Annotated in this window: 39 protein-coding genes (1 of these 39 running past the window's edge); 13 read left to right on the top strand and 26 right to left on the bottom strand. The window is 71.0% G+C overall.

The features are described 5' to 3' along the window. From AP234_RS26895 to AP234_RS26885, 4 genes are all read left to right on the top strand, one after another. Positions 1-1,440, top strand: the 3' portion of a protein-coding gene (locus AP234_RS26895) for an ATP-binding cassette domain-containing protein (RefSeq protein WP_152990644.1). Its footprint begins 456 nt before the window's first position; the window shows 1,440 of its 1,896 coding nt (coding positions 457-1,896); the start codon falls outside the window, past its left edge; the stop codon is at positions 1,438-1,440. 180 nt (positions 1,441-1,620) lie between these two features. Next, the gene (locus AP234_RS37400; RefSeq protein ID WP_160330493.1) at positions 1,621-1,788 is read left to right on the top strand and encodes a hypothetical protein; all 168 of its coding nucleotides are present in this window, start codon (positions 1,621-1,623) and stop codon (positions 1,786-1,788) included. A gap of 216 nt (positions 1,789-2,004) precedes the next feature. Next, complete coding sequence (locus AP234_RS26890) at positions 2,005-3,138, top strand: histidine kinase (protein WP_055482536.1); 1,134 nt, start codon at positions 2,005-2,007, stop codon at positions 3,136-3,138. Beyond that, positions 3,135-3,791 carry a response regulator gene (locus AP234_RS26885; RefSeq protein WP_055482535.1) on the top strand — a complete coding sequence of 219 codons (657 nt, stop codon included), beginning with the start codon at positions 3,135-3,137 and terminating at the stop codon, positions 3,789-3,791. Before AP234_RS26890 ends, AP234_RS26885 begins: the two co-directional genes overlap by 4 nt. On the opposite strand, the gene AP234_RS26880 is transcribed toward AP234_RS26885, so the two are convergent. Beyond that, positions 3,788-4,459 (bottom strand): DUF2306 domain-containing protein, encoded by a 672-nt coding sequence (locus tag AP234_RS26880; RefSeq protein WP_083502473.1) that lies wholly within the window; start codon positions 4,457-4,459, stop codon positions 3,788-3,790. The genes AP234_RS26885 and AP234_RS26880 overlap by 4 nt on opposite strands. A 171-nt stretch (positions 4,460-4,630) precedes the next feature. Here AP234_RS26880 and AP234_RS26875 point away from each other — a divergent pair, with 171 nt between their 5' ends. The 3 genes from AP234_RS26875 (at position 4,631) to AP234_RS36655 (ending at position 7,778) form a co-directional block, all read left to right on the top strand. Continuing rightward, positions 4,631-5,617 carry an NAD(P)-dependent alcohol dehydrogenase gene (locus tag AP234_RS26875; RefSeq protein WP_055482534.1) on the top strand — a complete coding sequence of 329 codons (987 nt, stop codon included), beginning with the start codon at positions 4,631-4,633 and terminating at the stop codon, positions 5,615-5,617. A gap of 416 nt (positions 5,618-6,033) precedes the next feature. Then, positions 6,034-7,011 carry a DNA-processing protein DprA gene (locus AP234_RS26870; RefSeq protein WP_055482533.1) on the top strand — a complete coding sequence of 326 codons (978 nt, stop codon included), beginning with the start codon at positions 6,034-6,036 and terminating at the stop codon, positions 7,009-7,011. A gap of 311 nt (positions 7,012-7,322) precedes the next feature. Next, positions 7,323-7,778 (top strand): ComF family protein, encoded by a 456-nt coding sequence (locus AP234_RS36655; protein WP_152990643.1) that lies wholly within the window; start codon positions 7,323-7,325, stop codon positions 7,776-7,778. Between the two features lie 536 nt (positions 7,779-8,314). Here the strand turns inward: AP234_RS36655 and AP234_RS26860 are convergent. From AP234_RS26860 to AP234_RS26820, 9 genes are all read right to left on the bottom strand, one after another. Then, complete coding sequence (locus AP234_RS26860; protein WP_083502471.1) at positions 8,315-9,169, bottom strand: SAM-dependent methyltransferase; 855 nt, start codon at positions 9,167-9,169, stop codon at positions 8,315-8,317. A gap of 152 nt (positions 9,170-9,321) precedes the next feature. Next, entirely contained in the window at positions 9,322-9,534 is a 213-nt protein-coding gene (locus tag AP234_RS26855) for an MbtH family protein (protein WP_055482531.1), read from the bottom strand. 115 nt (positions 9,535-9,649) lie between these two features. Then, positions 9,650-11,395 carry an ABC transporter ATP-binding protein gene (locus AP234_RS26850; protein WP_055482530.1) on the bottom strand — a complete coding sequence of 582 codons (1,746 nt, stop codon included), beginning with the start codon at positions 11,393-11,395 and terminating at the stop codon, positions 9,650-9,652. Then, positions 11,382-22,313 (bottom strand): non-ribosomal peptide synthetase, encoded by a 10,932-nt coding sequence (locus AP234_RS26845; protein ID WP_055482529.1) that lies wholly within the window; start codon positions 22,311-22,313, stop codon positions 11,382-11,384. Before AP234_RS26845 ends, AP234_RS26850 begins: the two co-directional genes overlap by 14 nt. Before the next feature lie 47 nt (positions 22,314-22,360). Beyond that, positions 22,361-24,148, bottom strand: a complete 1,788-nt coding sequence (locus tag AP234_RS26840; protein WP_055482528.1) for an ABC transporter ATP-binding protein — start codon at positions 24,146-24,148, stop codon at positions 22,361-22,363. A 46-nt stretch (positions 24,149-24,194) separates the two neighbouring features. Continuing rightward, entirely contained in the window at positions 24,195-25,247 is a 1,053-nt protein-coding gene (locus tag AP234_RS26835; protein WP_055482527.1) for an iron-siderophore ABC transporter substrate-binding protein, read from the bottom strand. 82 nt (positions 25,248-25,329) lie between these two features. Then, the gene (locus tag AP234_RS26830; protein ID WP_055482526.1) at positions 25,330-26,187 is read right to left on the bottom strand and encodes an ABC transporter ATP-binding protein; all 858 of its coding nucleotides are present in this window, start codon (positions 26,185-26,187) and stop codon (positions 25,330-25,332) included. Between the two features lie 32 nt (positions 26,188-26,219). Beyond that, complete coding sequence (locus AP234_RS26825) at positions 26,220-27,287, bottom strand: iron chelate uptake ABC transporter family permease subunit (RefSeq protein ID WP_055482525.1); 1,068 nt, start codon at positions 27,285-27,287, stop codon at positions 26,220-26,222. Further along, the gene (locus tag AP234_RS26820; RefSeq protein ID WP_055482613.1) at positions 27,284-28,336 is read right to left on the bottom strand and encodes a FecCD family ABC transporter permease; all 1,053 of its coding nucleotides are present in this window, start codon (positions 28,334-28,336) and stop codon (positions 27,284-27,286) included. Before AP234_RS26820 ends, AP234_RS26825 begins: the two co-directional genes overlap by 4 nt. 97 nt (positions 28,337-28,433) lie before the next feature. Between AP234_RS26820 and AP234_RS26815 the strand changes: the two genes are divergently transcribed. Continuing rightward, positions 28,434-29,519: an alpha/beta hydrolase-fold protein gene (locus AP234_RS26815; protein ID WP_152990642.1), complete on the top strand. Its 1,086-nt coding sequence runs from the start codon at positions 28,434-28,436 to the stop codon at positions 29,517-29,519. 39 nt (positions 29,520-29,558) lie between these two features. On the opposite strand, the gene AP234_RS26810 is transcribed toward AP234_RS26815, so the two are convergent. Then, positions 29,559-30,869: a lysine N(6)-hydroxylase/L-ornithine N(5)-oxygenase family protein gene (locus tag AP234_RS26810; RefSeq protein ID WP_055482523.1), complete on the bottom strand. Its 1,311-nt coding sequence runs from the start codon at positions 30,867-30,869 to the stop codon at positions 29,559-29,561. 116 nt (positions 30,870-30,985) lie between these two features. Here AP234_RS26810 and AP234_RS26805 point away from each other — a divergent pair, with 116 nt between their 5' ends. Then, positions 30,986-31,930 carry a methionyl-tRNA formyltransferase gene (locus tag AP234_RS26805; protein WP_055482522.1) on the top strand — a complete coding sequence of 315 codons (945 nt, stop codon included), beginning with the start codon at positions 30,986-30,988 and terminating at the stop codon, positions 31,928-31,930. Between the two features lie 135 nt (positions 31,931-32,065). On the opposite strand, the gene AP234_RS26800 is transcribed toward AP234_RS26805, so the two are convergent. Beyond that, positions 32,066-32,740 (bottom strand): hypothetical protein, encoded by a 675-nt coding sequence (locus AP234_RS26800; RefSeq protein WP_152990641.1) that lies wholly within the window; start codon positions 32,738-32,740, stop codon positions 32,066-32,068. A gap of 91 nt (positions 32,741-32,831) precedes the next feature. Further along, a complete protein-coding gene (locus tag AP234_RS26795) occupies positions 32,832-35,066 on the bottom strand; it encodes an MMPL family transporter (protein WP_055482520.1) in 2,235 nt (744 codons plus the stop codon). 288 nt (positions 35,067-35,354) lie between these two features. Between AP234_RS26795 and AP234_RS26790 the strand changes: the two genes are divergently transcribed. Both AP234_RS26790 and AP234_RS26785 read left to right on the top strand, forming a co-directional pair. Then, complete coding sequence (locus AP234_RS26790) at positions 35,355-36,560, top strand: UDP-N-acetylglucosamine--N-acetylmuramyl-(pentapeptide) pyrophosphoryl-undecaprenol N-acetylglucosamine transferase (protein ID WP_235558398.1); 1,206 nt, start codon at positions 35,355-35,357, stop codon at positions 36,558-36,560. A gap of 41 nt (positions 36,561-36,601) precedes the next feature. Beyond that, complete coding sequence (locus AP234_RS26785) at positions 36,602-38,305, top strand: hypothetical protein (protein WP_055482519.1); 1,704 nt, start codon at positions 36,602-36,604, stop codon at positions 38,303-38,305. Between the two features lie 16 nt (positions 38,306-38,321). Here the strand turns inward: AP234_RS26785 and AP234_RS26780 are convergent, their stop codons facing one another. The 3 genes from AP234_RS26780 to AP234_RS26770 form a co-directional block, all read right to left on the bottom strand. Then, positions 38,322-39,617 (bottom strand): MFS transporter, encoded by a 1,296-nt coding sequence (locus AP234_RS26780; protein ID WP_055482518.1) that lies wholly within the window; start codon positions 39,615-39,617, stop codon positions 38,322-38,324. 108 nt (positions 39,618-39,725) lie between these two features. Beyond that, positions 39,726-41,033, bottom strand: a complete 1,308-nt coding sequence (locus AP234_RS26775) for a DUF6596 domain-containing protein (RefSeq protein ID WP_200926739.1) — start codon at positions 41,031-41,033, stop codon at positions 39,726-39,728. After that, the gene (locus AP234_RS26770) at positions 41,030-41,449 is read right to left on the bottom strand and encodes a YciI family protein (RefSeq protein WP_055482516.1); all 420 of its coding nucleotides are present in this window, start codon (positions 41,447-41,449) and stop codon (positions 41,030-41,032) included. The genes AP234_RS26775 and AP234_RS26770 overlap by 4 nt, the downstream gene beginning before the upstream one ends. Before the next feature lie 322 nt (positions 41,450-41,771). Here AP234_RS26770 and AP234_RS26765 point away from each other — a divergent pair, with 322 nt between their 5' ends. After that, positions 41,772-44,090, top strand: a complete 2,319-nt coding sequence (locus AP234_RS26765) for an ATP-binding cassette domain-containing protein (protein WP_055482515.1) — start codon at positions 41,772-41,774, stop codon at positions 44,088-44,090. Here the strand turns inward: AP234_RS26765 and AP234_RS26760 are convergent. Then, positions 44,079-44,669 (bottom strand): TetR/AcrR family transcriptional regulator, encoded by a 591-nt coding sequence (locus AP234_RS26760; protein WP_055482514.1) that lies wholly within the window; start codon positions 44,667-44,669, stop codon positions 44,079-44,081. The two genes, AP234_RS26765 and AP234_RS26760, sit on opposite strands and share 12 nt — an antisense overlap. A 154-nt stretch (positions 44,670-44,823) precedes the next feature. Here AP234_RS26760 and AP234_RS26755 point away from each other — a divergent pair, with 154 nt between their 5' ends. Beyond that, positions 44,824-45,843: an aldo/keto reductase gene (locus tag AP234_RS26755; RefSeq protein ID WP_055482513.1), complete on the top strand. Its 1,020-nt coding sequence runs from the start codon at positions 44,824-44,826 to the stop codon at positions 45,841-45,843. A 165-nt stretch (positions 45,844-46,008) separates the two neighbouring features. Here AP234_RS26755 and AP234_RS26750 read toward each other — a convergent pair whose 3' ends face one another. From AP234_RS26750 to AP234_RS26710, 9 genes are all read right to left on the bottom strand, one after another. Then, positions 46,009-46,461 carry a pyridoxamine 5'-phosphate oxidase family protein gene (locus tag AP234_RS26750; protein WP_055482512.1) on the bottom strand — a complete coding sequence of 151 codons (453 nt, stop codon included), beginning with the start codon at positions 46,459-46,461 and terminating at the stop codon, positions 46,009-46,011. Further along, positions 46,458-46,868, bottom strand: coding sequence for a VOC family protein (locus AP234_RS26745; RefSeq protein ID WP_055482611.1), 411 nt, complete (start codon positions 46,866-46,868; stop codon positions 46,458-46,460). The genes AP234_RS26750 and AP234_RS26745 overlap by 4 nt, the downstream gene beginning before the upstream one ends. A 5-nt stretch (positions 46,869-46,873) precedes the next feature. Beyond that, on the bottom strand, positions 46,874-47,323 hold the full coding sequence (locus AP234_RS26740; protein ID WP_055482511.1) for a helix-turn-helix transcriptional regulator: 450 nt from the start codon (positions 47,321-47,323) through the stop codon (positions 46,874-46,876). Between the two features lie 164 nt (positions 47,324-47,487). Continuing rightward, complete coding sequence (locus tag AP234_RS26735; protein WP_055482510.1) at positions 47,488-49,320, bottom strand: ABC transporter ATP-binding protein; 1,833 nt, start codon at positions 49,318-49,320, stop codon at positions 47,488-47,490. A gap of 162 nt (positions 49,321-49,482) precedes the next feature. Beyond that, complete coding sequence (locus tag AP234_RS26730) at positions 49,483-50,271, bottom strand: carboxypeptidase-like regulatory domain-containing protein (RefSeq protein ID WP_152990640.1); 789 nt, start codon at positions 50,269-50,271, stop codon at positions 49,483-49,485. 87 nt (positions 50,272-50,358) lie between these two features. Continuing rightward, on the bottom strand, positions 50,359-52,887 hold the full coding sequence (locus AP234_RS26725) for an AMP-binding protein (protein WP_055482508.1): 2,529 nt from the start codon (positions 52,885-52,887) through the stop codon (positions 50,359-50,361). Then, positions 52,884-54,686: a CoA transferase gene (locus AP234_RS26720; RefSeq protein WP_063843100.1), complete on the bottom strand. Its 1,803-nt coding sequence runs from the start codon at positions 54,684-54,686 to the stop codon at positions 52,884-52,886. Before AP234_RS26720 ends, AP234_RS26725 begins: the two co-directional genes overlap by 4 nt. Continuing rightward, positions 54,677-56,332, bottom strand: a complete 1,656-nt coding sequence (locus AP234_RS26715; RefSeq protein WP_235558397.1) for an AMP-binding protein — start codon at positions 56,330-56,332, stop codon at positions 54,677-54,679. Before AP234_RS26715 ends, AP234_RS26720 begins: the two co-directional genes overlap by 10 nt. Positions 56,333-56,342: 10 nt before the next feature. Next, on the bottom strand, positions 56,343-57,656 hold the full coding sequence (locus AP234_RS26710) for a protoporphyrinogen/coproporphyrinogen oxidase (RefSeq protein WP_055482610.1): 1,314 nt from the start codon (positions 57,654-57,656) through the stop codon (positions 56,343-56,345). Positions 57,657-57,671: the final 15 nt, after the last annotated feature.

Below are 57,671 nucleotides of genomic sequence, written 5' to 3'. Positions count from 1 at the left end.
GACCAGGTGGAGACACTGCGGAACCTGGTGTCCGCACTCCTGCGCAGCGCCCGTGAGCTGGGCATATCCCTGATAGCCGCGCTGGCGGGGCTCCTGCTGCTGTCCCCGTTGGCCGCCGCCATCGTCGCCGGACCCGTGTTCATCGCGCTGGTCGTGTTCGTCAGGCTGCTGCGCGTGCTCCTGGCGCGTCAGCGCGCGCTCATCCTCGCCAACGAGACGCTCACCGTTCAGGCCACCCCGATAGTGGCCGGCCTGCGGGACATCGCCGCCTGTGGAGCGCGCGAGCAGGCGTACGCCACCGTGCACACCGCCGTCACCGCGCAGGCGGCGGCCACCCGCGCCCTGGCCTGGGCCGGCGAGGGGCGGCGGCTCGTCATCACGATCGGCACGCACCTGCCGTTGCTCGGTCTGCTGATCTTCGCCCGGCCGCTGATCCAGAACGGTCACCTGAGTGCCGGAGAGGTCATCGGAGCGGTGACCTACACGGCCACCGGCCTTGGCCCGGCCCTGCGTACGCTCGTCGGCACCGTCGGCACCTGGGGCGTCACCCTCATCATCACCCTGGGCAGGCTCGCCGAGACCATCACCCCTCCGTCCACGACCACGTCCGGGTCGACCGCCGTCGCTCCCGCTTCCCTGCCGGGCGGCGCCTCCGCCACCTCGCCGGAAACCGCCGCGGTCGGTCACCAACTGGAGGCACAGCGGCTGAGCTTTGCCTACGCACCGCAGGCCACACCGGTCGTACACGAACTCGACCTCGTGATCCCCGAAGGGGAGCATCTGGCCGTGATCGGCCCGAGCGGCATCGGCAAATCAACCCTGGCCATGCTCCTGACCGGGCTGCGACGTCCCGGCTCGGGGCGGGTACGGCTCGGCGGTCTCCCGCTCGAAGCGACGCCGGAACATCATCTGCGGTCGGTGATGGCGCTGGTGCCGCAGGAGGCGTACGTCTTCGCCGGAACGGTGGGCGAGAACCTCGCCTACCTCCACCCCGCGGGCACTCACGCCCCGGAAAGCCGGCTGCAGGAGGCGGCGGACGCCGTAGGCGCCCGCGACCTCGTCGAACGGCTCGGCGGACTCGACGCCACGATCGAGGAGCCCTCCGCGCTTTCGGCCGGAGAACGGCAACTCATCGCCCTGGCCCGCGTCTATGCCTCGCCCGCGCGTGTCGTCATCCTGGATGAGGCCACCTGCCATCTCGATCCGGCCGCGGAACTCCGCGCCGAGACGGCGTTCGCCGCCCGTGCGGGCACGCTCATCGTGATCGCCCACCGCATCAGCTCCGCGATCAGGGCGCAGCGTGTCCTGCTGATGGACGGCGCCACCGCGCTCACCGGCACGCACTCGCAACTGCTGACCCGATCGGCGTTGTACGCCGACCTCGTCGGTCACTGGCGGTACGACGCCCCGTCCGGGAACACCGCGTCACCGGCTCGCTGATCTTTACCGCCCACCGTTCCCGGCGGGCCGGCGCCCACTCGGTGACATCCCCGCCGCTCGGTGGCACCCGTTGATCAGAGGCCGCCGAGCACCTTCCGGTGCTCGGATCGTCCTTCCAGCGGTACGGCGGTGGTCACCGAAGTTCTCGGGTCTGGCAGCGGACGATTCCGATCCCGGCTCATGAGACGACGTGATGAATCCGACGCGCCTCAGTCCCCAGCGAAACCCGAGTTCTTCGCCGAGGTGAACGACGGGCGCGTCACCCTCACCTTCCACTTCCGGAGTGGGGCGCAGATCACCTACTTCATCACCAAGTCCGGCACCACGGTGACCGGCAGCACCACCTGACGAATGACCGACGAGGGCCGGGGCCGTGCCATCCTCGGCCCCCGTTCTGAATCCCCCGGGACTTTTGCTTGAACAGCCACCTGGGCATCCCGAACTTCCAACAAACTGATCAATCCACCTCTGAGACGTCATTCGCGACGACTACCGATCCGGTGAGCGAAATGTCTCGTACTTCGGGCTGATTGCGGGTGGTGGGGGCTCTCGTACCATGACTTCGTGCACGGCCTTATTCGCTCCGTGTGGTACGAGCCCCGTTCCCCCAACGCACCGCGACGGGTGTGGCGAGACTGGGTGGCCGTGGGGGTGTTGCTGCCGGTCGCGCTGCTCGAAGGAGTGGTGCGGCCGGACATGCCCTCACGGGTCATTTCGGTGAGCCTCGCGGTCGGGCTGGTGCCCACCCTGCTGTGGCGCCGTACCCGGCCGCTGCTGATGGTCGTGATCGCGTTCGGCGCGTCGGGTGTGGCCCAGGTGCTGACGGGTGGCGACTCCCCCGAGACCAACACCATGATTTATCTGCTTCTCCTGCCCTATGCGCTGTTCCGGTGGGGTTCCGGGCGAGAGGCGATCATCGGGTTGGCGGTGATTCTCGTCAAAGCCACGTTCTCCTTGGTCGTGGACTATCCCGGTCCCGCCGACACCGCCGCCGCCTTCGCCGTCGTGTTCTCGGTGATCGCCCTGGGAGCGGCGTTCCGATACCGGGCGAGGGCCCGGACGCGGGAGCTTGATCAGGTCAAACTGCTCGAACGCGAGCAACTGGCCCGAGATCTACATGACACCGTCGCCCATCACGTCTCGGCGATGGCGATCCGGGCGCAGGCGGGGTTGGCGACTGCGGCGGCGCGGCCGGACGCCGCCACCGAGGCGTTGCGGGTGATCGAGGCCGAGGCGGCCCAGGCGCTCGCCGAGATGCGCGCCATGGTCCACATCCTGCGCCGGAACGCGCCCGCCGACCCGGCGCATGGGCGGAGCATCGCCGATCTCTCCCAGCTCGAAAGCCCGGGACAGTCGGGCCCGTCCGTCCAGGTGGAGATCGAGGGCGACACCGCCGGTCTCACCCCCTCCATCGAGGCCGCGATCTACCGCCTCGCCCAGGAGTCGGTCACCAACGCCCGCCGCCACGCGCGGCACGCCACCCGCGTCCTGGTTCGGATCACCGCCGACGACACGTCGGTCCGTCTGTACGTGAGCGATGACGGTGATCCCGTTCGCCCCGCGGGGACACCCGGGTTCGGTATCACCGGCATGATCGAACGGGCCGATCTCCTCGGTGGGACCTGTGCGGCGGGCCCCAATCCCGACCGGGGATGGAGTGTCACCGCCGTGCTGCCGCGTACCGGAGTGGCCGGATGAACATCCGGGTGCTGGTCGCCGACGACCAGGAGATCGTCCGTACCGGACTCGTGATGATCCTCAACGCGCAACCGGGGATCGAGGTGGTCGGCGAGGCCCCCGACGGACGGCGAGCGGTCGAACTCGCCCGGCGGCTTCGGCCCGATGTGTGCCTTTTCGACATCCGGATGCCCGTGGTCAACGGCATCGAGGCCACCCGGATGCTCGCCGGGCCCACCGTCGACGACCCACTCGCCGTCGTGGTCATCACCACCTTCGACCTCGACGAGTACGTCTACGCGGCGCTGCGCGCCGGGGCCCGGGGGTTCCTGCTGAAGAACGCCGGCGCCGAGTTGCTCTCCCAGGCCGTTCACGCCGCGGCGGCCGGTGACGCCCTCATCGCTCCGAGCGTCACCGCACGCCTGCTCACCGCCTTCGCGCACGCCGGACCCGCCGCGCCGCCGGTCCGTCCCATCGAGGCGCTCACCTACCGTGAGGAGCAGATTCTCGTCACGGTGGCCCGGGGCCGTACCAACAGCGAGATCGCCGACGAACTTCACATTTCACTCAGCACCGTCAAGACCCATATCGCCAGCCTGATGGCCAAGCTCGGCGCCCGGAACCGGGTGGAGATCGCCATGTGGGCGTACGAGACCCGTCGGGTCAGACACTAGGGCCTGCGGATGATCCACTCGGCCACGGCGAGGTTGATGACCCATCCGGCGGCCACGAGCAGGGCCCTGGGGATCTCGCCTGGGGGGCCGACGAGGAGCATCCAGGGGAGCTGGGTGAACGCCTGGGTCCCCGCGGCAACACCGATCGCGTAGGCGCGGATCATCCAGGCGCGGTGGCGGCGGAAATCTCTCCGCCGGATGGCGGCGAAGCCGAGCACGAGCGAGACCGCCATCGCCGTGCCGAACACGAGCCGGAACACCGCGAGGAGATCGCCGTCGCCTTCCGGGCGAGGATAGAACATGGTCATCCACAGGCCGGAGAGCGCGGCGACGAGTCCGCATACAACGAGAATCCGTCCCGCCATGCGGTGCCATCCCGGCCTTCGAGTACGGAATCTCCTCGCGAACTGGAAGGCACCCACAATGCCGTAGAGCGACGCTCCGATGATGTGCGACACCACGGGTAGCGGTGTCGCGAAGAATCGCGCGTTGGCGGGGGTGACCACCGCGCCACCCGCCAATTCCCCCACACGGAGCGCACCGGCGACCACCGGAATCGCGCTGAGCATGATCAGGCCGATGGGCCCCGTCCATCCGGAGACTTCGGCGGCCCGTCCGCCGGGCCGTACCTTCCGGGGCTCGACGCCCCGCACACTGCTTTCCGTCATAAAGGGATCGTGACTTCTTCGCCCATGTCCGCTCATCGCGCGAACGGCTCGATTCAAATCAGCCGATCATCCAGCGATCAGGCGTACTTTCGGCTGATTCGGTGGCCTGGCCGCGTTGCTTAGCCTTTCGGCTGCCTCCGCACTCGCATTCATTCGCATAAGGAGATGGCGATGAAGGCGTTCGTCTCACGCTCGTACGGGCCACCCGATGTCCTCACGCTCACCGAAATCCCCGTCCCGGTTCCTCGCGACGACGAGGTCCTGGTCCGGGTGCGTGCCACCTCCGTCAATCCGTACGACTGGCACAACATGCGCGGCGAGCCGTACCTGGCCCGTCTGATGCCCGGCGGCCTCGCACTCCGCCGTCCGAAGATCACCATCCTGGGCACCGACATCTCCGGCCGGGTCGAAGCCGTCGGCAGGAACGTCACGGAGTTCCGCCCCGGCGACGACGTCTTCGCCGTCGTCAGCGGTGGCGGCTTCGCCGAATATGTCCGCGTCCGCGAGTCAGACCTCGCCCCCAAGCCGGAGAACCTCTCGCACGAGGAGGCCGCCGCGGTTCCCATGACCGCCAACACGGCCCTCCTCGCCCTGCGCGACGAGGGCCATATCCTGCCCGGCCAGCGCGTTCTCATCAACGGTGCGTCCGGCGGGGTGGGCACGTTCGCCGTGCAGCTCGCCCGCGCCCTCGGCACCGAGGTCACCGGTGTCTGCAGCGCCCGGAACGTGGACCTGGTCCGCTCCCTTGGCGCGACCAGTGTCATCGACTACACCACCCAGGACTTCACCCGCGAGGCCCGGCGTTACGACCTGTTCCTGGACATCGCCGGCAGCCGGCCGGTCTCCGTCTCCCGCCGCACCCTGCACTCCAAGGGGACCTATGTGGTGGTCGGCGGCCTGCCCGGTCGCTGGATACAGCCCATGGGCCATGTGCTCTCCGCCATGGCGACATCCCGCTTCGCCGGCCAGCGGATATCGGTGGCCGACGCACTCAAGTGCACCGACCCCAAACAGAACCTGCAGACGCTGAGCGCATTCCTGAACGACGGACGAGTGGTCCCGATCATCGACCGCCGCTACCCCTTCGAGGAGATCCCCCGGGCGATCGGCTACCTGGAGGAGGGCCACGCCCGCGGCAAGGTCGTCATCTCCCTCTGAGCGCGATGTCCGGGAGCGCCCGCGCGTGGAGGTCCATGGTCACTGCGATCCGGCATCCTCATCACCCTTCGTGGCGACGCTACGCAGGCCATGGGGTCTCAGCCGGCTGGTGATCGTCAGCCTTCGCGGTGAGATCGGGCAGGACCGGATTCGAGTCAACTGTCGCTCGTCGGCGCGGAGACGAGTGGACCCTCATTACGGATGACGTCCAGATGAGCACTGTGCGCTATGTCAAACTGGTGCCACGAGTAACACAGACCCCGCGCATGCTTGCACTCACCTTCACCCAGCAGGGCAAACGTGATGCGGTGGTCAGACACCTGGCACTACCTGGCAACATGGACATATCTTCGGGCGACATTAGCGAGAACCGGTACCATTAGACACGCATTCGAACATTTGTTTGGGAGAGTAGGATGCGGATCACCGAAGAGCAGGCACGCCTGCTCGCCGTCTGCATGGTCAAAGGCCTCAGCTGGTACCTCATCGCTCGCGAGGCTCAGCGCCCGGACGGCCTCGCACGGCTCTGGTCGGGGGACATCATCGAATCCTCCCCCGATGCGACCAAGGCGCGGGCGCTGATCAGGGAGAACGCCTCAGATCTCGATCGCTATATGCAGTCCGCCATGGAACAGGCCGATCGCGCCGCAGACGGCGGCGCCCACCTCGTCACCGTCCTCGACCGCGAGTATCCCGCCACCCTGCGCCTGATCTTCAATCTGCCACCGTTCCTGTTCGTCCGCGGCCGACTGCGAGACGGCGACCTGCGCAGTGTGGCCGTCGTCGGTACGCGCCAGGCGAGCGAGGACGGCCTACGCCGAGCACGGCGAATGTCCTGCCTGCTCACCGAACGCCAGGTCACCGTCGTGTCAGGCCTCGCTCGAGGCATAGACACCGCAGCCCACACAGCGGCGCTCGATGCCGGCGGGCGCACCATCGCCGTCGTGGGAACAGGCATCCTGCGCTGCTATCCCGCCGAAAACCGCGGCCTGGCCGACCGGATCGCCGAAAGCGGGGCCGTCGTCTCCCAGTTCTGGCCCGAGGCCAACGGCGCGACCTACACCTTCCCTCGACGCAATGTCACCATGTCGGGGATTGCCCAAGGCACGGTCGTCATCGAGGCCTCGAGCACCAGCGGGGCCAAGATGCAGGCGCGGCTAGCCCTGGAGCATGGCAAGAAGGTGTTCCTGCTGCGCAGCCTCACCCAGGCCCAACCATGGGCGGAGCAGTACGTCAGAACTCGCGGGGCCGTCATGGTCGATGACGTGGAAGACGTCGTGAAGAGCCTGTCCAGCCCCGACCGGATCCAAGCCGTCAACGCATCCCGCGCTCAACTGGCCCTGGAGTTCGAAGATCTGAAGCTGGAGGAGCCGGCGCCCGGAGGACTATGGTGACCGAACCGGCACGGCCGGCCTACGGCGACGGCCCGCCCCCCACCGGTTTCGGCCGCTGCGGTCCCTGTCCCTACCTCCGGGGCGGGCACTTCCGCATCTGCCACGAATGCGCATGCGAGAGATTCCAGGCACCCGACGAGCCGAACTGCCCGATATGCCACCAGGTCCTGCGGCACGGAGAGCAGACCTGTGCGAACCGGCTGTGCAGCGACCCTCAACGCACCTTTGAGAAGACGGCTGTCGTGGGAGTCAAGGCGGGAGTCCTCGAAAAAGGAATCCTGCGCCTCAAGGACGGCGCATACGGATGGGGCATGATCTTCGCACGGATCGTTTTAGGCCACCTCTACGCGCACCCGGAGCTCCTCGCCGATGTAGACGCCATCATCCCGATGCCGGCCTATCTGGAGCGGCGCCAGGCCCGGCAGGGCAACGACCACACCGGGTACGTCATCGAGCGGGCGATCCTGGAGGACGATCAGGGTCTCCCATTCGTCTTGGACCCGCCCCTGGTGGTGAAGACGCGGGCCACTCCCCGGATGCGAGACACCGACTCCCGCATGGAACGGCGGCTTGTCGCGCACGAGTTGTACGACGCACTGCGTGTGCCGAACCCGAGCATGGTGCAGGGCCAGAACATCATGGTCTATGACGACGTGTTCACCGGCGGAAACACTCTGAACGCGGTCGCCAGACGGCTGAAGGCGAGCGGCGCGGCCAAGGTGTACGGACTTACCCTGGCTCGCGCTCAGTGGCGAGACCGCCCGTAGCAGGTCCTGGCCGAAAACATCCCCGAAGCCATGATCGTTCGGTGCGGCCGACGGCGACGTCCTGGGACGGCCCCAGGTCCCTGCGGCGGCTCAAACCCTGTCGCGCCGGATGGGTGATCGACCTACCCTGACTGTATGGCCCATGCAAAGACCTCCTTCGTCTGCTTGCCTTGCCGAGCCTCGTACAAGCAGCCGTATCCGGGCCCTAGCCTTGACGATCGGCTCTGCCCTCGATGCGCCCAGCCGCTTATCCATGTCGGCTCCGCCTTCGCGGCGCCGCGCCGTAGGGACAGGGCGGGCTGGCGGACGCTCTCGGTGCTGCTGCACGCGGGTGTCCGCTTTCACAAGGGTTGCTGTTGGGGCCCCGGTTACCGCCCACGCTCGCTCGGCGAGGTGCGCGCACGCATGGCGTACGCCCGGAGAACCGGAGAGCCCTTCTCCAAGGCTCTGGTGCGCCCCGAACTGCCCTAGACCTTCCCCAGCGCCTTCGCCGGCTTGTCGAGTGCGCGAGGGCCGAGCCTGACCTTGTGATCGGTTCAGGGTTTGCGCGCCACGCCGCCGACGAACGTGTGGTAGGTGATGCCGCGCTCGACGAACTCGTCGGGGTCCGGCCGCCACTCGGCGAGCGGCACCAGGCCGGGCTCGAGGAGCGGCATGTCACCGAAGTAGGCGAGGATGTCCTCGCGGGAGCGCCACCGGCCCGTGCCCAGGTTCTCGTTGAACAGCTTCTCCGCGGTGGTGGCCTGCGCCGACACCTCGGGCATGCTCGGCCCGGGGTTCTGGAAGTGGGACAGCGCGAAGTAGCTGCCGGAGGGGAGTGCGTCGCGGAAGCGGGCGGCGATGGCCCCCGGCCCCTCGTGGTCGTTGATGTGGTGCAGGATCGCGAACAGCAGCAGGGCCACCGGCTGGTCGAAGTCGATGCGCGCGCGGAGCTCGGCGTGGTTCAGGATCGATTCCGGGTCGCGGATGTCGGCCTCGATGACCGTGGTGCTGCCGTTCGTGGCGAGCAGCGCGCGCCCGTGCACGAGCACGATGGGGTCGTTGTCGATGTAGACGACCCGCGACTCTGGAGCGACCCGCTGGGCGACCTCGTGCACGTTGCCCTGGGTGGGCAGGCCCGAGCCGATGTCGATGAACTGCCGGATGCCGGCCTCGGCCGCCAGGTGATGGACGACGCGCCGGAGAAAGGCCCGGTTCGCCCTACCCGCCGCGGGGGCGTCCGGGGCGATCTTCAACGTCGCCTCTCCCACCTGACGGTCGATGGCGAAGTTGTCCTTGCCGCCGAGGAAGAAGTCGTAAACCCTGGCGATGCTCGGCTTTTTCGGATCGATTCTGCTCCCCGGCGCGTCGTTCTCCGCCGAGGTGCCGCTCACTTGCTGGTCGTCGGCCACGATCCCGTCCCATCTCCTGGCTGTACCGGTTCAGATCATGATCAGGGTAAGGCCTCCCCAGAGGCAGGAGAAGGACGTTTGCGGTAAGTGGTATGAAGAGGTTAATTGCTGAGATTACGGGCGGCTGGAAGTCGCGCCGCCCGAGCGTGTGGTCAACCGTCCATGGTCTCGGCCAGGGAACGCGGGCGCAGGTCGGTCCAGTGGTTCTCGATGTAATCCAGGCAGGCCGCGCGGGTGTTCTCGGGGAAGACGACGGTCCACCCTGCGGGGACCTCGGCGAAGGAGGGCCACAGGGAGTGCTGGTTCTCCGCGTTGACCAGGACGAGGAAGCGGCCGTCGGCGTCGTCGAAGGGGTTGGTGGTCATGCTCGGTTCCTTCCGGATCGGGATGGAGCGGTCGGCTTGCCCTTGAGTTCGGGGCTTGCCACGGGGTCGCGGCTTGCCCTTGAGCTCGGGGCGTGCCATCGAGGCGTAGGTGAGATCACCGAGCCACCGCCAGGCGATAGGTCTCATCGGTGGCGAGGAGGGTCCGGTGGGTGCCCTCGGCGGTGATGACGCCGTCGTCGAGGACGAGGACCCGGTCGGCGGCGTCCAGGAGAGCCGGGCTGCTGGTGATCACGATGGTGGTGCGGTCCCGGCGCAGCTCCGCGATGTTGCGCGCGATGAGCTGTTCCGTCACCGCGTCGACGGCCGTCGTCGGGTCGTGCAGGACCAGGATCTCGGTGTCGGCGGCGAGGGCGCGGGCCAGGGACAGCCGCTGGCGCTGCCCACCGGAGAGGTTCGCCCCGCGGTCGCGGACGCCGTAGTCGAGTCCTTCGCGGTGGAGGGAGACGACGTCGGTCAGCATGGACGCCTCGACGGCTTCGGAGACCATCCGGCCGGTGCCCGCCGGGTCGATGTTCGCGCGGAGGGTGCCCGCGAAGATCTCCCCGTCGTACGGATTGACCAGCATGTGCTCGCGTACCGCCTCGATCGAGAGGTCCTTCATCTCCACGCCGCTGACCCGCACCACGCCCTCATACGCGTCGGGCGGGACGTTGACGGCCAGGATCGAGGCGAGGTCGGCCGCCGCACGCTGCCGGTACGCGGCGATCGCCACGAACTCGCCGGCCGACACGTGGAACTTCAACCCGCGTAGCGACCCGCATCTGACGCTGTCGACCTCGAGATCTCCGCCTGCCGACGGGCGTTCCGGCCCCGGGGTCGTCACCGGCGGCGCGGCCAGTACCAACGCCATCCGCTCGGCCGACGCTCTCGCGATCATCACGTACTTCGGCATCTCGGAGAACTGCCTGAGCGGTTCCATGATGAACTGCGCCAGCCCCACGGCCATGACGAGCTGCCCGATATTGATCTGGCCGTCGAACGCGAGCCAGCCCGCCGTCAGGGTCACGGCGGCGGCGAGGATCGCGTTGAGTGCCAGCGCGATGCCGGCGTACATGCCGTTCACCCCGGCGACGGTGATCGCCTGGTTCCTCGCCTCCGTGCTGACCCTCCGGTAGGACCGGAACGCCGCGTGGTTGCCGCCGAAGCCGTGCAGCGGCCGCAGGCCGGTGATCAGGTCGGCGACCTTCGCGGCCGCCCGCGCCACGCGGGCCTGCTGTTCGCGGGTGCCGGCGCCGATCCGCTTGGACATCACGCTCAGGATCGACAGGATCGCGGTGGTTCCCACGATCACCAGCAGGCCGAGCCGTACGCTGGCCAGGCCCAGCGCGACCGCCGTGATCAGCACCGCGACCAGTGAGCTGATCAGCAGCGGCACCACCTCGATGATGTCTGCGGTCTGGTCGGCGTCCTCGGTGGCGATGGTCAGGATCTCGCCGGACTTGAGGTCGACGTCCCGGGCCACCGGTTGGAGCCCGCAGGCCGCGACCCGCACCCGCCAGCGGTGTGCCTCGGTCGTGTTGGCCTTCTGGAGGATGCGCATCCCGAACCGCCACGACAGCGAAACGGTCGTGATGATCACGGCCAGCGCGGCGATCGACAGGCCGAGCGAGCCGAGGCTGCGATCCCGCAGGGTGTTCTCGACTATCAGGCCGAGGGCGATGGGGAAGGCGGTCTCCCCGGCCTGGTACATGCCCATGAGGATGGTGCCCCAGGTCATGGGGCCCGCGTTGCGCCGCAGTGCGGTGCAGAGGATGTCGGACCCTGTCCGGGGCCGCCCCTCGTCGGGCTCGTCGGGAATGTCGGATCCCGTTCGGGACCGCCGCTCGTCAGAAGTCGTCATCGATATGCCTGGCGACCGCTTCGGGGGTTCGCAGGGTGAACAGATCACGGATGGTGATCACGGGTCCGTACTCTCGGCGGAGCAGCCCGATCAGCCGCACCGCCAGCATGGAGTGTCCGCCGAGGGACACGAAGTCGCTCACCGCGCTCACCTCGTCATCATCCAGGTCCAGCGCCTCGGCGAAGAGCGCGCACACCATGGTCTCGGTCTCGGTCACCGGGCCACGCTCGCCCGACGTGGTCAGCGCGCCCAGTGGCTTGGCCTCCGGCAGCGCCCTGGTGTCGGCTTTCCCGTTCACCGTCAGCGGGATGGCGTCGACCTGGGCGTAATGCGAGGGGCGCAGGTAGTCCGGCAGCGCGGCGCCCACCTCGGCGGCGACCGTCGCCAGGTCGGAGCCGTCCAGCACGAGGTAGGCGGCCAGCCGGTGGGCGCCGTCGACCTGCGGGTCCGGCTGGGCGACCGCGGCGGCGAACCGCACCGCCGGGTGCGCCGTGAACGCGGCCTCGACCTCGCCCAACTCGACGCGGTGCCCCCGGATCTTGACCTGCTGGTCGGTGCGGCCCAGGTACATCAGGTTCCCGTCGGGCCGCCGGACCACGAGGTCACCGGTGCGGTACATGCGTTCGCCGGGCGCGCCGTACGGGCACGCGACGAACCGATGCGCGGTCTGGGCGGGCTGCCGGAGATAGCCGCGTGCGATGCCGATGCCCGAGACGTACAGCTCACCGGGCACCCCGTCGGGCACCGGGCGCAGCCACGGGTCCAATACGTACACGTCGGTGTTGTCGATGGGCACGCCCACCACCGGGTCCCGGCACTCGAAGGTGCCGACGCCGAGGGTGTTGATGGTGTACTCGGTGGGACCGTACAGGTTGTAGCCGACCGTCCCCTCGGTCTCGGCCAGCCGCTGCCACAGCGTCGGGGTGACCGCCTCACCGCCCAGCAGCACCAGCGCGGGCCGCCGCGCCGGGTCGTCGAGCAGCCCCTCGGCCACCAGCTGCTGCGCGTAGGTGGGGGTCACGTTGATGACGTCGATCCCGTGCTCGAGGCAGTAGTCGACCAGACGGGGCGCGTCGCGGCGCAGCTCCTCGTCGCAGATGTGCACCTCGTGGCCGTCGGCGAGCCACAGCAGTTCCTCCCACGACATGTCGAAGGCGAACGACACGGTGTGCGCGATCCGGAAGACCCGGTGGCCGTGCTCGGCCAGCACCGGTTCGAAGATCCGGCGCCGGTGGTTGATCAGCATGTTGGTGAGCCCGGCGTACTCGGTCACCACGCCCTTGGGCTTCCCCGTCGAGCCGGACGTGTAGATCGTGTACGCCGGGTGCCGCAGGCGATCGGGGTCGTCCGGCGCGAACGTCACGTACGGCTCGGCCTCGGGCAGTGGGCGGTCCAGCTCGATCAGGTCACCGGTCAGCCGGGGCGAGACGGCGCTCACGGTGAGGATCACCTCCGGGCGGGCGTCCGCGACGATCGCCGCGATCCGCTCGTCGGGGTGGTCCAGCTCCAGCGGCACGTACGCCGCGCCGACGCGCAGCACGGCGAACAGCGCCACGATCGAGTCGAGAGAACGCGGAATCGCGAGACCCACGGTCGTCTCGGGGCCGATCCCCCGCCGGGCGAGCACGCCCGCCACCGCGCGGCTGCGGTCCCGAAGCTGGGCGAACGTCATGGTCCGGCCGTGTGCGACGAGCGCGACCCGCCCCGGGCCGCGGTCCGCCGCCCGGTCGAACCGGTCGACCACGGTGTCGGTGCCGACGTCCACGCGCTCGGCCGGCTCGGGCACCCGCCCCAGGCCCGGCAGCGCGCCCACCGGCCCGGTCGACCCGGCCAGGTCGTCGAGCACGCGCAGATAGTCGTCCAGGAGGCGGCGGGCGTTCTCCGTGTCGCCGTCACGGTGTTCCAACTTGACCGTGAGCCGGTCGCCGGGCGTGACGACCCAGGTGAACGGGTAGTGCGTGGAGTCGTCGGCCCGCACCTCGGTGATGCCGTGCCTGGCGTTCATCTCGGCGAGCGCGTCCAGGTCCAGGAAGTTCTGCAGCACGAACAGGTTGTCGAACAGGGTGTCGTGCCCGATTGCCCGCTGGATCTCGCCGAGCCCCAGGTGCTCGTGCTCCATCGCCGCGACCCTCGCCGCCTGCACGGCCGACAGATACTCCCGGACCGTGTCGTCCGGTCGTGCCCGCGTCCACATGGGCACGGTGTTGAGCAGCACACCGACGATGTCGGACAGGCCCTCGCCCTCCCGGCCGGAGACGGTCACGCCGAACACGGCGTCGGTCCGGCCCGTGTACGCGCCGAGCAGCAGGCCGAACGCGCCGGTCAGCACCGAGTTGAGGGTGACACCGTGCGCCCTGGCCGCCCGCCGCACCAGTTCCGACCGTTCGGCGGAGAGCGTGCGCACGAGCACTCCCGGCGGATCGTCCGAGAGCGACGGCGCCGGTCCGGCGAGCAGCGTCGGGCCGGGGAGGCCGGCCAGGTGCTCGGCCCAGAAGCGTTCCGACCCGGAGACGTCCCGGGCGTCGAGCGCCCGGGCGTGGTCCTCGAAGCTCGGCGTCGCCGGGACGGGGTCGAGCGGCTCTCCAGCGAGGACGGCCCGATAGGCGTCGAACAGGTCCCGCAGCACGATCTCGCGTGACCAGCCGTCCCACAGCAGCAGGTGGTAGCTCAGCAGCAGCCCGTCGTGGTCGCCGGGCAGGCGGATCACGGTCAGCCGGATCAGCGGCGGTTCGCCCGGATCGAAACCCGTGTCGCGGTCCCTGGCGCGCAGCGCCTCGACCTCCGCGTCCGTCGACAGCGCGACCGTACGGACCTCGACCCGACGGCCCGCCGCGAGGACCTGGACCGGGTTTCCGTCGGCGTCGGTGGTGAAGCCGGCGCCGACGGCCGGGTGCCGCGCGATCACGTACGCCATCGCCTCGGCCAATGCGTCGGCGTCCAGCCGCCGGTCGAAGGTGAAGAAGCTCTGGGCGACATAGGGCCCGGCCGATCCCGCCAGCTGGGCCTGGAAGAACAGGCCCCTCTGGAGCGGGGTCACCGGCGCCGTGCGCTCGGCCGTCGCGGCGGCGTCCGCGATCTGCTCCAGCGCGTGCCGCCAGTGCTCGGTGAGCTCGTCGGCGATCCCCTCGGCGAGGGTGAAGGTCGCGCGCAGGGTCGCGGTGTCCGCGTCGATCCACGCGTTGACCTCGACGGCGTACGGGCCGGCCTGCTCGCCACCGGTGATGTGCAGCGCCTGGGACTCGCTGCCCCGGCCGAGGTAGTTGAACAGCACCTGCGGGCGAGCGGTCAGCAGTGGGGCCGTCTGCGGGTTGAGGTATCTGAGCTGGCCGTAGGCGACGTGTCCGCGCTCGTCCGGCTGGCGTTCCGCGACCTCGCGCGCCGCAGCGACGGGGTCGGTGTGCGCCGAGAGCCGTACGGGCGCGATGGAGGTGAACCAGCCGACCGTGCGGGTGTAGTCGTGGTGTTCGAGCACCGGCACCCGGCCGTGCCGCTCCAGCTCGATCGCGAGATCGGTGGGCGAGGGTCGGCTGCGCGTCAGCGCGGCGCGCAGCGCGCCGCACAGCAGTTCGGTGAGGCCGACGCCGAGCGCGGCGGGCGCCGTACGCGTCACGCGCGCGGTCACCTCGGGCGTGATCTCCACCGTGATCTCGCGCCGCCCCCCGATCGCGGGCAGCAGCGGGGGCGCTTCGAGCGTGGTGATCCAGTGCCCGAGGTCGCCGATCGCCTGGGCCGACCGGGACAGCAAGGCGTCGGCGTACTCGGCGTACGACGTGGTCGGCGGCGCCGGGGCTGCCCCGCGCAGAGCGGCGGCCAGGTCGTCCAGCAGGATCAGCCAGGACACCGCGTCGACCGCGATGTGATGCGCCGTGACCACCAGGGTCCGGCTCGCCGGCAGCCACGAGAAGGCGATCACTTCCCCTGACTCGGGATCGAGCCGTCCGGCGGCCTCGTTCGCCGCGGCCGTCGCGTCGGTCTCGTCCGTACGGACGACGGCGACCTCGCGGGCGGGTTCCGTGCGCAGCGCCCACACCCCGTGCTCGACGCGCAGCCGCAGCCGGAGGGCCGGGTGCGCGGCCACGACGGCGTTCGCGGCCCGCCGGACGTCGTCCGTTCCGGTGCCCTCGGCCACCACCAGCGCCCTGGCCTGGGCGAACCCGGCGAGGGAACCGCCCAGCTCCCGCTGGCGCAAGATGATCGGCGTGGGCGGCAGCGGGCGGTCCTCGTCGTGGGTCGGCGCGGGCACCGCCGGCCGGGACGTCCGCGTCTCCAGGTGCTCGGCGAGTGCGCGCGGCGTCCTGAGCAGGAACACGTCCCGTGGCGCGATCGGCAGGCCGAGCGCCCTGGCCCGGTTGACCACCGTGATGGCGACGATGCTGTCGCCTCCGGCCCGGAAGAAGTCGGTTTCGCCGTCCACATCGGAGCCGGGCAGCGTCTCGGCGAAGATGTCGACCAGTGCGGCGAGCGTGGAGCCGGTCAGGGCCGCCGGGGTGTCGACCAGTGCGGCGAGCGTGGAGCCGGTCACGGCCGCCGAGGTGTCGACCAGCGCGGCCCGCTCGATCAGGGCCCTGCGGTCCAGCTTGCCGTTGACCGTCAGCGGGAGGGCGTCGACCTGGAGCACCCGGCCCGGCACCATGTGCACGGGCAGCTTCGCCGACAGGAGGCCGGTGAAGTCGCCGGGCACCCGGCCCACGACGTGCGCGATCAGGTGATCACCGCTGTCCGCCACGGTGACGGCCGTGTCGACCACGCCGTCGAGCTCCCTGATCGCGGCCTCCACCTCGCCGAGCTCGATGCGGAAACCCTTGAGCTGCACCTGGTCGTCGGCGCGGCCGACGAACTCCAGCTCGCCGTCGAGCGTGCGGCGGGCGAGGTCGCCGGTGTGGTACATGCGGGAGCCGTCGCCCGCGAACGGGTCCGCCACGAACCGGCTCGCGGTGAGCCCCGGCCTGCCCAGGTAGCCGAGCGACACCTGGTCTCCGGCCACGTAGATGGCGCCCACCCGGCCGGGCGGGACCGGCCGGAGCCGGTCGTCGAGCAGGTACGCGACCAGGCCGGGGATCGGGCCGCCGATCGGGCTGACCTCGTCGCCGGAGGCGAAGTCCTCGTCGGTCAGCACCCGATGCGTGACGTGGACCGTGGTCTCGGTGATGCCGTACATGTTGACCAGCTCGGGCGAGCCGGTGCCGTACCGCTCGACCCAGCAGTGCAGCCGCCCGAGATCCAGTGCCTCGCCGCCGAAGATGATCCGGCGCAGCGACGTGACCGGCTCGTCGGCGTGCCGGTCGGCCTCGATGAACTGGTAGAACGCCGACGGGGTCTGGTTGAGCACGGTCACGCCGCGCTCGCGGACCAGCCGGTGGAAGTCGACCGGTGAGCGGGTCAGCGCGTACTCCGGCACCAGCAGCTCACCGCCGTACGCCAGCGCGCCCCACAGCTCCCACACCGCGAAGTCGAAGGAGTAGGAGTGGAACTGGACCCACACGTCGTTCGGGCCGAAGTCCATGTCCGGCCGGGTGTTCGCGAGCAGCGTCACCACGCTGGAGTGCGGGACGACGACGCCCTTGGGTCTGCCGGTCGATCCGGACGTGTAGATCACGTACGCCGGGTCATGCGGGCCGACCCGGGGTGGCGCGGCGGTGTCCGGCGGCAGCGCGTCTCCCCGCACGAGCACGCGGGCCGGCACACCCGCCCTGGCCAGCAGCTCGGTGAAGCGGTCGCGCTGTTCCCGGTCCACGAGCACGACCTGCGGAGCCGCGTCGGCGAGGATGAACTCGAGCCGTTCGTCCGGGTACGCCAGGTCGAGCGGCACGTACGCGCCGCCCGCCGTGACGATCGCGACCAGGGCGACGACCTGCTCGACGGAGCGCGGGAGGGCGACGGCGACCCGCCCGCCCGGCCCGACACCGGCCGCGCGCAGCGCCGAGGCCAGCTCGTTCTTCGCGTCCGCCAGTTCGCCGTAGGTCAGGGAACGGGTGCCGCCGTCGAGGCCGCACTGGGTGACGGCGGTGGCGGCCGGGTCACGGCTCGCGGCGGCGTCGAACAGTCCGCCCAGGGTCGTCGGCGTGATCGGCGCGGGGCGCGGGGCGCCGCCGGACGTCAGGTCGTCGACCGGGTCGTCCGGCCGGGTGAGCAGGCCGGTGAGGTTCCGGGTGAACGTGCGCAGGATCGCCCCGGCGCCCGTCTCCCGCAGCAGTTCGGTGTCGTAGATCAGGTTGAAGCGCGGACGGCCGTCGCGGGCGCGCTCCACCACCAGCGTCAACGGGTAGTGCGGGGCGCCCTCGTTCACGATGTCGGTGATGACGAACTCGTCGCCGGGCCTGCGCAGGCTTTCCGGATCGGTCGCCACGTCGAACACGACCAGGGTGTCGAACAGGGGGCCGCCGCCGGCCTGGCGGCCGATCCTGGTCAGGGAGACATGCCGGTGCGGCAGGACGGCGTTCTGGTGCTCCCGCACCGAGGCGAGCAGTTCGCGCGCCGTGGTGGCGCCGGTCCATCGGGCGCGTACGGGGATCGTGTTGATGAGCAGTCCCACCATGTCCTCGATGCCGGGCACGTCCGCGTCGCGCCCGGACACCGTGGAGCCGAACACCACGTCTCTGCCGTGCAGGATGCCGCCCAGCGTCGCCGCCCACGCGCTGTGCACGGCGACGCTCAGCGGCACGCCCGCCGCCCGGACGGCCGCGTCGATGTCGTCGCCCGGCTCCGCCGCCGTGTCGGCGAACCGGCCGGACGGGATGTGCCCCTCGGCGACCAGCGAGGGGCCGGGCAGACCGGCGAGCTGATCACGCCACACCCGGTCGCTCGCGTCGTCGTCGCGTTCAGCGAGCCGGCGCACGTAGTCGGGGAAGCCGCCCCGCGGGTGCACGCTCCCCGGCGCGTGGTACTCGGCCAGCAGTGCGCGCAGCATCGGGGGCACCGACCAGCCGTCGGCGATGATGTGGTGCACGGTCTGCACGAGGACGTGCCGGGCGGGGCCCGTACGGATCAGGGTGTAGCGCATCAGCGGGCCGTGGGCCAGGTCGAACCCGGCGCGGCGGTCCCGCTCGGCGTGGTCGCGAATCTCGTCGTCGGTGCCGCCGGGGCGGTCCAGCACGGTGAAGGGAGCCGTCAGACCGCTCTCCAGCACCGAGACCACGCGGCCGTCGGCGAGGGCCACGAACCGCGCGGCCAGGTTCGGGTAGAGCGTGAGCAACCGGGTGGCCGCCGCCGCGAGCCGGTCGGCGTCCACCTCGCCCTCCAGCGTCAGCAACTGCTGCTCGACGTAGCCGCCCGCCGAGTCGTCGTCGAAGACCGAGTGGAAGTACAGGCCCTCCTGCAACGGGGTCAGCGGCAGGACGTCCAGCAGCGCCGAGCCGTCCTCCAGGGCGTCCACGTCGGCCTGGGTCAGGGACAGCGGGCCGAAGTCACTGGGGGAATGGCCGCCCCGATCGAGCGCGGCGAGCCCCACCAGGGCCGCCCGGAAGTATTCGCCGATCGTCGCGGTGTCCTCGTCCGTGAACACCCCGTCCGGCCACGAGATGGCGGTGACCAGCTCGTGCTCTCCGGTCGGGCCGGGTTCGGCGATCGCGTTGAACTCCAGGGCACGCGGCAGGCGCATCCGCGGGTCGCGCTTCTCGCCCAGCCGTCCGGTGGCGCCGGCGAGCCGCCAGTCCCCTGACGTGCCCGCGTCGAAGCGGCCCAGGTAGTTGAACAGCACCTGCGGGGCCGGCAGGTCGAACCGGATGCCGGCCAGATAGCGCAGGACGCCGTAGGACAGGCCGTTGCTCGGCACCCGGGCGAGGTCCTCCTTGACCGCCTTGAGCGCGGACGACAGGTACTCGGGGGTGGTGAGGTCGGCGGCGGCGCCGGGGTCGACGGTCACCGGGAACAGGGTGGTGAACCAGCCCACGGTCCGCGACAGCTCCGGCTCGAAGCCGACGGCGTCCGCCACGAACCGCGCCTCGCGGCCGTGGCCCTCGAGCTCGATGTGCGCGAACGTCTGATCCTGCCCGAGGTCGCGGCGCCACCGGGCGAGCGCGACGGCGAGCGCGGTCAGCAGCACGTCGTTGACGCCCGCGTGGAACCTCGCGGGGATCTCGCCCAGCAGCGCCGCGGTGACCTCGGGGCCGACCGAGACGGTCCTGATCCGCTCACGTGCGACGGTGTCGGACTCGCACAGGGGGCGCCTGCCCAGCGGTCGGTCCGCCCCCGGCAGGGGACGTTCGTAGTGACCGCGGTCCGCGTCGAACGCCGCGCGCTCGAGCAACCGCGTCCAGCGCCGGAACGACGTGCCCACCGGGGGCAGCTCGATCGGCTCTCCCGAGGTGCGCCGCCGCCACGCGGTGGCCAGGTCCTCCATGAGGACGCGCCAGGACACGCCGTCGACCACCACGTGATGTACGACCACGACCAGTTGCCCGGCCTCGCGCCGCCAGACGGCACGGAGCATCACGCCGTTGTCCGGATCCAGTCCTTCGGTGGCGATCGCGACGCATTCGTCGAGCGGCCGGTCGCTCTCCTGCCATCCCGCGACGGCGTGGTCCGCCTCCGGGATGTCGAAACCCCAGCGGTCGCCGCGTACGAGCCTGGCGCGCAGCATGTCGTGCCGTCTGACCACGGCGGTGAGGATCTCGTCGAGGGCGTCGGCGGTCAGGTCGGCCGGGGTGTTCACTACCACCGACTGCACGAAGCCGTCGATCGCGTCCGTGGTCTCGCCGAGCCACCGCACGATGGGCGCACCCGCGACCGAGCCGGTGGCGACGTCCTCGGGGTCGACCGTGAAGACGTCATCGCGGCTCGCCACCGCCGCGAGCTCCCCCAGACCGGCGTCGGTGAAGATCTGCGTCGCCGTGACGTGGAGACCCGCGTCACGCAGCGCGCTCAGCAGCGAGATCGCCAGAATGCTGTCGCCGCCGAGCTTGAAGAAGTTCTGGTCGACACCGACCTCGTCCAGCCCCAGCACCGACGCGACCGCCGCGCACACCACGCGCTCGTTCTCGGTGGCGGGCGGGACGAGCGGGCCCGTCGCGACCACCGGCTCCGGCAGCGCGGCCCGGTCCAGCTTGCCGTTCGGGGTGAGGGGGAACTCCCGCATCACGACGATGTGCGCGGGCACCATGTGCTCGACCATGTGCTCGGCGGCCCACGCCCTGACCTCCTCCGCGCGCAGGTCCTCACTCCCGGCGGCCGGGATCACGTACCCCACCAGGTAGGTGCCGCCCGCCGCGTTCTTCTTCGCGAGGACGCAGGTGTGCCGTACGCGGGGATGTTCCGCGAGACCGACCTCGACGTCCTCGATCTCCAGCCGCATACCGCGGATCTTGATCTGGTTGTCGGCCCGGCCGAGGAAGTCCAGCGACCCGTCGGGGGCGAACCGCGCGAGGTCACCGGTGCGGTAGAGCCGGGACCCGTCCGCGGCGAAGGGGTTCGCCACGAACCGGGACGCCGTCAGGCCGGGCGCGTTGACGTACCCGCGCCCCAGGAGGAACCCGCCCACGTACAGCTCGCCGCCGACGCCGACCGGGACCGGGCGCAGCTCCTCGTCCAGCACGTACAACTCGGTGTTGGGGTTGGCCTTGCCGATCGACGTCGACAGCCGTTCCGCCGCGCCCCGATAGATGACGTGCGAGACGCCGATCGTCGTCTCGGCCGGGCCGTAGCCGTGGTACATGGGGATGTCGAGCCGGGCGCGGAACCGCTCGTACAACTCCGGGGTCAGCACCTCGCCGCCGCACCACACGTGCCGCAGGCTGTCCAGCCGCCCGGAGTCGCCCGCGATCTCCAGCAGCACGTCCAGCATGGACGACACCAGATAGGCGAAGGTGACGCGCTGCTCGGCGATCACGCTCAGCAGGTGATGCGGGTCGCGTTCACCGCCGGGCCGCAGGACCACCAGCCGGCCGCCGCACACCAGCGGCAGGAAGATCTCGTTGATGGAGATGTCGAACGACAGCGGCGCCTTGAACAGCGACGCGTCGTCGTGACCGAAGCCCAGGATCTCGTCGACCTGCCACAGCAGGCGCTCGCTGATCGCCTCGTGCCGGATCATCGCGCCCTTGGGCCGCCCGGTCGAGCCGGATGTGAAGATCACGTACGCCAGGGCGGGGCCGGGGATCGCGACCTGGGTCGCCTCGGTGGGGTACGACCCGAACCGCCAGGCGCCGAGGTCGACGGCCACGGCCTCCGGTTCACCCGGGTCGTGCTCGCCCGAGTCGTTGAGCTGCACCACGACCCGGGCGTCGTCGATCACGACCGCCCGGCGCGCTGCGGGCCACCGCGGATCGAGCGGCACGAACGCGCAGCCCGCCTGGAGCACGCCCAACAGGCCGATCACCATCTCGGCCGAGCGGTCCAGCGAGATGCCGACGACCTGTTCCGCGGTGAGCCCGCGTTCGATCAGGTGGTGGGCCAGCTGATTGGACAGCCCGGCCGCCTCGCGATAGGTCAGCGACCGCCGCTCGTCGACGATGGCGACGGCGTCCGGCCTGGTCAGCGCCTGCTCGCGGAACATCTCCACGATCGTCGGACGGACCCGGTCGACCTTGTTGTCGTTCCACCGGGCCAGGGTCTCGATCCGCACCGCGACGCTGGACGGGCCGATGGTCCCCACCGGCCGGTCCGGGAAGTCGGCCAGATCGTCGAGCGCGAGCTGCGCGTCGGTCAGCGCGACGCCCTCGGGGACGGTGATGCCGCAGTCGTCCGCGCCGACCTGCCACCCGCCGACCCCGCTCCCGCCCGCCTCGGCCCACCCGAGCACGTCGGTGAACGGAGTGCCGGGCGTGAGGTCGAGACCGTCGGGGCCGCGGCCCGTCGCCCAGTAGGCCAGCCCGATTGCGCACGCCGCGGTGATGGTCCTGTCGGAATATCCGCGGGTCCGCCGGCGTACGCCGGCCAGGCGCGCTGGAGAGAGCAGCGCGAGACGAGAGCTCGGTTCCGTCATCGAAGCCTCAGCCGTCCCTTCCGGGGTGTGAAGGTGAACCAGGGTCGCTAACTGCCTTCTTTCCAGGCACGCCACAGTCCGGCGTACCGGCCGCCCAGAGCCACCAGCTCCTCGTGCGTTCCTTGCTCCACGACACGTCCCGCGTCCAGCACGGCGATCCGGTCCGCCGCCATCGCCTGGGTCAGCCGGTGCGCCACGAACAGCGTGGTGCGGCCCCGGCACGCGGCCGCCACGGCCCGATCCAGCTCGGCGGCGCCCTGACTGCCGGCCTCGGCGGTCGACTCGTCCAGCACCACCACCGGCGCTCGGCCCAGCACCAGCCGCGCCAGGGCGATCTGGGCGATCTGGGTGCCGTCCAGCCGCTCGCCGCCTTCGCCGACCACCGTGTTCGGTCCATCGGGCAGCGCGGCGATCCACCGGTCGGCGCCGACCGTGCGCAACGCGTCCATCAGCTCGGCGTCGGTCGCCTGCGGCGCGGCGAGGCGCAGGTCGTCGGCGAGCGGACCGGAGAACACGTGCGTCTCCTGCGTCAGGATGCTCACCAGGGCCCGCGCCCCGGCCTCGTCCAGGTCGGCCAGGTCGACCTGGCCGAGCCGTACCGACCCGGCCTGCGGGGTCCCGATGCCCGCGATCAGCGCCGCCAGCGTCGTCTTGCCCGCCCCCGTCGCCCCCACCAGCGCGAGCGAGCCGCCCGCCGGGATCGTCAGGTCGACGTCGGTCAGCACCGGCCGCTCGGAATCGGGATAGCCGAACGTCAGCCCCTCGACCGTCACCGGGTATGCCTCGACCTCCGGCGACGCGACGACCGCACCGCCCACCAGCCGTTCTTCCGCCGCCTCGCCCAGCACGCCGACCAGCCGGGTCAGGCTCGCGCCCGACTTCTGCGCCTCGTCGAAGGTGAACATGATGGCGCCCAGCGGGACGAACAGCCGGTGGAACAGCAGCGGCGCCACCGAGGCCTCGCCCAGGGTGACGGCGTCTGCCTCCAGCAGCAGGTACCCCATCACGATGATCAGGACGAGCCCGATGAACTCGGCGCGGTTCTCCCTGCCGACGAACCGGCCGAAGAACCGGAACACCTCGATGCCGAGATCGCGCACCCGCCACGACTCACTAGTGACCTTCGCCCGGAAGGCGTCCTCCAGGCGGTACGCCCGGACGGTGTCGATCCCGTTCAGGCCGCTGATCAACGCCTGCGCGCGGTCGGCCTGGGCCTCCCGCTGCCGCTGGTAGAGCGGTGCCGACCGGGGGAGATACCAGCGGAGGGCCAGCGCGTACGCCGGGAGTGCGGCGGCCCCCGCCAGGCCGAGTCGCCAGTCCAGCCCGAACATGCCGACCGTGGCGATGGCCACCAGCACCCCCGACGAGAACACCGTGGGGATGGCCATCCTGATGCCCTTGGAGACCACGGCCACGTCGTCACCGACCCTGGACAGCACGTCGCCCCGGCCGACCTGCTCGATCCGCGCGCTCGGCATACCCAGCACCGCACGGACGACGGCCTCCCGCAGCCGTGCCAGCAGCTCAGCGCCAAGCCGTCCGATCAGGTACGTCGACGCCGCGGTGGCCGCCGCGCCGAGCAGCGCGGCCGCCACCAGCAGCACACCGATCACGACCAGGATCGACCGCGGCCCGCCCTCGACCACCCCGTCGACCACCTGGCCGAGCAGGAGGACCGGCAGCACCTGGAGCGCCGCCCCGGCCACCGTCGTGAGGACGGTGCCGGTCGTCAGCCAGGCCGACTCCCGGCAGTGCGCGGCCAACCATCGGGTGGTCTCGCGCCCGGTGGCCGTACGCAGGATCGCCGGAGCGGCCGGCCGGTCTCCGGTGCTCACACCCGGACCGGGGCGGGTCGGGGACAGGACGCGCGCGCGGCCATCGCTAGCCGACCGACTTGACGAGCTCGTCGATCGCGTACGGCAGAGACAGCAGCGTGCTCTGCGACATGGCCGCGCCGATCGCCGGGCCCTCGCTGTCCAGCAGGTACGACACCTTGCCGTTCTTGACCGCGGACAGGTTGGCGAACAGCTTGAAGTTCTTCAGCGCGTCCTGGTCCGCCTGGTCGGCGATGACGAAGATGTGGTCGACGTCGACCAGGTCGATGCGCTCCGGCGACAGCACGGTGTAGAAGCTGCCGTCCGCGATCTTGTCGATCTCCGTCGCGCCCTTGAAGCCGATGCTCGACACGAGCCGTCCGCGCACGTCGGTGGTGGTGAACGGCGCGACCGAGTTCTTGTACCAGGACAGCGCGACCGCGGTCTGGTTCGCGAACTCCGGGTGCGCCTGTCGGGCGGCCTCGAGCTTGTCCTCGATGTCCTTCACCAGCTTGGCGCCCTCGGCCTCCTTGCCGAGCGCCTTGGCGATGTGCACCGCGTTGTCCTGCCACGGCGCACTGAACGGCTCCGCCTCGCCCTTGGTGCGGCCCACGGTCGGGGCGATCTTGGTGAGCCGGTCGTAGGCGGCCTGGTCGATCTCCGAATAGACCGCGATGATCAGGTCGGGCCGCAGGGCGGCGATCTTCTCGTAGTTCGGGCCGGGGTCGCCGTTGTTCATGACGACCTCGGGCCGGGCGTCGCCCCACTTGTCCTTCACCCAGGGCCACTGGGTGTTGATGTCGGGGACCGTGCCCGGGGGGTTCGGATACTGGTCGACCATGCCGACCGGCTTCACGCCGAGCGCCAGGATGGCCTGGTCGTCGGTGTAGCCGAGGGCGACGACCCGCTCGGGGGCCTTGGGGATCTGGGTGGACCCGAACGCGTGCTCCACGGTGACCGGGAACGCGCCACCCGCGGCGGCCGCCGTGGTGTCGCCACTCGGCCTGTCCACGGAGTCGGAACCGCATCCGGAGAGAAGGCCGACGCCCAGCGTCACGGCGGAGATCGCCGCGGCCAACCGTCGCACGGCCTTGGTGGCCGCCGTTCGCTGGAGAAGCATCCGAAAATCCCTTGCTTTCGCTCTATCGTGGCGACCTTGATCAAGGCGCAGAAGAACCGTAGCACGAAGAGATTAGGCTAGGCTAACCTAAGTTTTGCTGATCTGAATTCTCGGAATGGGTGCGTCCGATCGGCACGATGAGCGGCCGGCCGCTCACCGGGTCGTCGATCACTCTCGCGCGCAGCCCGAACGCCTCATGCAGCAGCTCGGCGGTGATCACGTCGCGTGGATGCCCCTGCGCCAGGATCGACCCCGCCCTCATCACGATCAGGTTGTCGCTGTAGCGCGTGGCCAGGTTGAGGTCGTGCAGCACCATGACCACGGTGCAGCCCGACTCGTGCAGGTCGTCCACCAGGTCGATCACGTCGATCGCGTGCGCCAGGTCCAGGTAGGTGGTCGGCTCGTCCAGCAGCAGCAGGTCGGTCCCCTGGGCCAGGGTCATCGAGATCCAGACGCGCTGGCGCTGGCCGCCGGACAGCGCGTCGACCGGGCGGTCGGCCAGATCGGACACCCCGGTCATGGCCAGCGCACGCTCGACGACGGCGGCGTCGTCCGATGACCACTGCTGCAGCCAGGTCTGGTGCGGATGCCGGCCCCGCGCGACGAGGTCGGCCACCGTCAACCCCTCGGGCGCGACCGGCGCCTGCGGGAGCAGGCCGAGCTTCTTCGCCACGGTCTTGGTCTTGAGCTTGACGATGTCCTCACCGTCCAGCACGACCGTCCCCTTCGTCGGCTTGAGCAGCCGCGACAGGGTCCGCAGCAGGGTGGACTTGCCACAGCCGTTCGGGCCGATGATCGTCGTGATCACCCCGGGCGGGATCACCACGTCGAGGTCGTCTATGACGGCCCGGCCGCCGTATCCCACGGTGACGCCCCTGGCCGCCAGGCGCGAGACGTCCTTCAACTCGGGCTCGACCTTGGCGATGTCTTGAACGGCCATAGGTCCACTTTACTTAGCTTAGGCTAGCCTTCCTAGGATTTTTTCAAGTTCGCCCGCACCAGCAGGTAGACGAGGAAGGGGCCGCCGATCGCGGCGGTGACCACGCCGACGGGGAGAGAGATCGGCAGCGCCGTACGCGCGACCAGGTCGGCGCCGATCAACAGCAGCGCGCCCACCAGCCCGGAGGCCACCAGCGGCGGCGCCGGACAACGCGTCAACCGCAGCGCCACCTGCGGCGCCACCAGCGCGACGAACGGGACCGGGCCGGCCGCGCTCACCGCCACCCCGGCCAGCAGCACCGCGCACAGCAGCAGTACGGCCCGCACCCGCGCGTACGGAACGCCCAGACCCGCCGCGACCTCGTCGCCGAAGTGCATCGGCCCGAGGTGGAAGGCGGCGTACGCCACGATGGCCATGAGGGCGAGCGTGCACCACAGTGCCGTCCAGACCTCGCCCCACGATCGGTTGTCCAGCGAGCCGATCAGCCACGCCTGGGACCGGGCCACGTCCCGGATGTCGGCCGTGACCAGCAGCCAGACCGTGATCGCCTCCATCACGGCGCTCACCGACACGCCGATGAGGATCAGCCGCAGGCCCTCGATCCCGCGCCGCCACGCCAGGAAGTACACGAGCAGGCCCGTGCCGAGGCCGCCCGCAAGCGCCGCTGCCGACAGGCCGACGGAGCCGACGATCGCCGCGGCGACCCCGCCCGACACCGTCACCAGGAACACCGCCATCGCGCTCGCTCCCCCGGTGATCCCCAGGATGTCCGGGCTGGCCAGCGGGTTGCGCGCGATCGACTGCGTGATCGCCCCCGACACCCCCAGCGCGATCCCCACGATGAGCCCGGCCAGGGCACGCGGCATCCGCAGATCCATGATCACGAACTCGTCGACCCGCTCGCCCCGGCCGAAGATCGTGGCGACCACCTGGGGCAGGCCGATGGGGAAGTCCCCGACACCGATGGACAGGCAGAACACCAGAAAGGTCGCCGCCGCGAGCAGCAGCGTCACCGACACCATCCAGGGCCGCCACACGAACGACGCGAAGCCGAGCCGTACGCCCGGTGCCGCCGTACGCTTCGCCGCTGTCTCACTCATGCCTTCTTGAACTTTCCGCGCCACACCAGCGCCGCGAAGAACGGGGCGCCGAGGAGGGCGACGACGATTCCCGTCGGCAGCTCACCCGGCCGTGTCACCACGCGCCCCACGATGTCGCAGATCAACATGATGGCGGCGCCGAGCAGACCCGCGTACGGCACCAGCCGGCGATAGTCCGGCCCGGTGAGATAGCGGGCGATGTGCGCCACCATGAGCCCGAGAAACGCGATCGGGCCGCACGCCGCCGTCGCCGCACCCGCCAGCAGCGTGATGGCGACGATGCCGACGGTCCGGCTCAGCGCGATGTTCACCCCGAGTCCTCGCGCCACGTCGTCGCCCAGGTTGAGCAGGTTGATGGCGGGCAGCGTGGTCAGCGCCAGCGCCAATCCGGCAACGACGAACGCGGTCACCGGCCAGATGACGTCGAACCCGACCCCGGCCACCGAGCCCGCGTTCCAGAACCGCAGCGCGTTCAGCGACGCCTGGTCCGACAGCGCGACCGCCGTGGTCATCGCCGCGAGGAACACCGTGACCCCCTGCCCGGCCAGCACGAGCGTCAACGGGTTGCCCGCGCCCCGGCCGATGCTCGACAGCCCGAACACGACGACCCCGGCGGCCGCCGCGCCGAGGAAGGCGAACCAGATGTACTGGTACGGATTGGCCAGGCCGAACAGCAGGATCACCGACACCACGGCGAACGAGGCGCCGGAGTTGACCCCGAGCAGCCCCGTGTCCGCGATCGGGTTGCGTGTGTACCCCTGGACCAGCGCCCCGCCGACCCCCAGGGCGACGCCCGCCACGATCGCGAGCACGGTCCGGGGCACCCGTACGGTCTGCACGATGAGCGTGATCTCGGTGAGCCGCTGGTCGGGGCCCGGCTCGGCGAACAGACCGTGCCACACCTCGGCGGGGCTCAACGCGCGCGCGCCGACGGCCACCGACGCGACACCCGCGACCATGAGGACCCCCACGAGCGTGGCCAGACCGGCGAGCCGCCGCACGCGGGCCGGCGTGCCGGACGTGGGACGTGTCTTCACAGTCGTGCCCATGCCGACGAACGTTATCCCGTTGATCCACCGCGGGAACACACCCCCCGGGACTTAGGTAAAGCTATCCTCAGTGACAGGCCGAGGAAGTGGGGCTGGCGTGGAGAGCACCTTCGCTGAATTCGGGCTTCCCGGTGAACCCGGCACCGACGAGTTCTGGGCGGCGGCGCGGACGCCCGCGTCGGTGCCCGTAGCCGGCGGCGGCTGGGCGACCCTGTTCCTGTGGCGCGGATCCCCGGCGAGCATCGGCTTCGAGAGCTGGTCCGAGCCGGTGCCCCTGCGCCGATGGGGCGACACGGACTGCTGGTACGCCAAGGTGATCATGCCGGCGCGGCTGCGGGTGACCTACCAGGTCATCACGGGCGCAGCGGCGTACGCCGACCCGTTCAACCCGGTCGGCGCCGGCGGCGACCGGTCCATCGCCGCGACCCCGGACGCCCCCGCTCAACCGCACTGGCCCGTCATCGGCCCGGCCGACGTGCTGCCCGTCCCGCGCGTCCGGCTCCGCTGGACCGGCGAACGGCTCGGCGGGCGACGCACCGTGCGCGTCCATCCGGCGGGCGGCGGCGGCCCGATCGTGCTGCTGCTCGACGGGGACGACTGGCTGTACCTGCACCCGGCCATGACCGCGTTCGACTCGGCCGTCGCCCATGGCGAGATGCCCGCCGTCACGCTCGTCTTCCTGCCCGCGAGGGCCAGGGACGTCGAGTTCGGCTGCAGGCCCGAACTGTGGGAGGCGATCCGAGAAGAACTGCTGCCGCTGGTGGCCGAGAGCGGCGTACCCGCCGACCATGACCGGCTGGTCGTCGCCGGGCAGAGCCTCGGCGGGCTGAGCGCGATGTACGCGGCGCTGGAGTTCCCTGATCTGGTGTCCGGCGTCGCCTGCCAGTCGGCGTCCTTCTGGTGGACGCCCGACGCCGCGAACCTGGCCGACCCCATGGCCGGTCCGGTCGGCGGCGCCATCGCCGCGCGCCTGCGTGAGCGCCCCGACCTGTCCGGTCTGCGGGTCGCGTTCGACGTGGGGGAACACGAGGCGCGGATGCTGCCGCACTGCGAGTTGGTCGAGACCCTCACAGAACAGGCCGGTGCGACCGTACGGATCTCACGGTCGGCCTCGGCCCACGACCGGGCGGGCTGGCGGCACGCCCTGATCAGGGATGTCGCCTGGGTGCTCGCCCGGTCGTGACCTCGGCCATCAGGTCGGTCGCAGGTCGTCCATCGAGGGTCAGCGCGAGAACGCGTAGGTGCCGCGGCCGCTGTCGCGCAGCCGCCCGGCCAGCGCATCGACGATCTCGCCGGCCCGAACGGCGGTGTTGGACAGCAGGGTCGAGGTCAGGCCGTGGGTGTGCTCGGTCGCCCCCTGCACGTAGATGCCGCAGCGCAGGTGCGCCGAGGTGGCGATCCGGTAGTCGCGCTCGATGCGCAGGGCGCCCGAGGGCAGCCGCTCACAGTGCTCGCCGGTGTCGCCCAGCAGGGTCAGCGGGTCGCCGGGCCGGTAGCCGGTGGCGTAGACGAGCACATCGGCCTCCAGGACGGTCCGTTCCCCGGTGGGCAGGAACTCTACGGTGACGCGCAGGCCCTCGGCGCCCCGCGCGACCTCGGCGAGCCTGGAGGCGTTGAGGATGCGCAGTCGCTCCCTGCCCTGCACCTTCTCCTGGTAGTGCCTGCGGTACAGCTCGTCGATGAGGTCGAGGTCGACCACGGAGTAGTTGGTGGAGGCGTGATAGGCACGCAGGCGTTCCTTGACCGTCTCCGGCGCCTGGAAGTAGTGGTCGACCGCGGCGGAGTCGAAGATGCGGTTGGCGAAGGAGCTGTCGTCGGCGACGGTGTAGCCGTACTTGGAGAACACCGCGTACACCTCGGCCCGGGGGAACCTGCTGTGCAGGTGATCGGTCACCTCGGCGGCGCTCTGGCCCGCGCCGACGACCACGAACCGGCGGGGCTCCGTGACCGAGGGGAGTCTGTCCAGGAGTTCTTCGCTGTGCCAGACGCGTTCGTCGCTGACCACCCCGTCGGGTAAGACCGGATCCAGGCCGACGGCGACGACCAGGTTGCGGGTGCGACGGGTGCTCAGCTCGCCCTCGCCCCGGCGTATCACCACATCGAGGCACTCCATCGTTCCGTCGACGGTGACGGGGGTGACCGCCACGACCTCGGAGCCGTACTCGACCTGGTCGGCGAAGTGGGTCGCGGCCCACTCCAGGTAGTCGTGGAACTCCATGCGGGAGGGGAACATCGTTTTGTGGTTGATGAAATCCAGCATTCGACCGCGCGCCTTGAGGTAGCACAGGAAGCTGAATTCGCTGGCGGGATTGCGCATGGTGACCAGGTCCTTGAGAAAGGAGACCTGCATCGTCGTGCCTTCGAGGAGCATGCCGCGGTGCCATCCGAAGGATGGCTGCTTTTCCAGGAACACCGCGTCGATCCGCTCGCCGGTGCGCGCCTCGCGCTCGCGCAGCGCGATGGCCAGGGCGAGGTTGGAGGGTCCGAAACCGATGCCGACGAGATCGTGGACAGGCTGCTCGACAGTGGGCATTGAAGGCCTTTCGAGGGAGCGGTCCTGAACGGGTGGAACCAGGGTTCGATTTAGGTTAGGCTCACCTAACTGCGCGATCATAACCTTTATCCCATCCCCTCACAAGGAGAGCGCCGATGCGGGTCGTGATGTTCGGCTATCAGACCTGGGGGCATCGCACCCTTCAGGCTCTGCTGGATTCCGGGCACGACGTGGCCTTAGCGGTCACCCATCCCCGAAGCGACCACGCCTACGAGAAGATCTGGAACGACTCGGTGGCGGAGCTGGCCGAGGCGCACGACGTCCCCGTCCTGCTTCGCAACCGCCCCGACGACGAACTCCTGCTCACCCTCAAGAAAGTCGAACCCGACCTCATCGTCGCCAACAACTGGCGCACGTGGATACCGCCGGAGATCTTCACCCTCCCCCGGTACGGCACCCTCAACGTGCACGACTCGCTGCTGCCGGCCTACGCCGGCTTCTCCCCGCTCATCTGGGCCCTCATCAACGGCGAGAAGGAGGTCGGCGTCACCGCCCACATGATGGACGCCGACCTCGACGCCGGGGACATCGTGGTGCAGCGGGCCGTCCCGGTCGGCCCGCACGACACCGCCACCGACCTGTTCCACCGCACCGTCGACCTCATCGCCCCCATCGTCGCCGAGGCCCTCGACCTCATCGCCTCCGGCCGCACCGACTGGACGCCGCAGGACCGCTCCAAGGCCAGCTTCTTCCACAAGCGTTCGCTCGAGGACGGCAACATCGACTGGACCTGGCCGGCCGAGGACATCGAGCGGCTGGTACGCGCCCAGTCCGACCCCTACCCCAACGCTTTCACCTACTACAGGGGCGAACGCCTCCGCGTCCTGAAGGCCTCGGTCTCCACGGGCGTCTACGGCGGCACCCCTGGCCGGGTGTTCATCCGCGAAGGCGACGGCGTCGTCATCGTGGCCGGCGCCGAGGCGCGCCGCGGCCGCAGTCACGGCCTGGTGATCGAACGGGTACGCACCCAGGACGGCACCGACCTGCCGGCGGACGAGGTGTTCACGACCATGGGCGGGTATCTGTCCCGTCATCCGTGAGGGCCGTCCGCCCGTTCGATGCCGGCTCCCTTGAACGCGAGAGCGGGCCGGGCGCGCCTGCTGACGAGGCGCGGCCACCGGCCCGCTCCCGGGTCCCCTGACCGGAGGTCGTCGATCCCGGTCCCGGGGTCCGGCTCAGCTCACCGTGATGAAGTCCATGGTGCCCGCGCCCTCGACGCCGGTCAGGCCCGTGGTGGAGCACTTGCTGATGTCGGTGGTGGGTATGGCCCTGCCGGATGTGCGCGTCCCCTTCAGCATCCCGGCGGTGATCTCACCGAACAGCAGGGCGTTGCCGGGGTTGTAGGAGTCGATCGCGTTGAGATTGGGGCGCACGGTGGAGGTCCCCAGCTTGGTGCCCTGGGCGTCCTTCCAGGTGATCGTGCCGCTGCCGGTGGCGTTCTTCACGCCGGTGCACGTCGCCAGGCCGCTGCCCTCGAAGGTGAGCTGCCCCGAGCGGGGTCGGGGATGGCTGTTGTCGGGGGAGGTGCAGTTGAGCAGTGAGATCGCGCCGCGGGTGGTCACCGACTGGGCCCGCTGGGTGAGCGGCGGGTCGAAGGTGATCGGCTTGACCGTCTTGGCCGAGCAGGTGAGGACGGTGTGCGGGGTCGCGGCGGGCTGTGCGGGGCGCGAGATCGCCGCGATGTCCCCGACACCGCTTTCGGACGCTCCCTGCGCGACCGACTGTGCGACCGGCTGTGCGACCGGCTGTGCGACCGACGGCGCCGCCACCAGCGCCAGGCCGAGCACGGCCGCCGCGGTGACGCCGAGGCCACGGGCCGCACGTCGCGGGCCAACCGGAGCAATTCTCATCGTGCCTCCCAGGTAGATTACTCTGAGTGATTTATTTATCACAGCAAGTAACACCGGTGCGGCGTTCGACGGCGGGACACGCACGGGATGGTCAAGATCCCGAGGAAGCGGCCGTCGGCGGGGTGGCCGAGCCGGCGGGCGGGAGCAGCCGTGCCAGCGGCCGGGGCAGCCACCAGTTGCGGTGACCGAGCAGCCGCATGAGCGCGGGGACGAGGATCATGCGGATGAGAGTGGCGTCCACGGCGACGGCCACGGCGACGGCGAACCCCGTCTGCTGGAGATCGCTGCGGTGCGTGATCAACAGGCTGGCGAAGGCGACGGTCATCACGGCGGCGGCCAGGGTGATCGGACGGGCCGTGTGCCGCAGCCCGTGGAGCACCGCGGCGGTGTTGTCGCCCGTACGCCGGTAGTGCTCGGCGACACGATGGACCAGGAAGACCTCGTAGTCCAGGGACAGGCCGAAGACGACGGTGAAGGTCAGCAGCGGCACCAGGAGGTTCACGTCGCGGGTCGGGCTCGCGTGCTGGAAGCACAGGGCGAGCAGGCCGAAGGTGGCGGTGACGGACAGCATGTTCATGCAGACGGCCTTCACCGCGATCAGCAGGCTGCGGAAGGTGACCAGCAGCAGGAGGAACGAGAACAGCAGCACCAGGGCGATCGCCAGGCCCAGACCGGCCAGCATCTGCTCGCCGAGGTCGGCCAGCAGGGCGGTGGGGCCGGCCACGACCATCTGCCGGCCGGGGGGCGACAGGCGCGGCGCCACCTCATAGATGTGCCGGAGCAGCGCGGCCGAGGCCGCACTGTCAGGAGGGTTGCGCTCGGTGACCAGCACCACCGTCAGGTCCCGGCCGTTGTCCACGACGGCGACCGGTCCCACCCGCGGATCGGCCTCCAGGGCGTCCATCAGTGCGTCGACGTTCACCGGGCCGCTTCCTTTCGGATGGGGCAGGACCAGCCCGGTGATGCCTGCCATCCGGTCGGCTTCCATCTGGACCAGGCCGTGACCGGTGGCGGTGCCCGCCAGCGAAGGGCGGTCGTAGTGCAGCCCGAGGCGCAGGCTCAGCACCGGAAGGGCGGCCGCCAGCAGCAGCGCCGTCACGGCGAGCGCGTAGCGGACCGGGTGGTTCATCAGGTGCCCGGCCGGACGCAGCCAGGCCGGACGTCCGGTGGTACGGCGCAGGCGCCGCCAGGGAAGCGATCTCCACTCCAGCCACGGATCGAGCAGCGGCAGAAGCACCGGTGTCAGGCTCGACGCGGCCGCCGCCGTGACGAGGGCGGCCACGATCACCGCCAGGGCGATGTTCCTGATCCCCGGCACGGGGACGGTGAAGAGGGCGCCGGCGGTGAGCACGATGGCCACGGCGCACCACGAGACGGTGCCGCCCGCCGTGTCCGCCGCCCGGACGGCCGCCGTCACGGGCGGCAGGCACTCGTCACGGCGGGCCTGGCGGTAGCGCAGCAGGATGAGCAACGCGTAGTCCAGCCCGATTCCCAGGCAGACGGTGAGGGCGACGGTCAGCTGCGTCGAGTCGACCTGAGCGATCATGCCGAGCAGGGAGAGCACCCCCGCGGTCACCAGGATCGCCGCTCCCGCCACGAGCAGCGGTACGACTGCGGATCCCACGGCTCCCAGTCCGAGGACGAGCAGCAGGACCACCAGGGGAACGGTGACGACCTTCATCCGCTGCAGGTCGTCGAGGTCGCCCCGGACCAGCTCGGCGAACACCGCGCTCGCCCCGACGATCGTCACGGTGACCTTTCCTCCGGACGCCTCGTCCACGGCCTGCCGGGCGGCCGCCGCCTGGGCCGGCAGCCGTCGCTGGCGGGCCGCCTCGTCCCCCGTGACGCCGAAGAGCACGTACGCGTGATGCGGGTCCTGGTCCTCACCCGTGGGCAACGGCAACATCCCGCCGATGCCCGGCAGGTCGACCAGTGATCCGACCGTCTCGGCCAGCGCCCGCTGGTAGGCCGGTTCCGTGGCCGTCAGCGTGGCGGAGTCGAAGGCGAGGACCATCTGCTCGCTGCCGAACTGCGGAAACCCCTGGGAGATCAGGCGTGCCGCCACGGCCGATCTGGAGCCCGGCACCTCGAGCGGCGGTGGGCTCAGACGCTGCGTCAGCCCGGGCAGCAGCGCGGCGGATGCCACGGCCAGGAGGAGCCATGCCGCGACGACCACGCGGCCGCGCCGGAGCAGGGCCGCGCCGAGGCGGCCGCACGTGCCCGGCCGCACCCGGCCATCGGAGGGGTACGGCGAGGCCGACCCGTCGTCACGCGACCCGTCGTCCTGCGACCGGGGCGAGCGTGCGGCGCCGAGGCGCATGGGCATGTCCGTTCCTCTGCTGTGAGCCTAGAGCCCGACTCTCACTTTTGGTAGGCGATCAAATGCTCTGCGTGATGATAGAGGTTCCGGCGACGAGCCGACCGTCCCCCGGGGCGATGCGCCGGCGCCGCCGGTCCTACGACCAGTGCGAACACCCCGGCCGGCGCGACCGCCTTTCCGAGCAGCCGGCCCGGGAAGATCGCTGCGTACCGGTCTGCCTGCTATCGTCCGCGATGTTCCGCTGTCCTCCGGCGTGGGCCGAGTTCCCGCGCGGCCAAGATTGGAAGTCTCCTCGTGACCGGTGACGCCGCCGACCATCTCGTGCCGGATCCGAAGCGGCCCTTCCGCCTGATCGTCACCGGAGGCGGGACGGGCGGCCACACCTATCCCGCCCTGACGGCCGTGCGCACCCTGCAGCGCAGGCTCGCGGCCACCGGCACGGCGGTGGAGGTGTTGTGGGTCGGCACGGCCGAGGGGCTGGAGGCGCGCGTCGCGGCGGCCGAGGGCATCGAGTTCGCCACGGTCGCCACCGGCAAGGTACGCCGCTCCCGCAACCCGCTGGAGATCGTCTCGAACATCAAGGACATGGGCCGCGCACTGCTCGGCGTCTTCCAGGCCCGCTCGGTCGTCTCCGGTTTCCGCCCCGATGTGGTGCTGGCCACGGGCGGCTATGTCGCCGTACCCCTGGGCCTGGCGGCCTGGGTGTGCCGCCGCCCCCTTGTGGTCCACGAGCAGACGGTCCGTCTCGGTCTGGCCAACCGGATGCTCGCCCGGGTCGCGACGCGCTTCGCCGTGTCGTCGGAGTCCACGCTGCCGCTCCTGCCGAGGTCGGCGCGTACGACCGCCGTCGTCACGGGCAATCCCGTACGGCCGGAGGCGCTGTCGGGGCGGCCCGAACGTGCGGTGGAGGCGCTCGGCCTGTACGGCTTCGAACGCACCCTGCCCACGGTCTACGTCACCGGCGGCGCCCAGGGGTCGCAGCAGATCAACAGCCTGGTGTACGGCATCCTGCCGTGGCTGCTCTCGCACGCGAACGTCATCCACCAATGCGGGGCGGCGAACCTGGAGGACCTGCGCCGCCAGGCCGGTCGGCTGCCCGCCGAGCTCGCGGCCCGCTATCTCCTCACCGGCTTCGTCGGCCCGGAGCTGCCCGACGTCCTCGCGCTGGCCGATGTGGTGATCTCGCGGAGCGGCGCGGGGACGATCGCCGAGCTGACCGCGCTGGGCAAGGCGGCGGTGCTCGTTCCGCTCGCCACCTCGGCGGGTGGGGAGCAGGCCTACAACGCCCGTCACCTGCACGAGGCCGGCGCTGCGGTCGCCCTGCTGGGCGAGGTGGCGGCCGACGACCTGCGGCAGGCCGTGGCCCCGCTGCTCGCCGACCCGCACCGCCGCGCCGCCATGGCGGGGCAGGCCAGGGCGTACGGCAGGCCCGACGCGGCGGATCGGCTCGTCGACGTCGTCCTGTCCGCCGCACACGGCCGGCGGAGCCGTACGGCGTAGGGGGCTGCGGCACACGGGAGCAGCGATATGGGCATCGCGGGATGAGCGCCGTGGAGGCCGTCGCCGAGCGACCGCGGTGGCCCGCTGAGACGTGGAACCACGTGATCACGGTGGCCGCCGCTGCCGTGATGGCCTTCGCCGGCTGGCAGAACCGCTGGATCAGCGACGACGGCCTGATCGCGGTGCGCACCGTACGGCAACTGCTCGCGGGCAACGGGCCGGTCTTCAACGTCGGCGAGCGCGTCGAGGCCAACACCAGCATGGCGTGGACCTATCTGGTCGCGCTGGTCTCCTGGGTGAGCCCGGGGGACGTCGCCTACGTCGCGGTGCTGCTCGGCCTGGTGTGCACGGTCGGCGCCGTGGTGTTCGCCATGCGCGGCGCCATGCTCCGGTACGACGGCTCGCACCGGGTGCTCCTGCCCGCCGGGGTGCTTATCGTCCTCGCGCTGCCGCCGTTCTGGGAGTTCGCGACCTCCGGGCTGGAGACCGGGCTGGTGTTCCTGTGGATAGGTTCGTCCTGGTGGCTGCTGGTCCGGGCGGCTTCGGGCGGACCGGTGCTCCCGCTGGTGCTCGTCCTCGGTCTTGCGCCTCTCGTCCGGCCCGAGCTGGCCCTGGTCCACCCGGTCTTCTTCGCCGCGCTGCTCGTACTGCTGCGGCCGGGCTGGCGCGCCGCCGCCCGCTGGTCGGCGGTCTCCCTGGCCCTGCCGGTGGCCTGCCAGATCTTCCGGATGGGCTACTACGGGCTCCTCGTGCCCAACACCGCCCTCGCCAAGGAGGCCGGGGAGAGCCGGTGGGCGCGTGGTCTGCTCTACGCCGGCGACACCCTGCTGACCTACCAGTTGATCGGCCCCCTGCTGGTGGTCGTGCCGCTGTCGCTGTGGGTCTGCCGCACCCGCCGGGATCTCGTCGTGACCGCGGCCCCGCTCACGGCCGGGGCGCTGATGCTGCTGTACGTCCTGCGGGTCGGCGGCGACTTCATGCACGGCCGGATGATGCTGCCGGTGCTGCTGCTCGTCCTGCTCCCCGCCATGGTCCTGCCGCCGCGCACGATGACCGCGCTCGCCTGCGCCACCGTGACGCTGTGGGCCGTGGCCTGCGCCGTGGCGCTCAGGGTGCCGTACCCACAGGAGATCGGGCCGGACGGCATCGCGGACGAGCACGGCTTCTACGTCCGGTGGACCGGGGACCCGCATCCGGTGAACGCCGAGTCCTACCTGCGCGGCCGAGCCGACCCGCTGAGCCGGGAGAACGCCACCGGCCTGCATGTGCCGGGCACGGGGGTGGGGCCGATGCCGCTCCGCGCCGATCAGCCCGCCCGCCTGGCGGTCGCGGGCAACATGCTGGGCACCCTGGGAGCGTCGTTCCCGCTGGACGTCCTCGTGATCGACCGGCTCGGGCTGGCCAACGCCGTCGGTGGTCACATGGCGATCGCGTGCGGGCAGCGGGTCGGGCATGAGAAGCCGCTGCCCGTCGAGTACATCGTCGCCGACTACATGGCCCCGGGCACCGGGCTGTCGGACGGGCGGTTCCAGGCCGAGGTGGAGCGGATCAGGGGCGAGCTGGCCACCGGCCGGTTCCGGGACCTGCTCGCCGCCACGAGGGACCCGCTGACCCCCGGCCGGTTCTGGGACAACCTGGTGGGCGCGCCCGCGCGTACGGCCTTCCGGTTCTCGCCGGGGAACACGGAGAACACGGGGAACACAGGGAGCACGGGGAACACGGGGAACAGCTCATGTCCGTCCTGAGATATATCCCCGGTGATCAGCCGGCCGGCACGTCGAGCGGATTGGCGATCTCGTCACTCGTCATCCGCCCGGCGAGAACCGCGGTCATCGCGAGGAGAAGCGGGATGACACCCGCCGCGGTGAAGATGACGGGCGTCGGCACCACCGTCGAGAGCGGTCCCGCCACCGCGACGGACAGCGGCATGAGCGCGATGGAGACGAAGAAGTCAAGGCTCGCCACCCGCCCGATCATGGTCGGCGGAACCCGCCGCTGCAGGAGGGTCCCCCAGATGACCATGCCCATGCCTCCGGTGAACCCGATGACGAAGAGGGACGCGGCCATGACCCAGAACGAGGCGATGTGGCCGATCACGGCCAGCGGGAGGGTGCCCGCGCCCCAGCCGATGACCATGACGGTGAGGTAGCGCCGCGGCAGCGGCCGTGACGAGATCGCCAGGGAGCCGACCGCTCCCCCGGCTCCGAACGCCGTGAGGAGCAGGCCGAACGTCCGCTCTCCGTCGGCGAACCGGTCCCGGGTGATGAACGGCAGCAGCACCTCGATCGGTCCCATGGTCACCAGCAGCATGAGGCAGGCGAACAGCAGGGTCCACAGCAGCCACGGGGTGCGCAGCGTGAAGACGAAGCCCTCACGCAGGTCGCGCAGCATGCCCGGCCGTTTCCCGCCCGCCGCGGCGTTGGCCCGCGCCCCGGCCTGCGGGCGCAGGAGGAGGACGAGAACGAACGCGCTCCCGTGGAGCACGGCCGTGACGGCCGCTCCGGCGGCGGGGATCCACGCGCCGACGACCATCCCGCCGAGCGCGGGTCCGATCGCCTGCTGCAGGGTCGGCCGCAGCGCGCCCTCCATGCCGTTCGCGGCCAGCAGGTCGTCGGCGGGCAGGATGCTCGGCAGGTAGGCGCTGTAGGCGGGATAGAAGAACGCGGCCCCCGCGCCGAGCAGCGCGGAGGCGACGGCCAGGTGCCACAGCCGGATCACGTCCATGAACGCCAGGGCGCACACCGCGGTCACGGCGAGGAGGTTCACCCCCTGGACCAGGATGATCACCATGCGTTTGGAGACACGGTCGGCCACGACGCCGCCCACCAGCGCGAAGGCGAACAGGCCGCCGCTGAAGCACGAGGCGACCGCCGACAGCGCGGTCGGGTTGTCGTCGATGGCGATGACCTGGAAGACCATGACGATCGTCCACGTGCCGGTGGCGAACATCGACAGCGCGGTGGCGCCGATGAGCAGCCGATAGTCGCGGTGGCGCAGCGGGCGCAGCGCACGCCACCGGACGGCGGCCGTCTCGGGGACGGGTCTGACGTCACTCATCCGTTGCTCTCATTCGGATATCCGGGTCGCGACAGGCCGGTCGACCAGCCTCCCAGGGCGCACCTGTCCGGCGCACCTGATATATGGGACGTCAGCGGCGTACGGATGTCACGCCAGCGCGGCCGCCTTGCGCAGCAGCACCGACCGTTCGCGGACGTTGCGGCACAGCCGGGCGGCGAGCTCCAGCTCGGCCCGTGCCTCGGCGGTCCGGCCGAGCCGGGCGAGCAGCTCGCCGCGCACGCTCGGGAGCAGGTACGACCCCGGCAGGCGATCGGCGGCGACCAGCTCGTCCACGATCGACAGCGCCCGCCGAGGTCCGTCCGCCATCGCGACGGCGACGGCGCGGTTGAGCTCGACGACCGGTGAGGGAGCGACCCGGCCGAGCGCCTCGTACAGGAGCACGACACGCTCCCAGTCGGTCTCCCCCACCGAGGACGCCGACGCGTGACAGGCCGCGATCGCCGCCTGCAGTCCGTACGGCCCGAGCCCCCGGCCGATGGCCGTCGCCCGGCCGAGCGCGGCCAGACCGCGGCGGATCGCCGACCGGTCCCACAGCCGCCGGTCCTGATCCTCCAGCAGCACCGCCTCGCCGTCGGGCCCGGTGCGCGCGGGAAAACGCGCGGCCGTGAGCTCGAACAGGGCGAGCAGCCCGTACACCTCCGGCTCGTCGGGCAGCAGCGCGGCCAGCACCCGGGCCAGCCGGATCGCCTCGTACGCCAGATCCGGGCGCAGCAGGCGGTCGCCGGTCGTCGCGGTCGAACCCTCCGTGAAGATCACGTACAGCACGCTCAGGACCCCGCCGAGCCGTTCTCGCCGTTCCTGCGACGGCGGCAGCTCGAACGGCACTCCCGCTGCGGCGATGGTCTTCTTCGCCCGGGTGATCCGGGCCTGGACCGTCGGCACGGGCACGAGGAACGCCCGGGCGATCTCCTCGCTCGACAGGCCGCCGACCACGCGCAGCGTCAGGGCCACCCGGGCCTCGGGCGAGAGCACCGGATGGCAGGCCACGAACATCAGCGCCAGGACATCGTCGTCGATCCGGTCGGGATCCCACGGCAGGTCGTCCGGCCCGTTCGGCGGGTCCGTCGAGCCCGAGCTCGCCTCACCCTCGGCAAGCCGACCGGCGAGCATGGCGTACCGCTCCTCCAGCGCCGAGCGGCGGCGGAAGCCGTCGATGGCACGCCGCCGCGCCGTCGCGAGCAGCCAGCCCACCGGGTTGGCCGGCGCGCCCTCTCGCGACCAGGTGACGAGCGCCTCGGCCACCGCCTCCTGCGCGACGTCCTCGGCGAGTTCGAAGTCTCCGGTGTAACGGGCCAGCGCGGCGACGACCCGGGCGGACTCGATCCGCCAGACGGCCTCGACGGCCCGCCGCGCCGACTCGGCGCTCGGCGGGCCGCCGGTGGCCGCGGACGTCACAGCTGGCCGGTCCGCTCGCGCCACGCCCGCTCCATGATGACCCACTCGTTGTCCTGCGGGAACTCGTCGATGCCCGGGACCCGGCGGATCTCACACTTGCTGCCGGGGATCGCGGGGATGCGCTTGGCCCACTCGACCGCCTCCTCCTTCGACGCGACGTCGATCAGGTAGAAGCCGCCGAACAGCTCCTTCGTCTCGCCGTACGGACCGTCGGTGACCACCGGTGTCTCGCCGCTGAAGTCGACCACCACGCCCTGGGCCGGGTCGTCCAGGCCTTCGGCCGCGACGAGCACGCCGGCCCGGATCAGCTCCTCGTTGAAGCGGCCCACCACCTCGAGCATCTGCTCGAAGGGCGTCGCCATCATCTTCGCGACGGACTCGTCCGTACCCCGCATGATCAGCATGTACTTCGCCATCTTCGATATCCTCGCATCCGCGGTCGCCTTTCGACCGTCTCACTCCAAGGTCGAACGGGACGGCCGCGGATCGACACGGCAGACGGAAACGGTCGACTTTTTCCGTACCCACGCCTTCCGCCCGCGCGTGCCGCGCCGACCGGCCGGACCGGGCCGGCTCGGGCCACGCCGGCGGCCGTCACCGCCATCGTGCCGCGGATCGTGCCGTGATCGTGCCGCCCCCCAAGAAAATCAGGCGCGCTACACGAACGTATGTACTACAAAAAGCTGGTTAGATCGACCCAGACGACGCCGAAGACCCCGAAGAACGGATGGAAAGACGATGAGCATGCCCACCGACCCGCGGCCGCATGCGCCGCACGCCGCCGACAGCCACGACCTGATCCGCGTGCAGGGCGCGCGTGAGAACAACCTCAAGGACGTCAGCGTCGAGATCCCGAAACGCCGGCTGACGGTGTTCACCGGCGTCTCCGGCTCCGGCAAGAGCTCGCTGGTGTTCGGCACGATCGCCGCGGAGTCGCAGCGGCTGATCAACGAGACCTACAGCGCCTTCGTGCAGGGATTCATGCCGACGCTGGCCCGTCCGGAGGTCGACGTGCTGGAAGGGCTGACGACGGCGATCATCGTCGACCAGGAGCGGATGGGCGCCAACTCCCGCTCCACCGTCGGCACCGCCACCGACGCCAACGCGATGCTGCGTATCGTCTTCAGCCGACTGGGCGAGCCGAGCGCCGGCCCGTCGTTCCACTACAGCTTCAACGTGCCCGCCGGCGCCTGCCCGCGCTGCGAGGGCATGGGCAACGTGACCGACTTCGATCTGACCCAGCTCTACGACGAGAACAAATCGCTCGCCGAGGGCGCGCTCACCATCCCCGGCTACAGCATGGACGGCTGGTACGGCCGCATCTTCATGGGCTCCGGTTTCCTCGACCCCGACAAGCCGCTCCGCGACTACACCGAGACAGAGCTGTACGACCTGCTCCACAAGGAAGCGACCAGGATCAAGGTCGACAACATCAACGTGACGTACGAGGGTCTGATCCCGCGGATTCAGAAGTCGTTCCTGTCGAAGGACCGGGAGGCGCTGCAGCCGCACGTCAGGGCGTTCGTGGACCGGGCGGTCATCTTCACCACCTGCCCGGAGTGCGGCGGCAGCCGGCTCAACGAGGCCGCCCGCGCCTCGCGGATCAACGGGATCAACATCGCCGACGCGTGCGCGATGCAGATCAGCGACCTGGCCGAATGGGTCCGCGGCCTCGACGCGCCGTCCGTGGCGCCGCTGCTCGCGACACTGCAGCGGACTCTCGACTCGTTCGTGGAGATCGGGCTGGGCTATCTCTCGCTCGACCGGCCGTCGGGCACACTGTCGGGCGGCGAGGCGCAGCGCACCAAGATGGTCCGTCACCTCGGCTCCTCGCTCACCGACGTCACCTACGTCTTCGACGAGCCCACCTCGGGCCTGCACCCCCATGACATCCAGCGGATGAACAACCTGCTGCTGCGGCTGCGGGACAAGGGCAACACGGTGCTCGTCGTGGAGCACAAGCCGGAGATGATCGCGATCGCCGACCACATCGTCGATCTCGGACCGGGCGCCGGCACGGCGGGCGGCGCCGTCTGTTTCGAGGGCACCGTCGAGGGGCTGCGGGCCAGCGGCACCGTCACCGGCCGCCATCTCGACGACCGGGCCGCACTGAAGCCGTCGGTACGGAAGCCCACCGGCACGCTGGAGATCCGCGGCGCGAGCGCGAACAACCTACGCGACGTCGACGTCGACATCCCGCTCGGCGTGCTCGTCGTCGTCACCGGCGTCGCCGGCTCGGGCAAGAGCTCGCTGATCCACGGTTCGATCCCCGCCGGCGCCGGTGTGGTCTCGATCGACCAGGGCGCGATCCGCGGCTCGCGCCGGAGCAACCCGGCGACCTACACCGGGCTGCTCGACCCGATCCGCAAGGCGTTCGCGAAGGCCAACGGCGTGAAGCCGGCGCTGTTCAGCGCCAACTCAGCGGGCGCCTGCCCCAACTGCAACGGCGCCGGCGTCGTCTACACCGACCTGGCCATGATGGCCGGTGTCGCCACCACCTGCGAAGAGTGCGAGGGGAAGCGGTTCCAGGCATCGGTGCTCGACCACCTCCTCGGCGGCCGTGACATCAGCGAGGTGCTCGCGATGCCGGTGGCCGAGGCCGAGGAGTTCTTCGGCGCGGGTGAGGCCCGCACGCCGGCCGCGCACGCCATCCTCAAGCGGCTCGCCGACGTCGGGCTCGGCTACCTCAGCCTCGGCCAGCCGCTCACCACACTGTCGGGCGGGGAGCGGCAGCGGCTCAAGCTGGCCACCCACATGGCCGCCAACGGCGGCATCTACGTCCTGGACGAGCCGACCACCGGCCTGCACCTCGCCGACGTCGAGCAGCTGCTCGGCCTGCTCGACCGCCTCGTCGACTCCGGCAAGTCGGTCATCGTCATCGAGCACCACCAGGCCGTCATGGCGCACGCCGACTGGATCATCGACCTCGGCCCCGGTGCCGGCCACGACGGCGGCCGGATCGTCTTCGAAGGCGCGCCCGCCGACCTCGTCGCCGCCCGTTCCACCCTCACCGGCGAGCACCTCGCCGCGTACGTCGGCGCGACGCTAGCGGGGTAGGCGCAGTCCGGCGATGAGGAGTTCGACCAGTCGACGCGCGTCGTACCGGGGGTCGTTCTCCACGCCGATGCAGAGGTTTCCGACGCCGCGCATGAGTTCGTAGGCACTCATGCCGGTGCGGATCTCGCCGGCGGCGGCCGCGGCCTCGAGTAGTCGGGCGCACACGGGCACGAGCCGGTCGAGGAAATAGGCGTGCAGCGCTTCGAAGGCGGCGTTGTCGGACTGCAGCACGGCCGCTAGACCGTGCTTGGTGACCAGGAAGTCGACGAAGAGGTCGATCCATCGCCCCAGCGCGGCGTGCGGAGTCGGACCGGCCGCCAGCAGGGCCGGACCGGCGTCGGCGAGTGCCTCGATCTGGTGTCGGTAGACGGCGATGATGAGGTCCGCGCGCGTGGGGAAGTGGCGGTAGATCGTGGCCGTCCCGACGCCGGCCTCCGCGGCGATGTCGCGTATCGGCGCCTCGACGCCCGAGGTCACGAAGACCGCTGCGGCGGCGTCGAGCAGCGCCCTCTCGTTGCGCCGGGCGTCGGCCCGCTTGCGCGGGATCGCACGCCCTGCGCCTCGGTCGCTGTCGTTCACGCGCCGTTCCCTCCGTTACCGGGATTGCTAAACGGGACAATGTCCCGTATCGTCAAACGGGACAAGGTTCCGTTTGCTCATGATGCCAGAGCAGGGACCGGGAACCAAGCACGCATCGCCACCACGCTTCATCGGCAACCAAGGAGACACTCTCTTGCAGTACCGCGATCTGGGCCGCACCGGTGTGCAGGTCAGCTCCCTCGCGCTCGGCGCGATGAACTTCGGAAAGATCGGCCGCACCACCCAGGACGAGGCCACCGCCATCATCGACGCCGCTCTTGAGGCCGGGATCAACCTCATCGACACCGCCGACATGTACAGCGTCGGCGAGTCGGAAGAGATGGTCGGCAAAGCCATCGCCGGCCGCCGCGACGACATCGTGCTGGCCACGAAGGCGAGCATGCCCATGAGCGACGAACGCAACCATCGGGGCGGTTCACGCCGCTGGCTGATCACCGCGCTGGACGACAGCCTGCGCCGCCTCGGTGTCGACCACGTCGATCTCTACCAGATTCACCGGTGGGACCCGGCGACCAGCGACGAGGAGACGCTGTCGGCTCTGACCGACCTGCAGCGCGCGGGGAAGATCCGCTACTTCGGCTCCTCGACCTTCCCCGCGTACCGCATCGTGCAGGCCCAATGGGCCGCCCGCGACAACCACCTGAGTCGTTACGTCACCGAGCAGCCCAGCTACTCGATCCTCCAGCGCGGGATCGAAACCCACGTGCTGCCCGTGACCGAGCAGTACGGACTCGGCGTGCTGGCGTGGAGCCCGTTGGCGTCGGGCTGGCTGTCGGGCGCGATCCGGGAAGGCCGGGAAATCACCACCAGCCGCTCGACGTTCATGCCGGAACGCTTCGACATCACCATTCCGTCCAACCGGGCCAGGCTCGATGCCGTCGAACGGTTGGCCGTGGTCGCCGACGAGGCCGGTCTGACGATGATCCAGCTCGCGCTCGGTTTCGTGACCGCGCATCCCGCCGTGACCAGCGCGATCATCGGTCCCCGCACGCTGGACCACCTGCACTCGCAACTCGCCGCCGCCGACACCGTGCTCTCCCCCGATGTGCTCGACGCGATCGACGCGATCGTCGCTCCCGGCACCGACCTCGCCGCCCACGAGAAGTACGACACCCCTCCTTCGCTGCTCGACCCGTCACTGCGGCGCCGCTGATCGCCGGAGGAACGCGGAGTCCTCGCAAGCCGGAGGAGGAGGTCGCAGCGGGGCCTACGGTCACCCGGGGCCCCGCGGAGGTTCCGGCCTGTCAGGAATTTCCTTGGCGTGGAGCAGGCGCCGTCTGGACCGCGTGCAGCAGGGCATGATCTGTCAGACACGACTTCAGATCAGCCAGTGGCCGTCGCGCATCAGCTCTCGGTCGGGCAGTTCGTTCACCTCGCGCCACGCCTGAATGCGACGCGGGAAGACGCGGAACCAGCGGTACGGCGTGGCCGGCACGCGCGGGTCGAAGCCGGTGTGCTCGGCGAACAGGTCACCCCGCTCCCGCGGCAGCGCGTCCATGTGGAGGACCTCCACCTCGCCGTCGATCATGGTCACGTCGCGGGTGTGGCCCAGCCCCAGCCGTACGGTCCGGGAGGCGGCCAGGTTCCTGCCGGTCGGGCTGTCCACCGGCGTGGCCATCAGCAGCGCCTCGCCGTCCCAGTCGAAGGACAGCGGCACCAGATATGGCGCACCGTCTTCCGAGGCACTGGCCACCCAGATGTCGACGTCGTGGGTGAGCCGATGCTCGGTGTCACGACGACGCTGGGCGCGGGAGCGGGGTTCGGCGCTCATCGCGTCTGCTGGATGCGGACCATGTTGCCCGCGGGATCGCGGAAGGCGCAGTCGCGCACGCCGTACGGCTGCTCGATCGGCTCCTGGACGACCTCGGCGTCGCCGGCCTGCAGCTTCTCGAAGACGCCGTCGAGGTCGGCGGTGGCCAGGATGACGCTGGCGTAGGTCCCCTTGGCCATCATCTCCGCGATGGTGCGGCGCTCGTCGTCGGTGATGCCGGGGTCGGCGGCCGGCGGGTGCAGGACGATGGACGTGTCCGGCTGACCGGCGGGGCCGACCGTGATCCAGCGCATCCCGTCGTAGCCGACGTCGTTGCGCACCTCGAAGCCGAGGGTGTCGCGATAGAAGGCCAGGGAGGCTTCCGGGTCGTCGTGCGGGAGAAAGGTGTTGTGAATGGTGATGTCCATGACGGTCACGCTAGCTGCGGCTCGGGAATCCGGGCTTCTCGATTCCTGATCGGTTTGGTCACCCGTTTCGCCACGCAGGGCGGCATTCCCGCCGTCGCGCGCGCCGACCGGCGACGGTAGGTGCTGGGCGGCACACCGACCAGTTCGGTGAAGCGGGTGCTGAAGGTGCCCAGCGAGGTGCAGCCGACCGCGAAACAGACCTCGGTGACGCTGAGATCGCCGCGACGCAGCAGCGCCATCGCGCGCTCGATGCGCCTCGTCATCAGATAGGCGTACGGCGACTCGCCGTAGGCGAGCCGGAACTGACGGCTGAGGTGTCCCGCCGACATGTGCGCACCGCGGGCGAGCGCCTCGACGTCCAGCGGCTGCGCGTACTCCCGGTCGATCCGGTCGCGGACGCGGCGCAGTCGCGCGAGGTCACGCAGGTGCTGCGCGGTGGCGGGTCTGCTGGTCATCGAAACCTCCGGAGGAAGGCAAGGTCGGCCGCCCGCCGATTCGTGGGCGACACCGCGATCTTCTGTTCCTGTCAACGGCTCGGCGGTTCGATACTGCCCTACGGCACCGACAAGACTCATCGTGCGATGCGGTTCCGCACCCTGATGGCCGGTCCGGGCATCGGTCAACGGTGGAGCGCGTCCGGGGTTGCGTCCTCGACGAGGAAGCCTCCGGACTGGTGATGCCAGAGCCGGGCGTACGGGCCCTGTGCCTGGAGCAGCTCGCCGTGTGTGCCCTGCTCCACGATGCGTCCCCGGTTGAGTACGACGAGTCGGTCCATCCGGACGACGGTGCTCAGGCGGTGCGCGACCACGAGTGCGGTACGGTCCCGCATCAGGCGCCACAGGGCCTCCTGGACGAGGATTTCGCTTTCGGAGTCGAGGGCGCTGGTCGCCTCGTCCAGCAGCAGGATGGGGGCGTCGCGCAGGATGGCGCGCGCGAGTGCGATGCGCTGCCGCTGCCCCCCGGACAGCTTGACGCCACGCTCGCCGACCAGGGTGTCGAAACCGTCCGGCAGGGACTCGACGAACTCCGTGACATGCGCCGCCCGCGCGGCCCGGAGGATCTCGGCATCGGTGGCGTCCGGCCGGGCGAACGCGAGGTTGTCACGCACCGACCGGTGGAACATGGCGGGTTCCTGAGGGACATAGGCGATGAGGCTGCGCAGGTCGGCTTGGCGCAGTCGGGCGATGTCCTGACCGCCGATGAGGATCCTGCCTCCGTTCACGTCCATGAGTCGAAGCAGCAGCCGGGTGAGCGTGCTCTTGCCCCCGCCGGACCGGCCGACCAGCCCGATCTTGGCGCCACTGGGAATGTCCAGGTCCAGGTCCTCGAACAGGGGCCGGCCATCGACGTACGCGAAGCTCACCCGGTCGAAGCGGATGCCCGAGTCGGCCGGGCGCAGCGGCTGCGGATCGGCCGGATCCAGCACGGTCGGCGGTACGAGAAGCAGCTCGGTGAACTGGGCCGCCTCGGTGAGCACGCTCTCCATCCGCCGGTATATCTGGTTGAACTCGAACATGATGCTGATGGTGTTCGAGTAGTAGGTGAACGTCACCACGATGGCCTCGACGCCGAGACCACCGCGAAGCGCCACCGCGAGGAGCAGGCCCACGGTGCTGGTGAGCACCGACAGCGGGGCGACGACGGTGTCCACCTTGAGGTTGCCGTAATCCCAGGAACGCAGGGACAACCTGCGCTGCTCGCCGATCCTGGCCCGATATTCGGCGGCTTCACGATCCTCGGCGGCGAACGCGCGGACCGTCTCCATGTTGGTCAGCACGTCCGCGACGTGGCCCGACACCAGCACCTTGGCGGCCTCGCGTTCGTCGACCAATGCCTGGCGACGGCGGACGAGCGGGGCGACGAGAACACCGGTGACAATGATGAGGCCCACGAGAACGAGGACCAGCAAAGGGTGATAACGCCACAGAACCACCGAGGCGAATGCCAGAGGCACCACCTTGGCCATGATCGAGAATGTGAGCGTATCGGCGAATTCCTCGAATCTTGAGGAGAATCCGAGCACCCGTTTGGTCAGCGACCCGGCGAAGTTGTCATGGAAGAACGTGACGTCTTTGGCCAGCAACTCGTCCATGCCCACCACGCCGAGTCGCTCTATGCCGCGGGCATCGGTGCGATTGAGGAAGTGCAACCCCACCCGCCACAGCGCCTCGCCCGCCAGCAGCAATCCGCCGAAGGCGAGCACGTAGGGCACCAGCGCACCGAGGGTGCCGTCCCCGCCGCCGGACAGGTGCCCCACCAGCCCGGCCACCGCCAGCGGCGCCAGGTAGTAAAGGCAGATGTTCCCCATCGCCGGCAGCGTCAGTGCGAGCGCCGCGATCCGCCACTGACGCCTCAGCTCACCGCAGTAATAGCGCAATGCCAGCAGAATCGCCGATTTCCGCACAGATGGGCCGTCTTCGGCGTTCTCCTCGGCCGTTCCGAGCACAGCCATAAGCCCTCCCCGAATGCCGATATCGCGGTGGCCATGCTGCCGCAGTACGGTACGGAAGAGCGAGCGATTTTCAGCCGCCCCCGGCTGCTTTCCGGTTACCCCCGGCTCTCGATCACCCGGCTGGTCGAAGCGAACGGAGACGATCTCCGCTCCCGGCGGGGGTCACCCGCGTGGGAGTGCGAGCTCCAGCTCGATCCAGTAGACGCCGGTCATGATGGGGGCGAAATCGGCGGTGACCTCCTCCGCGTAGTCGCCTCCCCCGCGGAGCTTCACCGCCAGAGGGCGGCCCGCGTAGTCGGCGGTGATCCGGTAACGGCCGATGGGCACGTCCTCCAGGCCGGAGCCGTCTGGGTTCCTCGTCGCCATCGCCACGATCGGGGACCCTGCGGAACCGTCGATCAGCGGACCCTCCGGGGTGAGGCTGAGCTGCACCTTCTCGTCCTCCAGGAAGACGTTCGGGTCGAGCGGGTCGGTCATGTCGAGATGGAAGAGCACCTTGCCCCCGTAGAAGCCGAGACCGTCGGCCCTCTTCCCCGAGAGTTTCCAGGTGAAGTTCCTGATCGCGCCGCTCGGCCCGGCGAAGGAGGCGTCGTCGTCGGGTGCGAGGCTCAGCCGGTATTCCTGACCGTTGTACTGCGTGATCACGGTCCCCGTCGCGTGGAAGGTCGCCCCGATGTTCGTGTCGATCCGATAGGAGCCGTCCCCATCGGTCCGCACGATCAGGTTGCTGTTGTAGAGCAGCTGATTGTCGGCGGCGATCTCGGCCCCCTCGATCGGCCTGCCCGCCGCGTCGATCACCCGCCCCTTCAGCATGCCAGGTTCGATGCCCCCGTCGTCCACAGACCCCTCCTGGCCCACCGAGCCGCTCGCCCGATCCTCGTTAATGATCCCCGTCGTCCCGCACCCGGTGAGGGCCATCAGCAGGACGCAGATCATCAGCCGTTTTCCCATGTCGCGCCACGCTAAGATCGTGATCTTGCAGGCCACTTGGAAACCACAGGCCATTCGGAAACCGAGCCAAGCGGCCTGCCGGGAACCTCATCCGGCCGGGCGGCGGCCCTGGACCGAATAGAACACGCACGAGGTGGCCCGGAAACCGGGGTCGGCCAGCAGGGCGCGTACGTCGGCGAGCTGCCGGTCGGTCATCCCCTCCTCGACGAATCGATCGCGCAGGTGCCGGGTGTGATGGGCGATCAGGTGCACACCGGGAGAGTCGGCCGTCCACAGCTCCAGTCGGGGCCGCGGGTCGATGTCGACCAGGCCGGCGTCGCGCATCGCCGCTGCGACGGCACGCCCCCAGGCGACGTCGGCGCCGGCCCGCTTCATCACACGGATCTTGGCCGACAGGAAGGTCTCGTACAGCCGCTGCGCGGCGGGGTCGGGCATCAGCAGCCCGGGGCCGTACGTGATGTCGAACTCGTCGAGCTGCAGCACGCCACCGGGTTTGAGCGCCCGAACCAGGCGGTTCAGTACGGCGATGCGCTCGGGCAGGTGCAGCAGGACGAGCCGGGAGTGCACCAGGTCGAAAGCGGCCTCGGGCAGCGGGTCGCGCACGATGTCGTGACGCAGGATCCGCAGGTTGGGGCCGCCGGGGATGCGCTCGGGTTTGATGTCGGTGGCCACGACGGCGCCGGTGGGGCCCACCCGCTCGGCCAGCCACGTCGCCACGCTGCCGCCGCCCGCGCCCACCTCCAGGCACCGCCACCCCGGGCCGACCCCGGCCTGGGCGAGGCGGGCCGTGGTCACCGGGTCGTAGGCGCGGGCCAGGAACGTGTGCTGGTCTCCGGCATGCTCGCTGTGGTTGTCGAAGACGTATCGCGACGCGCTCTGCCCGTCGCCGGTGGTCGTCGTCTGCCCGGTGGTCGTCGTCTGCATGGTCGACTCCTCGATCGCAAGAGTGGTGGCCTGGGCCGCGCTGCCATGAACCGGGACGGCGGACTCGGCCGCCATGCGGGCGAGGGTGGCCGCGCAGACCTTGCCCGTCGGGCCCAGCGGCAGTTCGGGCAGCGCCAGGTACCGCTCCGGCAGCTCGCGCGGCTCCAGTCCGCGCTCGTCACGCAGGTAGGCGGTCAGCGCGGCCGGGGTCGGCGGCGGCATGCCGTTCCTCGTGGCCACGCACGCGCACATGCGCTCGCCCAGGTCCGGGTCCGGCACGGGCACGCAGTACACGTCCGCGAGATCGGGGTGGGCGCCGAGCTCGCGCTCCACCCGGACCGGGGAGATCTTCATCCCGCCCCTGATCACCACACGGCGACTGCGGCCGACGACCCACAGGGCGCCGTCGGCGTCCAGCCGGCCCAGGTCACCGGTGCGCACCCACCCGCCCGCCGCCCGATTGCGGTCGTCCAGCTCGGGGGCGGCCACGTGGCAGAGCGGGGTCATCGGCCCCAGCGCCCAGATCTCCCCGGTCTCCCCGGCGGGCATCGGCCGCCCCGCGTGGTCTCGTACGGTCAGCTCGGCCACGGCGGGGTCGGGCCGTCCGGCCAGCCCCGGGTGCCACCGGTCCGGGTCGCGTCCGGTGTGGCAGTTGACGCCGTCGGTCGATCCGTACACGTTGATGACGGGCCGGCAGAACCGCCGCACGCAGACGTCCCGCTCGTCCTGACGCAGCGGCGCCCCGCTGGCGATCACGGCACGCAGGGACGACAGGTCCACGTCCGCGAGGCCGTCGAGGTCGGCCATCCGGCGCAGCATCGTCGGCACGCCGAACACATGCGTGGGGCGGTGCCGTTCGATGGCGCGCAGCGCGGCGGCCGGGTCGAAGCGGGGCAGCAGCACGAGGGTGCCGCCATGCCGGGCCAGGGTCACCGAGGTGCCGCACGACCCGAACGACGACGCCAGCGAGACGAGCAGCAGGATCCGCATCGGATCGGGGCCCAGCCGCAGCGCCGCCAGGTAGTTGCCCCGCCCGCCGGCCATCGCGTTGTGGGAGTAGGCGACCATCGTGGGCTCCCCCTCCGAACCCGAGGAGACGAGGATCCTGGCCGGTCTCTCCGGGTCGGGGCGGGCGGGCCGCCAGAGCCGGTCGTCACCCGGGTGGTTCAGGTCTCGCGCCCCGGACGGCGACGGGCCGAACGTCCACACGTCACGGAGGTACGGCAGGCCACGCCGCCACTCCCGGGCCGCCCCGGCCGTTGCCGGAGTGGTGATCAGAGCGGCGGCACGGGATCGGCCGAGCAGGGCGACGACGTCGCGGGTCGCCCGCGTGTCGGGAACGGGCAGCGCCACGGCGCCGATCGCCGCGACCGCGAGCTCGGCCACCACGGCGTCGCGCCCGTTGGGGAGCAGCACGCCGATGATGTCGGCCGTGCCCCGCCCCGCGGCGGACAGCGCGGCGGCGGCGCGGCGCACCCGGAGGTCGAGCGCCGCGTATCCGAGTGCGCCCGACTCGTCGACGACCGCTTCGCGGCCGGGCGTCGTACGGACGTGCTCACTGAAGAGGGTGTAGAGGTCCCGGCCCGGGCACAGCCCGTCGGCGGTCCACTGTTCGCGCAGCCTTCTGGGCACGAGATCGGCCAGGACGACGCCGTTGGCCGAGATCCACACCGACCCGCCGACCGATCTCATCTGGCGGCCTCCATCGGAAGAGACGCCGGGGCCGGGACGAACGTCCACGGCGGCCCGCCGTAGACGGCGGCGCCGGTGGTGTCGAGTGCGGCGCGATAGGCCGGGTCCGCGGCCATTCCGGCCAGATCGGTCACCACCGGGGCGCGGCCGGGCATGCGGGGTGCCGAACAGGCCGGGTACGCGGTGTCGACGATGAGGCGGGCCGCGTCGACGAGTGCGGTCTCAGCGCGTACGCCCGCACCGGTCCTGGCCCGGGCCAGCAGCGCCGCGACGACGCCTTCGGCGCAGATGAGCCCGCCCAGCACGTCGGTGAGGGTCAGCAGGGACGGCGCGGGCCGCTCGCCCGGACCGACGGTCAGGGCCGCGACCCCGCAGTGCGCCTGCACCAGATAGTCGGTGCCCAACGGCTGCGGCGGCGGCAGCAGGTCGGCCCAGCCTCCCGCGTGCGCGTAGACCAGGGTCGGTCGGACGGCGGCGAGGTCGTCGTGGTCGAGTCGGAGCCGGGCCGCGCGGCCCGGCGGCCAGTTGTGCAGAAATACGTCGGCCGCGGCGGCGAGCCGCAGGGCGGCCCGGCGGCCCGCCGCGGACTTCAGGTCGGCCTCGATCGCCCGCTTTCCCCGGTTCAGCGCCTGGAACCGGGCCGAGCACCGCCCCGCCATGGGCGGGACACCCCGCATCGGGTCGCCTCCGGGCGGTTCGAGCCGGACGACCTCGGCGCCGAGCAGTCCGAGCAGGTGTCCGGCGAGCGGGCCCTGCACCCTGCTGGTGGCCTCCAGGACCCGCAGCCCGGCCAGCGGAGCCCACTGCCCGGCCGGGGAGATCCGGCGCGGGCCGAGCGGCGGCAGCGGATGACCCTGATGGTCGGCTGCCCGCCCGCGCAGCCGCCACGGCGACTCCCCGGCGGGCGGCGCGGGAGCGCCGGCGTCCCGTACGGGGACCACACTGACCCCGCTGCGCCCGGCCGCGCGCCGGATCGTCCGGTAGTCCAGCGCGGCCGTCACGGCTCCGAGCTCCGCGGGCAACGGGCAGGTGGCGGTGCCGAAACGCCGCTGGAACGGCGGCCAGCCCGCGGCGGCGGCGGCTGGTCGGGCGCCCAGCTCGGCCCAGAACCGCCGCCAGTCCTCGGCGTCGAACGTGTCGATCTCGAAGCGCACCCCGTCCGCCGAGTCGAAGGGCGGGGTAAGGGTCGCCGCGAGTCCGCCCGTTCGGTGACCGGCCGGCGCGGACGGGTCGGAGTCGGGCTCCGCGGTGGCCACCGCGATGTGCTGGGTGATGGCCAGCAGTGCCGCCTGGGCCGCCGACGTGCGGGCCACCAGCGGCGGGCCCTCACGCAGGAGCGCCAGCACACCGGCGGTGACCGCCTGGACCGCGAGCACTCCGGCGCAGACCGACAGGTAGTCCACGGGGAGCGGGCGTGGGCCGCCGGTGGCCCTGCCGTGCACCTCCATGATCCCGCAGGCGGCCTGGACGTCGCTCTCACCGGCCATGGGCACGGTCACGGGTCCGGACCAGCCGATCCTGCATTCGGGCAGGGCGCCGCTCGCGGCGGTCAACGGCACGCGGGTGACGCAGAGCCGGCCCGCTGGGGCATCGTCCGGTGGTGGCTCTCCGCCGCCCGGTTCGACGGTGCAGCCCAGAGCGCGCAGCCGCCGTACGGCGACGCGCAGCGCAACCGAGTCGCCGAGAGCGCGTACGACCGTTCCCTCCAGCGGCCGTACGGCTGCCCGCCCCGACCCGGCGGCCGCCTCCTCCGAGATGTCGGCCGCGTGGCCGCGTGTGAACGGTGTCGCTATGTCCATCGGCCCGTCCCGTGGATCTCGCGCGTCTCACCGATCCGGTCGCGCAGCTCCATCCGGCGCACCTTGCCGCTGCCGGTGCGCGGCACCTGATCCCAGGTCAGCACCACGGGCTCCGCGAGCGGCGGCAGGTCGTCGGTGGCCCGCCCCCAGGAGTCGCGATCGAGTGCGCCGTTCCCGGTGACCACGACCGGCAGCGGAAGGTGGCCGGGGAGCCCCAGGACGACGCACTCCAGCACCTCGGGGACGCGGTCCTCGATGCGGTCCTCCAGTTCGAGGCAGCTGACGCCGGGAATGGCGTCCACCTCGCGGTCGATCAGACGCAGGCCCCCGGTGGGGGTGAGCACGCCGATGTCGCCGGTGTTCCACCACCTTCCCCGCAGCTTGCTCAGCCATCGGCTCCGCTCGCCGACATATCCGAGGCAGAGGGCCTCGGTCCGGCAGTACACCAGGCCGGCCATGCCTCGGGGCGCCGGCCGCAGCGTCTCGGGATCCACGACGCGCAGCCGGGTGCGGGTGGGGACCGGGCGGCCGAGGTAGCGCATGTCGAGACGGCGTCCCAGCTCGCCGGCCACGGCACGCCGGGTGAGGAGCCGGAAGGTCAGCGGGCCGGTCTCGCTCTGGCCCCAGCCCTGCAGCCAGACCGGGCGACGGTGCCGGGTGGCGCCGAGGAAGGCGCGTACGGTGTGCGGGTGCATGGCGTCGAAGGTGCTGATGTAGAGCCGGACCCGTTCGAAAGCGGCGGATCTCCCCTCGGCTCGCCCCTCGGCGTGATGCCGCCAGCGCACGTAGGTCGCCGGCGGTGCCTCCAGGGTGGTGGGCCGGTGCCGGTCGAGGAACGGGCCGGCCTCACCCCAGTCGGCGGCCGAGACCGCGAGGAGCCTGGCGGGGGCCTGCCACAGCACGCTCGCGGTCCAGGCCAGGGCGCGGCCGTGCGCGAAGGAGAGGGCACCGGCCACGACGTCGCCGGGACGGCTGCCGAGCACCGGCCAGCGGTGCGCCTCGAACCCGGCCAACCTGCGCATGATCGTGTGTGTGGAGTGCACGACGAGCTTGGGCACGCCGGTCGTCCCCGAGGTGTGCATGATGGCGAGCGGCTCGTCGGGCCGCGGCCGGTACGGCGGTGGCGCGGCGTGCCCGCGTACGTCGTCGACGGCCAAGGCGCCCTCGGCCGCGCCGTCCACGACGAGGGTCCGGACGGCCAGGCAGGCCATGTCGCAGCCCCGCTCCCGACCGGCCGTCAGCAGCGCGCGATCGGTGATCAGGAGGGCCGGTTCCAGCCGTTTCAGCAGCGTATGCAGCTCGTCGGGGGGCAGGTCGGCGGACAGCGAAGCGGGCACGGCGCCGATGCGTGCCGCCGCGCACGACAGCAGCACGTAGTCCCAGTGATTGCGTTTGGCGATGGCGACCCGGTCGCCGCGCCGTACGTCGGCGGCGGCGAGCCACCCGGCGGCCTCGCCGACGAGCCTGGCCAGACCGGGGAGGTCCAGCGCCGTCCCGAGCTCAGGCGCGATGTCGAGCGGTCTGCTGAGGTGCACGGTCGTGGCGTGGCCTCGGTCGGCCAGGTCGTCGAACAGCGTGCCCAGTTCGATTGGCTTGGTGAACAGCGCCATCTGCTGCCTTTCCGATTCGGCTGACGGGGCGGCCAAGGGGCCTCGCTCACCCGGTCCGTGACAGGTGGGCGAGCATCCGTACGGCGGCCCGCGCCGCCGAGGTGATCGCGCCCTCGCTGCACGGGCGCAGCGTCGTCCAGTCGCCCGCGTACTCGACGGCCGAGACCGGGCGGGCCTCGAACGCGGCGCGCAGCCCGAGGGCGTGCGGCGTCGCCTCGGGCAGGCCGTACCGGAACCGGTGCACGTAGGCGGAGGTGACGTGCGCGGCCACGCCGGGCATGAAGCGCTCGGCTCCGGCGGTGAGGCGCTCGGTCACCTCCCGGTCGGGAGCGTCGATCAGTTCGGCGGTGCCCTTCGGGGAGGCGACGAGCGACACCAGGCCGCGGCCTGCCGGCGCCCGCCCCGGGTGCTTGTGATGGTCCACCGTGATCACGTTGATCAGGGGATCCTCGACGGCCGGGACGAGGGTGGCGAACCCTCGCCGCACACCGGTGGGGGCCATGGGCCGGTCCAGGGCCAGCGTGAGGCGGAGCATGGGGGCGTAGCGGCAGGCGGACAGGTAGGCGCGCTCGCCGTCGGGGGCGTCCGGGCGCAGCCCCGCCGCTATCGGAGCCGGCACGGCCAGCACCGCCGCGCGTGCGATGACGACGCCGCGCGGCGAGTCCAGCCGGACCCCGTCCCGGCTCTCGGTCACCCGGGTCACCGGGTGCCGGGTGACCACGTCCAGCCGGGCGGCAAGGGCACGGGTGAGGGAGTCCATGCCGTCGCGGTAGGTGCGCCAACCGGTCGCGCTTCCCGACGCCTTCAGATGCGCGGCGAACGGCGCGGCCGCCGCGCGCTCGATGTCCCACCCGAAGAATCCGGCCGCCAGCGGCTGGACGAGGTAGTCACGCAGGTCGGGGTGGTAGCGCCGGACGAGGTCGGCGATGGTGGCCGAGCCCAGCGGCGCGGACTCCGGACGCTCGGGGTCGAGGCCGCGCAGCCGGGTCAGGCGGGTCTGGAGGCGGAGCAGGTCCAGGCGTGCGCCCGGTGGCAGGCCCGCGCCGGTGAGCAGTCCCAGCGGACGGCCGGCGTGCGGCCTCGACCGTCCGTCCCGCCAGACGGCGAGCGCGTCGGGCACCCTGGGCACCGCCGCCGGGTCGGCGTCCAGGCCGAGTGCGGCGATGAGCCGCCAGGTGGCCGGGTAGCCCTCCGCCGGGGGCAGCATCTCGGCCCCGGTGTCGATCAGGCAGCCGTCGGCGCGCAGCGTGCGCATCCGTCCGCCGACGGTGTCGGCGGCTTCGAGGACTCGCACGCTGCGGCCCGCCTCGGCCAGCAGATAGGCGGCGGTCAGGCCGGCCGGCCCGGCGCCGACCACCACGACGTCCGGCGTAGA

This window comes from Sphaerimonospora mesophila, from assembly GCF_001417795.1.
GTDB lineage: Bacteria > Actinomycetota > Actinomycetes > Streptosporangiales > Streptosporangiaceae > Sphaerimonospora > Sphaerimonospora mesophila.
This window is presented reverse-complemented; position numbering and strand designations above follow the sequence as displayed.

Bases quoted from the DNA above. Each gene is read 5' to 3' on its own strand.
- AP234_RS26880 (WP_083502473.1), bottom strand. From the start codon at position 4,459: ATGACGGAAAGCAGTGTGCGGGGCGTCGAGCCCCGGAAGGTACGGCCC.
- AP234_RS26735 (WP_055482510.1), bottom strand. From the start codon at position 49,320: ATGGCTGTGCTCGGAACGGCCGAGGAGAACGCCGAAGACGGCCCATCT.
- AP234_RS26785 (WP_055482519.1), top strand. From the start codon at position 36,602: ATGAGCGCCGTGGAGGCCGTCGCCGAGCGACCGCGGTGGCCCGCTGAG.
- AP234_RS37400 (WP_160330493.1), top strand. From the start codon at position 1,621: ATGAGACGACGTGATGAATCCGACGCGCCTCAGTCCCCAGCGAAACCC.
- AP234_RS26875 (WP_055482534.1), top strand. From the start codon at position 4,631: ATGAAGGCGTTCGTCTCACGCTCGTACGGGCCACCCGATGTCCTCACG.
- AP234_RS26810 (WP_055482523.1), bottom strand. From the start codon at position 30,869: ATGCCCACTGTCGAGCAGCCTGTCCACGATCTCGTCGGCATCGGTTTC.
- AP234_RS26825 (WP_055482525.1), bottom strand. From the start codon at position 27,287: ATGAGTGAGACAGCGGCGAAGCGTACGGCGGCACCGGGCGTACGGCTC.
- AP234_RS26720 (WP_063843100.1), bottom strand. From the start codon at position 54,686: ATGGACATAGCGACACCGTTCACACGCGGCCACGCGGCCGACATCTCG.
- AP234_RS26770 (WP_055482516.1), bottom strand. From the start codon at position 41,449: ATGGCGAAGTACATGCTGATCATGCGGGGTACGGACGAGTCCGTCGCG.
- AP234_RS26780 (WP_055482518.1), bottom strand. From the start codon at position 39,617: ATGAGTGACGTCAGACCCGTCCCCGAGACGGCCGCCGTCCGGTGGCGT.
- AP234_RS26805 (WP_055482522.1), top strand. From the start codon at position 30,986: ATGCGGGTCGTGATGTTCGGCTATCAGACCTGGGGGCATCGCACCCTT.
- AP234_RS36655 (WP_152990643.1), top strand. From the start codon at position 7,323: ATGATCTTCGCACGGATCGTTTTAGGCCACCTCTACGCGCACCCGGAG.
- AP234_RS26745 (WP_055482611.1), bottom strand. From the start codon at position 46,868: ATGGACATCACCATTCACAACACCTTTCTCCCGCACGACGACCCGGAA.
- AP234_RS26750 (WP_055482512.1), bottom strand. From the start codon at position 46,461: ATGAGCGCCGAACCCCGCTCCCGCGCCCAGCGTCGTCGTGACACCGAG.
- AP234_RS26870 (WP_055482533.1), top strand. From the start codon at position 6,034: ATGCGGATCACCGAAGAGCAGGCACGCCTGCTCGCCGTCTGCATGGTC.
- AP234_RS26795 (WP_055482520.1), bottom strand. From the start codon at position 35,066: ATGCCCATGCGCCTCGGCGCCGCACGCTCGCCCCGGTCGCAGGACGAC.
- AP234_RS26835 (WP_055482527.1), bottom strand. From the start codon at position 25,247: ATGCTTCTCCAGCGAACGGCGGCCACCAAGGCCGTGCGACGGTTGGCC.
- AP234_RS26730 (WP_152990640.1), bottom strand. From the start codon at position 50,271: ATGGGAAAACGGCTGATGATCTGCGTCCTGCTGATGGCCCTCACCGGG.
- AP234_RS26725 (WP_055482508.1), bottom strand. From the start codon at position 52,887: ATGAGATCGGTCGGCGGGTCGGTGTGGATCTCGGCCAACGGCGTCGTC.
- AP234_RS26820 (WP_055482613.1), bottom strand. From the start codon at position 28,336: ATGGGCACGACTGTGAAGACACGTCCCACGTCCGGCACGCCGGCCCGC.
- AP234_RS26740 (WP_055482511.1), bottom strand. From the start codon at position 47,323: ATGACCAGCAGACCCGCCACCGCGCAGCACCTGCGTGACCTCGCGCGA.
- AP234_RS26830 (WP_055482526.1), bottom strand. From the start codon at position 26,187: ATGGCCGTTCAAGACATCGCCAAGGTCGAGCCCGAGTTGAAGGACGTC.
- AP234_RS26800 (WP_152990641.1), bottom strand. From the start codon at position 32,740: ATGAGAATTGCTCCGGTTGGCCCGCGACGTGCGGCCCGTGGCCTCGGC.
- AP234_RS26765 (WP_055482515.1), top strand. From the start codon at position 41,772: ATGAGCATGCCCACCGACCCGCGGCCGCATGCGCCGCACGCCGCCGAC.
- AP234_RS26885 (WP_055482535.1), top strand. From the start codon at position 3,135: ATGAACATCCGGGTGCTGGTCGCCGACGACCAGGAGATCGTCCGTACC.
- AP234_RS26855 (WP_055482531.1), bottom strand. From the start codon at position 9,534: ATGACCACCAACCCCTTCGACGACGCCGACGGCCGCTTCCTCGTCCTG.
- AP234_RS26845 (WP_055482529.1), bottom strand. From the start codon at position 22,313: ATGACGGAACCGAGCTCTCGTCTCGCGCTGCTCTCTCCAGCGCGCCTG.
- AP234_RS26850 (WP_055482530.1), bottom strand. From the start codon at position 11,395: ATGACGACTTCTGACGAGCGGCGGTCCCGAACGGGATCCGACATTCCC.